Source organism: Streptomyces sp. NPDC008092 (assembly GCF_042957285.1).
In the GTDB taxonomy this organism is placed as follows: domain Bacteria; phylum Actinomycetota; class Actinomycetes; order Streptomycetales; family Streptomycetaceae; genus Streptomyces.
Map to the genome: position 1 here is coordinate 1 of NZ_JBIBHY010000003.1, position 54,507 is coordinate 54,507.

Below are 54,507 nucleotides of genomic sequence, written 5' to 3' on the forward strand. Positions count from 1 at the left end.
GTTGATAGGCCGGATCTGGAAGCCAGGTAACTGGTGGAGGTGACCGGTACTAATAGGCCGAGGGCTTGTCCTCAGTTGCTCGCGTCCACTGTGTTAGTTCTGAGGCAACGACTGTGTTTTTTCCGGTCTAACTTCATAGTGTTTCGGTGGTCATAGCGTGAGGGAAACGCCCGGTTACATTCCGAACCCGGAAGCTAAGCCTCACAGCGCCGATGGTACTGCAGGGGGGACCCTGTGGGAGAGTAGGACACCGCCGAACAAATATTGGGAAAGGCCCACGCCGTCATGGCGTGGGCCTTTCTGCGTTTACGGGGGCGTTTAAGCTCGGGGTATGCGCTACGACCTGGTTATCTTCGACAACGACGGCGTCCTTGTCGACAGCGAGCCCATCTCCAACCGGCTCCTGGCCGCCTATCTCACCGAGTTGGGGCACCCGACCTCCTACGAGGACTCCATACGGGACTACATGGGGTCCGCGATGCACCGGGTACACGACCTCGTCCTGGAGCGGACCGGGCAGCGGCTGCCGGACGACTTCGACGACGTCTTCCACGGGCGTGTCTTCGCCGCCTTCGAGGAGGAGTTGAAGCCCGTGTCAGGGGTCGCCGGGGTGCTGGAGCAGCTGGCGGCGGACGGGGTGCCGTACTGCGTGGCGTCGTCGGGGAGTCATGAGCGGATCCGGGTGGGGCATCGGACGACCGGGCTCGACCGGTGGTTCGACGAGTCGCGGATCTTCAGTTCGCAGGACGTGGGGCGGGGCAAGCCGGCGCCGGACCTGTTTCTGCACGCGGCCGAACGGATGGGGGTCGAGCCGGGGCGGTGTGCCGTCGTGGAGGACAGTCCCCTGGGGGTGCGGGCGGCCGTGGCGGCCGGTATGGACGTGTACGGGTTCACGGCCATGACGCCGGCCGGCCGGCTGCAGGGGGCCACTCAACTCTTCTCTGACATGGGGCAGTTGGCTGACCTGCTGGAATGACCGAGGGCATGACGGCGGCGCTGACAATTGTCATGCCGAGCTCCGGACGTTCGTTTCTACTGGGGGACCCCTGCCGGACGCGAAGCTGAGGGCATGACGAAGACGACGAACACCGGGTCCCAGAGCAACAAGCAGCAGCCCAGCGTGCTGGAGAACCTCCGGCCGCTGATCGTGGATGTGGCGGTGCCCCTCGGGTCGTACTACTTCTTCAAGGGGGCCTTCGGGATGAGCACCTTCGCGGCGCTCGCCTGGAGCAGTGTGGTGCCGGCCGTGCGGACGGTCTGGGGCGTGGTGAAGGAGCGCCGGGTCAACGGGCTCGCGGCGCTGATCCTGGTCGTGAACGTGGTCGGGCTGGCGCTCAGCTTCGTCTCCGGTGACCCGCGGCTCATGCTCGCCAAGGACGGAGCGGTCAGCAGCACCGTCGGGATCGGGATCCTGGTGTCGGTGGCGCTGGGCCGGCCGATGATGACGGCTGGGCTGAGGCCGTTCCTGGTGAAGGGGGACGCGGGGCGGGAGGCCGCCTGGGAGCGGCTGGCGTCCGGGACCGCGGTCCGGTCGGCGGAGTTCCTGCGCAAGGAGCGGGTCTTCTCCGTGATCTGGGGGCTGGTGCTCCTCACCGAGTGCGTCGCCCGGGTCGTCGGCGCCTACACGATCCCCGTGGACACCATGGTCTGGCTGGGCTCGCTCCTCCTGGTCGTCGCGATCTGTCTCGGCATGGTGATCTGCGGTGGGGCGGCCGCGGAGCCGATGGCGCGCCTGGTCACCGACGAGGTTCAGCGCCAGGAGGCCGCGCGGGAGCGGGAGCTCGCGGTCGCCGCCTGAGCGGCGGCAAGGTAAAGCTGAAGGAAATTCATCTTTGGCTGGATCTACCCACGAGTACGCCGGGGCCCTACGCTCGCCGCCATGACAGATGTGCTGCGGCGCGGTAGGGCCTCGCTGGCGTTCAGCTTCTTCACTCAGGGTGCCACCTTCGCGCTGCTGGTGACGCGCATCCCCGCGATCCAGGACCGGTACGGCGTCTCCGACGCGCTGTTGCCGGTCTTTCTCGCTGCCGTGCCCATCCTGGCCGGCGTCGGCAGCGTCACCACCGAGCAGTTGGTGAAGCGAATACGGCCCAGCCGGCTGCTGCGCTGGTCCCAGCCCGTGGTGATGCTGGCGCTGCTCGGGGTCGGGTCCGGCGGGGTGATGGCCGAGCTGGCGGTGGCGCTGGCCGCGTTCGGCCTGGCCGTCGGCGCGCTGGACGCCTCGATGAACATGCTCGGGGTGAGCCTGCAGCGGACGTACGGGCGCAGCATCATGCTCAGCTTCCATGCCGCGTACAGCCTGGGCGGGATCCTCGGGGCCTCGCTGGCCTGGGTGGGGGCGCACTGGCATCTCGCGCTGTGGGTGTCGTATCTCCCGGTGGTCGCGGTGCTGCTGCCGGCCGCGCTGGTGGGGAGCCGTTGGTATGTCGACGGTGATCCCGCGCCGGTGGCGGACGAGGCCGCCGGCGGAAGCGGGGGCGGGAGCGGTGTCGTGTTCAAGGTGCTGCTGCCGCTGTGTCTGGTGATGACCTTCGCCTATATCGGGGACTCGACCGTCTCCAACTGGAGTGCGAAGTACCTGAAGGACGTGCTGGGGAGCAGTGAGCAGCTCGCCACCGTGCCGTACAACGTGTACATGGTGACCACGCTGGTCGGGCGGGGCATCGGGGACTTCGGGGTGCGGCGGTTCGGTGCCGTGCCCGTCGTACGGGTGGGGGCGGTGGTGGCGGCCGCCGGGTTCGCGGTGGTGGCGGCGGCGCCGGGGGCGTGGATCGGCATGGCCGGGTTCACTCTGCTGGGGCTGGGGTTGTGCGTGCTGGTTCCGCAGACCTTCGCGGCGGCGGGCCGGCTGTTTCCGGGAGCTTCGGACGCGGCCATCGCACGGCTGAACATCTTCAACTACGTCGGGTTCCTGATCGGTTCGCCGTTGGTGGGGGCGCTGGGCGACGCGTGGAGCTATCGCGGGGCGATGCTGGTGCCGATGGTGTTGGTGCTGGTGACGTTGGTGTACGCCCGTTCGTTCGCGACCAGGTCGGACCGATACGGTGGCGGGCATGAGCGGCCGCGCACAGCTGATGTGGGACGAGGCAGTAACGGGCTATGACTTCGGTCCGGGCCATCCGATGGATCCGGTCCGGCTGGCGTTGACCCGGAGTCTGGTCAGTGCCTTCGGGCTTGATCGGGCGATGGACGTCGTGGCGGCGAAGCCGGCCGGGGAGTCGACGTTGCGGCTGGTGCACCGGGAGGACTACATCGAGGCCGTGAAGGCGGCCTCGGCGGATCCGGCGGCGGCCGACCAGTCGTACGGGCTGGGGACGATGGACGATCCCGCCTTCGCCGGGATGCACGAGGTGTCCGCGCTGATCGCCGGGCAGTCGGTGGGGGCGGCGGAGGCGGTGTGGCGGGGAGACGCCGATCACGCCGTGAACTTCGCGGGCGGGTTGCACCATGCGATGCCGGGGGCGGCGTCCGGGTTCTGCATCTACAACGATGCCTCGCTGGCGATCGCGCGGTTGCTGGAGCTGGGGGCCGAGCGGGTCGCCTACGTGGATGTGGACGTGCATCACGGGGACGGGGTGCAGGCCGCGTTCTGGGAGGATCCGCGGGTTCTGACGATCTCGCTGCACGAGCATCCGCGTACGTTGTTCCCGCAGACCGGGTGGCCGGAGGAGGTCGGCGCCGGGGCGGGGGAGGGTGCCGCGGTGAACGTGGCGCTGCCGGCGGGGACCGGGGACGCGGGGTGGGTGCGGGCGTTTCACGCCGTGGTGCCGGAGCTGGTCGCGGACTTCCGGCCGCAGGTGCTGGTGTCGCAGCACGGTGCCGACACGCATTTCGAGGATCCGCTGGCTCATCTGGCGGTTTCGCTGGATGCGCAGCGGGCGGTGCAGGTGGCGTGTCATGAGCTGGCGCACGAGTACGCCGGGGGGAAGTGGGTCGCGTTGGGTGGGGGTGGGTACGAGGTGGTGGATGTCGTGCCTCGGTCGTGGACGCATCTGGTGGGGGTGGCGGCGGGGCGGGAGGTTGCGCCTGAGGCGCTGGTGCCGGAGGGGTGGCGGCAGGAGGTGTTTGCTCGGACTCGGCAGTTGGGGCCCGGGCGGATGACGGATGGGCGGTGGCCGGTGGGGTGGGCCGGGTGGGAGGCCGGGTACGACCCCGCTGATCGCTTGGATCAGGCCGTGCTGGCGACGCGACGGGCAGTGTTTCCGCTGCGGGGGCTGCTGGCCTAGGAGTTTTCTCGCCCCCGCCGCCCCTACCCGTCCCGTCCTTCCAGGGGGTGGGCCCCCTTCGACCGCCCGCTCCGGGGGCTGCCGCCCCCGCACCCCCGCTTCGGCCTGAACGGCCTCGTCCTCAAACGCCGGACGGGCTGGAGGGTGGGGTGCGGACCGGTTCTGGTCCTCGCCGTCGGTGGGGCTGGAGGGTGGGGGCGTGGACGGGTTCTGGTCCTTGCCACCGGACGGGCTGGGGGGAGGGGTGCGGACCGGTTCTGGTCCTCGCCGTCGGTGGGGCTGGAGGGTGGGGAGTGCGGGCCGGTTCTCTCTGTTACCACCGGAGCAGCTGGAGGGTGGGGGTGCGGACCGGCTCTGGTCCTCGCCGCCGGACGGGCTGGAGGGTGAGGGGTGTGGAGCTGTTGTCGTCCTTGAAGGCTGGTGGGTTGATCTAGGGGGCGTTAGGCCGATTGTGCGGTGTTTGTCTGTTCTGGGGGGATGGTGGGGGTGGGGGCGGCAGGATTTCTGGGGTGGTGAGTGGTGGTGGGCTTCGGGATTACCTGGTGGGGGCCGGGCTGGCGGGGGTGGTGGGGACCTCGCGGGAGCGGAGTCTGCGGTGTTATCGGTTGTTCGCGGCTCGGGATCCTCGGGTGTTGATCGGGATTGATCCGCAAGGGGGGTGGGGGGAGGCGGAGTTGGTTCGGTTGATGGCTGCCAAGTGTGGGGTTTCGGACGATCCGCGGTGCGTTTCAGGGCATGATGTGATCGATCCTGGGTTGACGGTCGCCGGGCTCGACGCGTTCGCCGAGCGGGTGGGGGCCGTGGCCCGGCGGCGGGGGCCCGTGTTGTTCGGGACCGGGCATCCGCACCGGCTGATCGGGTTCTACGCCGGTCTGGCGGACGCGCTGTCGGCGGTGGGGTGTGAGGTCCTCACCCCCGCGCAGGGTCACTGTGTCGACATAACGACCCGGTTCGGCCTACGTACGTGCAAGCTCGATTACGTACGAGGCGTCGGGTTCATGAGAGAAGTGGGCCGTGAACGCCCCGGTTGTGCGCCGGGTGCGCACACGCATTCGCCGCTGCCGGTTCGGGTGGCGCTGGATGCGGCGGCGAGGGGCGGCGGGCCGTTGCCGGAGCTGGTGGTCGGGGACCATGGGTGGGTCTGCGGTGCAGGTCAGCTCGGGTTTGAGGCCATTGGTCTGGCGGATACGGATGACCCTGCGCTCTTCGTGGGGGAGGCCGAGGGGGCGGTGTCCGTCGCCGTTCCGGTTGATGACGGCGTGCGGTCTGATTACTACACGCCGCTTACCCGCTACGTACTCAATCGAGCGTGTCTGTCACAGTAGGCCGCCGATGGGTGCACCTCTTCCCCACTCGCATCACCCGCCCCTACATTGGGGAGTGAGCACGCAACGACGAAGAGTCACCGGAAGGGGAAGCCGGTGGCCCGTCGAGTGCGGAAGGTTCAGGTGTGTCATGGCAGCTGGCGAGAGGCCTCTGAACGAGGTTGTGTTCCTGACCGTGGCGGAGGTCGCCGCGGTGATGCGAGTGTCGAAGATGACCGTGTACCGGCTGGTGCACAGCGGTCATCTGCCCGCGATCCGGGTGGGGCGGTCCTTCCGCGTCCCCGAACAAGCGGTACACGAGTACCTTCGCGAGAGCTATGTGGGGGTGGAGACCGCCTGACGGCCGTTCCGGGATTCGTCCCGGGGCACCTCGATTACGACCTCGGCGCTCGGGCGGGTAGGCTAGCCCCTCGTAGGTCGTATGGGCCCATGATGCCCAGCACCGAGTGATGAGAAGTGAGCGAGGGTAGTCGTGGGCTCTGTTATCAAGAAGCGGCGCAAGCGGATGGCCAAGAAGAAGCACCGCAAGCTGCTCAAGCGCACGCGTGTTCAGCGTCGTAACAAGAAGTAATTACGGCGCCGAGCCGCGAGAGCTTGTGTGTGGCCCCCCACCAGTACGGTGGGGGGCCACTGCAATTTCCGGCCGTTGCGGCTTGTCGTGGCCTGCTGGGGGTCATGCCGGCGCAACATCGACCCGCTAAGTTGGCCCGCATACGGGAACGCGGAAGAAAGGCGCTGATCTTGGGGAAGGTCGTGCTCGTGACCGGAGTGGCCCGTCAACTCGGGGGCCGGTTCGTGCGGCGTATTCAGCGTGACCCCGAGGTGGACCGGGTCGTCGCCGTGGACGCGGTGGCGCCCGAGCACCATCTGGGCGGGGCGGACTTCATCCAGACCGACATCCGGCAGCCGACCATCGCCCGGGTACTGGCCGAGAGCGGCGCCGACACCGTCGTCCACATGGACGTGACCGGGACGCCGCTCGGCAGCGGGAGCCGGGCGACCGTCAAAGAGACCAATGTCATCGGGACCATGCAGCTGCTCGGCGCCTGCCAGAAATCGCCGAACGTCAAGCGGCTGGTGATCAAGTCCAGTACGAACGTGTACGGCTCCGCGCCGAAGGACCCGGCCGTCTTCACCGAGACCACCCCGCCGAAATCCCTGCCGAGCGGGGGCTTCGCGAAGGACACGGTGGAGGTGGAGGGGTATGTGCGGGGGTTCGCCAGGCGGCGACCCGACGTGGCGGTCTGCGTGCTGCGGTTCGCCAATATCCTCGGGGCGACCGCGGACACTCCGCTCGCCTCCTATTTCGCACTGCCCGTGCTGCCCACCGTCCTCGGTTACGACCCGAGGCTGCAGTTCGTCCACGAGGACGACGTGATCGAGGTGCTGCGGATCGCCTCGCACGAGCCGGAGCGGGGGACCCTGAACAGCGGCACGTTCAACATCGCGGGTGACGGGGTGCTGTTGCTCTCGCAGTGCTCGCGGCGGCTGGGGCGGCCCACCGTGCCGCTGCTGCTGCCGGCGGTCACCTGGGCCGGGTCCCTGGTGCGCACGCTCGGCATGAGCGACTTCTCGCCCGAGCAGATCCGGCTGCTCACGCACGGCCGGGTGGTGGACACGGTCCAGATGCGCGAGACGCTGGGGTTCCGGCCGAAGTACTCGACGGCGGAGACCTTCGCGGACTTCGTGCGCGCCCAGGCCCCGGGGCTGCTGCCGCCCCAGGCCGTGGCCGCGGCCGTCGACCGGATCGCCGCACTGCCCGCCCTGAGCGGGACCGGCGGGCGGACGCCGGCGGCGGCCCCGACGCAGAACCCGACCCAGAGCGCCAACTGAGGAGCGCAGCAACGATGGCGGACGCCAAGGTCATTCCGTTCGACGACGACCGGTCCCGCGGGGCTGCCGTGCAGCGGCCGGCCGCCCGGCGCCGGGGTGCGGGGAGCCGGCGCAAGGGCGGCGGCGAGCAGGCGGCGGTGCGCGAGCCTGCGGCGGGGCGCGAGTCCGCGGTGGTACGTGGGGTCCAGCCTCTCGCCGGGCGGATCCCCGCGCAGGAAGATGTGCATGTGACCCGGGAGAACCCTGAGACGGGCGTGAAGCAGCCGCCGCACGACGAGGCCGGCCTGGAGCAGCGTGTCGCACGCGGACTCGCGTTCCTGCGGCGGCGGCTGACCGGGGAGTACGAGGTCGACGACTTCGGGTACGACGAGGAGCTGACCGACCAGGTCCTGATGTCCCTGCTGCGGCCGGTGTACGAGAAATACTTCCGCGTGGACGTGAAGGGCATGGAGAACATCCCGGCCCACGGCGGTGCGCTGATCGTCGCCAACCACTCCGGGACGCTGCCGATGGACGGGCTGATGATGCAGGTCGCCGTGCACGACCGGCATCCGGCGAATCGTCACCTCAGGCTGCTCGCGGCGGACCTGGTCTTCGTGCTGCCGGTGGTGAACGAGCTGGCGCGGAAGCTGGGGCACACGCTCGCGTGCGCGGAGGACGCCGAACGGCTGCTGGCCCAGGGGGAGCTGGTCGGGGTGATGCCGGAGGGGTTCAAGGGCATCGGGAAGCCGTTCAGCGAGCGGTACAAGCTCCAGCGGTTCGGGCGGGGTGGGTTCGTGTCCACCGCGTTGCGGCAGGGGGTGCCGATCATTCCCTGCTCGATCGTGGGGGCGGAGGAGATCTACCCGATGATCGGCAACGCGAAGACGCTGGCGCGGGTGCTGGGGATTCCGTATTTTCCGCTGACGCCGACGTTTCCGTGGCTGGGGCCGCTGGGGGCGGTGCCGTTGCCGACGAAGTGGACGATTCAGTTCGGGGAGCCGATCCGTACGGACGGCTATCCGCCGGAGGCGGCCGAGGATCCGATGCTGATGTTCAACCTCACGGATCAGGTGCGGGAACAGATTCAGCACACGCTGTACAAGTTGCTTGTGCAGCGGCGGTCGGTTTTCTTCTGAGCGCGATGCGTTGAGTTCGGGTGCGGGCCGGTGGGGGCTGGTCGCGCCCACGCGGCGGAGCCGCATATCAGATACAGCCCCGCGCCCCCAGACGGCGGCTTCGCCGCCGCCGTGGGGGCGCGGAGGGTGCTCAGTTGTTCGTGTCCTCGCTGTCGATGCCCAGGCCGGGAAGTAGGCCAGGCAGGAGCGGGGGCAGGGTGACGTCCGGGGCACTGGATGCGCTCTTGGACGGGGACGGGGTGCTCGAACCGGTCTTCGGGGGGTCGAGCAGGCCGCCCGTGGTGCCGCCGATCAGGCCGTTGTCGGCGCTGCCGGAGGCCGAGCCGCTGGGGCTGCCGGTGCCGGTGTCGTGGCCCGAGGAGGAGCTGCCGGAGGAGGACGGGGCCGTCGACCGGTGGCTGCCGGAGGAGCCGGTGGACGCCGTGCCGGAGTCCTGCCTGCCGGTGCCGCCGCCGGTGTTCTGGGACGGCTGGGGGAGCAGGGACTGCAGCGGGGCGACCTCTTGGTCTATGGCGTCGAAGACCGACGACACCTGCTGGCTGACGTCCCCGAGCTGGACCGGCAGCCTCTCGCGCAGGGCGCCCCAGGCCTCGCGGTGGGACTGGGCGAAGGCGGACAGGGCCTGGATGGGACCCAGCGAGTTCGGGTCGCGCTCGTACGCCTCGTGGAGCAGGCGGTGGCCCTCGGTGACGTCGTGCTGCATCCCGGACAGGGTGCGGCGGATCTCGCCGATCGACTCGTGGTCGAGGTGGCCGCCGCGGTCCCGTTCCATGAGCCGGCGGGCTTCCATCAGCCGGGTCGAGGCCTGGTCGAGGTAGGTCTGGCCGCGCTGGTCGTCGCCGTCGGACAGATAGTTGAGCTTGAAGTCCTCGATGCCGCGTTTGAGGCCGTACAGGGAGTCGCCGGGCAGAGCGTCGGAGCTGGCGGCGGCTACCCCGCCGAAGGCTCCGGCGGCCACGCCGACGCTCAGGCCGCCCGCGGCGAGCCCCTTGGTGAGCCGGGAACGCGGACGCAACTTGCCCAGCGGGCTGGCCCGGTGCGCGCCCTTCGAACGGGACGCACGCTGCTCGGGTACCGAAGCGTCCGCCGCCCCGCCCAGGGTGCCCTCCGCCAGCATGGCCTCCATCGCGGCCACCAGCTGGGCCCGCTGGACGACCTTGACCTCCGGGTCGAGCTCTGGCTTGGGCAGTGCTGCGAGCCCGGTCGCCAGGGCCAACAGCTCGCCCTGCTCGGTCCGTTCGGCCCGGTCCGGGGCGGCCGGCGGATCGCCCGTCGGTCCTCCGGACGGCTCGGCCGCCGGGTCCCGGTCGGGCTGCTCCTCCAGAGCCTGGGCGAAGGCGTTCGCCCGCCGGTGGGCCGATACGTTCGCGATCACTGGCGGCACCTCCTCTCGTCATGACGGTCGACTCCCCAGGGGGTCCTGAGGGTTGCACGCCCTCGACCAGTCCACACGATCGGGTGATCGGGGCCTGGCCGGGCGTGACCACAGGGAGCCTGTATCCCGCACAACGAGCGGCTCGGCACTTGGGTTACGGACGGCCGGTGATCGGCTGAGAAAGTCAACCCGCGTTAACGGAACGTGAGTTGGACGTCGCCCAGAGTGCCCGGCGCGGCGTGCTCAGCGTGCGTCGTCCGGCAGGAGCCGGGCGAGGGTGCGCACGGCCCGGTACTGGAGGGTTTTGATGGCGCCCTCGTTCTTGCCCATCACGCGGGCGGTCTCGGCGACCGAGAGGCCCTGGAGGAAGCGGAGCGTCACGCACTCCTGCTGCTGGGGGTTGAGGCGTCGTACGGCGTCGAGCAGGGCCGCGTTGGAGAGGGACTCCAGGACGGAGTCCTCGGGCGAGCGCTCGACCTCGTTGGCGTCGAGCATCTCGCCGGTGGTGACCTCCAGCCGGAAGCGGCTGGACTTGAAGTGGTCGGCGACCAGATTGCGGGCGATGGTGACCAGCCAGGCGCCGAAGTCGCGGCCCTGCCAGGTGAACGTGCCGATCCTTCGGAGCGCGCGCAGGAACGTCTCGCTCGTCAGGTCCTCGGCGGTCGCCTTGCCGCCGACCCGGTAGTAGATGTAGCGGTAGACGGTGTCGCTGTACTGGTCGTAGAGGCGGCCGAAGGCGTCGGCCTCGCCGGCCTGGGCGCGCTCCACGAGGTCCATCATCCGGGCGCTGTCGCTGTCCGCGGCCGGGCGGCGGGTGGTGGTGGCGCCGGTGCCGGAACCGGTGGCGCGGCCGCGTCTGCCCACGCCCCGGCCGTCGCCGGACCGGCGGCCCTCGACGACGGCGCTGCGCGCCGGCACCTGTTCCATGCCGTCGGCCAGTGCGTAGCACGGGCCGACGGGGGCGGCGGTGGCGAAGGCGGGGACGGCGTACGCGGTGGGGACAAGGCCGCGCAGCGTCTCTTTGACCGTCGCGACTGTTGCGCGCAGCGTAGCCAGGCCCGAGGCGTCAACCCCGACGTGTGGGTACACGGGACTCCCAGAGGCAGAGCTTCCATCACGTGCAGTACGGAACCTTTCACCCGTCGTAGCGACGGAGGGGAACCGGTTTGCGTCTGAGGAGAATAACGCTTCGTGCAGGCACTGCTACACCGAGTTGCTCAAATCATCGATTGCGTCGCTTCTGTAACCGTTTGGTGGTGGCTCAAGAGCCTTAGAGTGATCGGTTGTTGAACGGAAACGTGCGGCTTTCGGCGATGTGCGGGGCGTGTTGGGGTGACCGCGCGATAATTCCGGGCGCGTTGGAGGGCGGGCCGGGGTGGGGACGCTCACCGGCGCCGGCCGGGTGCCTCCCCCAGCCTTCGGCACGACTGCCCGCGGCTACGTTTTTCAGGGGCGCGGGGAACTGCGCGATCAGCCCCCACCGGTCTGCAGCCGGTGGTCGGCCCGCGCTGCTACGGCGGTGCTCCGCCGGTCGTGCCTACCGACGCCGTCGGCTCAGCGCGATCGCGGCCGCAGTGCCACCGGCCACCGCGCCGACGCCCGCCGCCGCCGGGATGCCCACCTTCGCCGCCTTGCGCCCCGTGCGGTAGTCGCGCAGTCGCCAGTCCAGTTCGCGGGCGTGCTTGCGCAGCTTCGTGTCCGGGTTGATGGCGTAGGGGTGGCCGACCAGGGAGAGCATCGGGATGTCGTTGTGCGAGTCGCTGTAGGCCGCGCAGCGGGAGAGGTCCAGGCCCTCGGCCGCGGCCAGGGCGCGTACCGCCTCCGCCTTGGCGGGGCCGTGCAGGGGCTCGCCGACCAGCTTGCCGGTGTAGACGCCGTCCACCGACTCGGCGACCGTGCCCAGCGCGCCGGTCAGGCCCAGCCGGCGGGCGATGACGCCGGCGATCTCCACCGGGGCCGCTGTGACGAGCCACACCTTCTGGCCCGCGTCCAGGTGGGCCTGGGCGAGGGCGCGGGTGCCGGGCCAGATGCGCTCGGCCATGTACTCGTCGTAGATCTCCTCGCCGATGGTCTGGAGCTCGGCCACGCGGTGGCCCTTGACGATGGAGAGGGCCGAGTCGCGGGCGTCCTGCATGTGTTCCGGGTCCTCGACGCCGGCCAGCCGGAACCACGCCTGCTGCCAGGCGAACCTGGCGAGGTCGCGGGTCTCGAAGAACTTCCGTTTGTACAGGCCACGGCCGAAGTGGAAGATGGCGGCGCCCTGCATGACGGTGTTGTCCAGGTCGAAGAACGCGGCGGCCTTGTCGTCGCCGAGCACCGGGAAGTCCGGCTCCGCGGTTTCCTCGGCGGGCGGTGCCGTCGCTTCCTGGTTCTTGCGCGCGGCCTCCGCCGAGGCCTCGCCTGCCAACACGCTCCGCGCCGTGGCGGAGCGCCTACGGGGAGTGAGCCATCCGAGAGCGGCCATGTCGTGAGCATAGCCAGTTTGTTCGGAGGTTCCGGAGTCACGGGAGTTGGATGGGTGTGAACTCTCCGCGACCAGGTCGTTAAACAAGGCGAAGAACCCGTGCAGAAGGCGGCGGACATGCCCTGCCGGGGGCGGGACAATGGACGTCATGAGTCCCCTCTTTGGCCGGAAGGCGCCCGCGCCCAGTGCGCGATCGGTCACCCTCATCCGTAAACCCGGCTGCCATCTGTGTGATGACGCACAGGTCGTGGTCGAGAAGGTGTGCGGCGATCTCGGAGTGCCCTGGGAGCAGAAGGACATCACCCAGGATTCACAGCTTCACGATCTCTACTGGGAACAGATCCCGGTGGTACTCGTCGACGGCGAACAGCACACCTTCTGGCGCGTGAACGAGGAACGGCTCCGCAAGGCACTGACCGACTAGTCCAAACCGGCTGGAAAAGTCGCTTAGGATCGAGCCGGCTTGGTCTCGGGGGCGGGATGCGTGAGGAGTGTGTACGGTTTTGCCCCCATTGGAAAGGGAGCGTGGGCGCGTCTGCGCCGGTCCCGTGCGAGCGCGCCAGGGGTGCGTGACCCCGGTCACGTTGGCCGGGCAAATCGGACACCATCTTTGTGCACGCGTTCACAAAGACATAGCCTGCTGTCGACGGGGCGGTCTGGGTACGTGTGACCGTCCGCAGCCCCGCTCAACCCGTTGGAGCACCGTGGCAACTGGCCGAACTCACCGACCGGCGACCCGCAGCCGAGGTATCCCCGAGGCCACCGTCGCCCGGCTTCCGCTGTACCTCCGCGCTCTGACCGCACTGTCGGAGCGCTCGGTCCCCACGGTCTCCTCGGAGGAACTGGCCGCGGCCGCGGGGGTCAACTCCGCGAAGCTGCGCAAGGACTTCTCCTACCTGGGTTCGTACGGAACGCGCGGTGTCGGCTACGACGTCGAGTATCTCGTCTACCAGATCTCCCGTGAGCTGGGCCTGACCCAGGACTGGCCGGTTGTGATCGTCGGTATCGGAAACCTGGGCGCCGCCCTCGCCAACTACGGCGGGTTCGCGTCGCGCGGTTTCCGGGTCGCGGCGCTCATCGACGCCGACCCGGCGATGACCGGGCGGCAGGTCGCCGGGATCGCCGTGCAGCACAGCGACGACCTGGAGAAGATCATCTCCGACAACGGCGTCTCCATCGGCGTGATCACCACCCCGCCGGGCGTCGCCCAGCAGGTCTGCGACCGGCTGGTGGCCGCCGGGGTCACCTCCATCCTGAACTTCGCGCCGACCGTGCTGTCCGTCCCGGACGGCGTCGACGTACGCAAGGTCGACCTCTCCATCGAGCTGCAGATCCTCGCCTTCCACGAGCAGCGCAAGGCCGGCGAGGAGCACGAGGGCGCGGCCGCGCCCGTCGCGGCGCACCAGGACGCCGGCGAGCAGGGACCCGACGGGGACGTACCCGCCGTGATGCCGGCATGAGTCTCCTCGTCGTCGGGCTGAGCCACCGCAGCGCCCCGGTCAGCGTCCTGGAGCGGGCCGCGCTCAGCACGGACGCCCAGGTCAAGCTGGCCCAGGACACGGTCGCCGCCGAGCCGGCCACCGAGGCCGCGGTGCTCGCCACCTGCAACCGCATCGAGCTCTACGCCGACGTGGACAAGTTCCACGCCGGGGTCGCCGAGCTGTCCACGCTGCTCGCCCAGCACAGCGGGGTCGGCCTGGACGAGCTCACCCCCTATCTCTACGTGCACTACGAGGACCGGGCCGTCCACCACCTGTTCTCGGTGGCCTGCGGGCTCGACTCGATGGTCGTCGGCGAGGGCCAGATCCTCGCGCAGCTCAAGGACTCGCTGGCCCGCGCGCAGGAGCTGCACTCCGCCGGACGGCTGATGAACGACCTGTTCCAGCAGGGGCTCCGGGTCGGCAAGCGCGCCCACTCCGAGACCGGGATCGACCGGGCCGGACAGTCCCTGGTCACCTTCGGACTGGAACAGCTGACCGCCGGTGGCGATGTCCAGGCCTGGGCCAAGGGGAAGAAGGCGCTGGTCATCGGCGCCGGATCGATGTCCTCGCTGGCCGCCGCGACGCTGGCGCGGGCGGGGGTCGCGGAGATCGTCGTCGCGAACCGCACGTACGACCGTGCGGAGCGGCTGGCGCAGATCCTCAACGACGCCGACGACACGGACGTGGTGGCCCGCGCGGTACCGATGGATGCGGTGCCGGGCGAGCTGACACGTGCCGACGTCGCCGTCTCCTGCACGGGGGCGACCGGGCTGGTGCTGACCGCGGAGTCGGTCGCGGCGGCCGTCGAGGGGCGCACGGGTGAGCCCGTCGCCGAGATCGCCGTACCGCAGGCGCCGAAGCAGCTGCCCGCCGCCGGACCGGGTACCGACGAGAACTGCCCGCTCGACCTCACCGCCGCCCAGAGCGGTTTCTCCGTGATGGGGGAGGCCGCCGTCGCCGGGATGGCCGCGGCCGAGCTGGAGCAGCACGCGGCCTGGGTGGACAACGGGACCGTCGACATCCGGGAAGCCGGCCGTCGTACCCCCGAGAACCCCGAGGCCGAGGCCGAGCTGATCGGGGCGCTGGCCGCGGCCGCCGCCCGGGTCGGCCGGATCCCGGAGCGGCGCAGGCCGGAGCCGGTCGCCGGGTTCGCCCGGCCCGCTCCCGCGCTGTTCCTCCTCGACCTCGCCATGCCCCGCGACATCGACGCGGCCGTGCACCGGCTGGCCGGGGTGCGCCTCGTGGACATCGAGTCGCTGGCGGAGGCGTCCGCGGACGCCCCGATGGCGGCCGACGTGGACCAGGTGCGGCGGATCGTTTCGGACGAGGTCGCCGCCTTCGGCGCGGCCCAGCGGGCGGCGCACATCACGCCCACCGTCGTGGCCCTGCGCACGATGGCCGCGGACGTCGTCGCGGGCGAGATCGCGCGGCTCGACGGCCGCCTGCCCGACCTGGACGAGCGCCAGCGCGGGGAGATCAGGCAGGCCGTGCACCGGGTCGTCGACAAGCTGCTGCACGCGCCGACCGTACGGGTCAAGCAGCTCGCGGCCGAGCCCGGCGGTGCCGGGTACGCGGACGCGCTGCGGACCCTGTTCGACCTCGACCCCGAGACGGTGGCCGCCGTCTCCCGGGCCGTGGACAGCACAGACAAGAAGGACCGACCGGCATGAGTGACAATCCACTGACGCCATTGCGGCTGGGCACCAGGCGGTCCAGACTCGCCATGGCCCAGTCCGGGCAGGTGGCGGAGGCCGTGAGCCGGGTGACCGGACGGCCCGTCGAACTCGTGGAGATCACCACGTACGGCGACACCTCCCGCGAGCACCTCGCACAGATCGGCGGCACGGGTGTCTTCGTGACCGCCCTGCGGGACGCGCTGCTGCGCGGCGAGGTCGACTTCGCGGTTCACTCGCTGAAGGACCTCCCGACCACCCAGCCCGCCGACCTGGTGCTGGCCGCCGTACCGGTGCGCGAGGACCCGCGGGACGTGATCGTCGCCCGGGACGCGCTGAAGTTCACCGACCTGCCCCGCGGGGCGCGCATCGGTACCGGTTCGCCGCGCCGGGCGGCGCAGCTGAACGCGTACGCGCGCTCGCACGGGCTGGACATCGAGACCGTGCCGATCCGGGGGAACGTCGACACCCGGATCGGATACGTGCACGACGGCGAGCTCGATGCCGTGGTGCTGGCGGCGGCCGGCCTGAGCCGGATCGGCCGCATCGACGAGGTGACCGACTTCCTGTCGGTCGACACGGTTCTGCCCGCCCCCGGCCAGGGGGCACTGGCGATCGAGTGCGCCGCGGACAACGCGTCGCTGATCGCCGCGCTCGGGGAACTCGACGACCCGTTCACGCGGGTCGCCGTGACCGCCGAGCGATCACTGCTCGCCGCCCTGGAGGCCGGCTGCTCCGCCCCTGTGGGCGCGCTTGCCGACCTTCTGGCCGACGGGCAGATTGTCAAGGAAATGCGCCTGCGGGCCGTCGTCGGCACGACCGACGGCACCCGGACGGTGCAGATGTCCACCACCGGTCCCGTGCCCGAGACATACGACCAGGCGACGGCGCTCGGTCGCGAACTCGCCGCCGAGATGCTTGCCCAGGGTGCGGCCGGTCTGATGGGGGAGCGAGCACAGTGAGCCCCACCAACCTTCCCGCCGGCCTGGAACACGGGCACGTCACCTTCCTGGGTGCCGGACCCGGAGATCCGGGACTGCTGACCTTGCGTGCCGTGGAGGCACTGTCCAGCGCGGACGTCCTGGTCGCCGAGCACGACGTGCTCGACGTGATCAGAACCCACGCCAGACAGGGCGTCTCCGTCGTGGCCACGAATCCGGATCCGTCGTCGGACCCGTATCCGGGCACGGGCACGCCTCAACTCACGGTTGTTGACGGCGCGTCAACAACCGCTTCCCTCCCGCCCGTGCGGGATGCGGCTCATCTTGTCATGGAGGCCGCGCGGGGTGGCAGGCGGGTCGTCCGTGCGGTCGCCGGGGACCCGGGACTTGATACGTACGCGACCGAGGAAATGCTCGCCTGTGTGGCCGCGGGTGTGCCGTTCGAGGTCGTGCCCGGGGTCGCGGCCGCGGTGGGTGTGCCGGCCTACGCCGGTGTGCCGCTGCGGGACGCGCAGGGCGCGGACGTCCGCTTCGTGGACGCCCGTACCGCCTCGGACCGGTGCTGGACCGAGGTCGGTGCCTCGGACGGCACGGTGGTCGTGTCGACGACCCTCGACTCGGTGGCCGCGGCCGCCGGGGAACTGGTCGCCGCCGGCCGCAAGCCGGACACCCCGCTGACGGTCACCGTCGCCGGTACGACGACCCGGCAGCGGACCTGGACCGCCACCCTCGGCACCATCGCGCAGACGCTGAAGCAGGCGAAGGTGCTGCCCTCGCCGGACGGCGGCCGGCCGGTGATAGCCGTGGTCGGTGAGCGGTCCGCCGCCGCCCAGCGCGACCAGTTGTCGTGGTTCGAGTCCAAGCCGCTGTTCGGCTGGAAGGTGCTCGTGCCGCGCACGAAGGAGCAGGCGGCGTCCCTCTCCGACCAGCTGCGGTCCTACGGGGCCGTGCCGCACGAGGTGCCGACGATCGCCGTCGAGCCGCCGCGCACGCCCCAGCAGATGGAGCGCGCCGTGAAGGGGCTCGTCACCGGCCGGTACGAGTGGATCGCCTTCACCTCGGTCAACGCCGTCAAGGCGGTCCGGGAGAAGTTCGAGGAGTACGGGCTCGACGCCCGTGCCTTCGCCGGGATCAAGGTCGCGGCGGTGGGTGAGCAGACCGCGAAGGCGCTGGTCGCCTTCGGCGTGAAGCCGGACCTGGTGCCCTCGGGTGAGCAGTCGGCCGCGGGTCTCCTTGAGGACTGGCCGCCCTACGACCCGGTCTTCGACCCGATCGACCGCGTCTTCCTGCCCCGCGCCGACATCGCCACCGAGACGCTGGTCGCCGGGCTGATCGAGCTCGGGTGGGAGGTGGACGACGTGACCGCTTACCGCACCGTGCGGGCGTCGCCGCCGCCGGCCGACACGCGTGAGGCGATCAAGGGCGGCGGCTTCGACGCGGTGCTCTTCACGTCGTCGTCCACCGTGCGGAACCTGGTCGGCATCGCCGGCAAGCCGCACAACGTGACGGTGATCGCCTGTATCGGCCCCGCCACGGCCAAGACGGCCGAGGAGCACGGGCTGCGGGTGGACGTGATGGCCCCGGAGCCGTCGGCCGTGAAGCTGGCGGAGGCGCTGGCCGAGTTCGGCCTCCGCAGGCGCGCGAGCGCGCTGGAGGCCGGCGATCCGGTGACACGGCCGAGCGAGCGGCGACCGGGGGCGCGCAGGAGGCGTACCACCACGTGAGCCTCGTGCAGTGAGAGAGGGGGTTCGGGGCTGCGCCCCGGGCCCCCTCTGCTGTGTCGTCGGTCGTCCGCGGGCCGGTGGGGGCTGGTCGCGCAGTTCCCCGCGCCCCCTTCGGGGCGCGCTTCGGGTCAGGCCGTGTCGTTGGCGAGGATCTTCTTCAGGTCCTCGATGACCGTCGGGATCTCGCGGTCGAAGGCCAGGCCGTCCACGCCCTCGTCGGTGACCACGGCGAGGAGGGCTCGGGTGCCCACGGCGGTGACGATGACGTGGCCCGCGCTGCAGCGGGCCGTGAGCTGGCGGAGGGTGCCGGTGTCGCCCTGGTCGGCGAGGCGGTGGCCCAGGGAGATGGCGGCGGCTGCCAGGGCGGCCATGGACTCGGGGTGGGTCTTGTCGGTGTCGCTGGCCACCACCAGCCCGTCGACGGTGGCCAGGGTGGTCTCGCGGACGCCCATCACCCGGTCGCGCAAGGAGACGAGGATGTCCTGCACGGGATCGTTCATGGTCGCTTCCTCCTGTGCTGTCGTGCTCGGTGGTGCGTGGGCCACTGGTGCCCGGGACTAGCGTTTGCGGCGGGGGAGCGGGGCCGCTGCGGGGTGCGGTGCCGCCGTGGGGGGAGCGGGTGGGGTGCGCGGTGCCGTGCTCGGGCGGTCGGTGGGGGTGGCGGACGGGGGCTGGAGGAGGCCCAGGGCCAGGAGGTCGCGGAGGTCCAGCATGACGGCGAACAGGCCGCGGCCGAGGGCGAAGGCGATGTCCCGGGGTGTCCTGCGGCCGTCGGCGACCGTCAGGAGGTTCCGGTGGCGGGGCGAGAGGCGGGCGGTCTGCCGCGGGTCGCGGGCGGCCGGGGCCGGTTCCGGGTGGTCGCGGGCGAAGCGGGCGGTGGCGCCGCGCTCGTTCGCCAGCAGACGGATACGGCGGGTGTTCTCCGTGACCAGGCGGTCGGGCGGTACCGCGGTGCCCGTGTCGAGCAGGGGGCGGGGATCGGTCACCTCCCAGCCGTCCGGGCTGGTCAGGGCCAGCGCGAAGGCCGCGTCGAACAGGGCGGCCCGGCCGGTGATCTCCAGTTCGGTGGCGCCCAGCAGGCCCTGGGCGACCAGTTCCCGGGCCAGGTGCGCGGGGTCGGTGCCGGTGGCGCGGGCGGCCGTCCAGTCGTCCTCGGTGATCCTGCGCGACTTGAGGAGGAGCACCTCCACGCCGGGGGCGCCGGGGGTCTCCATGCCGACGACCATGCCGTCGCGGACGTGGATGACACCGCCCGGGGCGCCGGAGACCAGCACGGCACAGGAGCGCTTCTCGGCGTGCAGGGCGGCGAGCAGGGCGGGGATGTTGCGGGCGGCCGGTGTCTCCTGTGTCATGCGAGCAGTCGGTCCGTGTGCTCGGCCAGGTCGCGCAGTGCCCACGTGATGTTCGTGCGGTCCCGGTCCACCAGGGCGAACAGCAGGAGCGGGTCGCCCTCCCGGTCGACGCGGGCCGTCACATGGTGGTGGGCGGCGGTGGTGACGACGATGCCCTCCAACTCTCCGGTGAAACCGGCCCGGTTGAGGTTCATGGTCACCGAGTGGGCGGTCTCCTGGGCGTCCTGGGCCGGTTCCTGGGCGCCGAACTCGGCATAGGAGAGGCCGGTCACGCCGTCCACGAGGGCGGCGGCGGTGACGCCGGGCGTCCGTCCGACGTCGTGCAGGGCTGCATCCAGCAAAGCCATGAGTTCCCCCTCCTGACCCCTCGGTCGCACAGTACTTTATTGCCAACTGTTGCAACACTGGCCAAAGATGACGTTTATTCGGACTCGGACAGGTCAGGAAGCAACCTTCGTCGAACCGCTTGCGTCCGAGTCGACCCACGTAAGGAAATCGAGGGCACCAGCGTGAACATCGAGACAGCGCTCAAGGAAGCCATGAGCATCGACGGGGCCGTCGGGGTCGCCCTGGTCGACTACGAAAGCGGCATGTCGCTCGGCGTGCTGGGCGGCGGACCGCACCTGGACCTGGAGCTGGCGGCGGCCGGGAACACCGAGGTGGTCCGCGCCAAGCAGCGCACGCTGAAGTCCATCGGCCTCGACGACGAGATCGAGGACATCCTGATCACCCTCGGCGGCCAGTACCACCTCATCCGTCCCCTGACCAAGGCCGGCGGCTCGCTCTTCCTCTACCTCGCCCTGGACCGCGCCCGGAGCAACCTCGCGCTGGCCCGGCACAGCCTGAAGAAGCTGGAGACCGACCTGGAGGTCTGACCTTCCGGTGCCGCGGCGCCCCGCCCTGGAGCGGGCCGGGGCGCCGACGCCGAGTCGGTAAGGGCGCTCTTGTGACGGGCGTAGCGTAGAGGGCATGACGAAGTACGGCTCCTTCCCCGGCACGCGGCCGCGGCGGCTGCGGACCACCCCCGTCATGCGGCGCATGGTCGCCGAGACCCGGCTGCACCCCGCGGACTTCATCCTCCCGGCGTTCGTCAGGGAGGGGGTGAGCGAGCCGGTGCCGATCGCCGCCATGCCCGGCGTCGTGCAGCACACCCGGGACAGCCTGAAGAAGGCGGCCGCCGAGGCGGTCGAGGCGGGCATCTCCGGGATCATGCTGTTCGGGGTGCCGGAGGAGAGCAAGAAGGACGCCCTCGGCACGCCCGGCACCGACCCGGACGGGATCCTCCAGGTCGCGCTGCGCGACGTGCGCGCCGAGGTCGGCGACGACCTCCTCGTCATGTCCGACCTGTGCCTCGACGAGACGACCGACCACGGCCACTGCGGGGTGCTCGACGCCGAGGGGCGCGTCGACAACGACGCCACCCTGGAGCGGTACGCCGAGATGGCCCAGGTGCAGGCCGACGCGGGCGCCCATGTCGTCGGGCCCAGCGGGATGATGGACGGGCAGATCGGCGTCGTCCGCGACGCGCTCGACCAGATCGGGCGCGAGGACGTCGCGATCCTCGCCTACACCGCGAAGTACGCCTCCGCCTTCTACGGCCCCTTCCGCGAGGCCGTCGGATCCTCGCTGCAGGGCGACCGCAAGACCTACCAGCAGGACCCGGCCAACGTGCGGGAGTCGCTGCGGGAGCTGGCCCTCGACCTGGAGGAGGGGGCCGACATGGTGATGGTCAAGCCGGCCGGGCCCTACCTCGACATCCTCGCGCGGGTCGCCGACTCGGTGGACGTGCCGGTCGTCGCCTACCAGATCTCCGGCGAGTACTCGATGGTCGAGGCCGCCGCCGAGAAGGGGTGGATCGACCGCGACCGCGCGATCCTGGAGACCCTGACGGGCATCCGGCGGGCGGGCGCGCAGAACATCCTCACCTACTGGGCGGTCGAGGCCGCCCGGATGCTGGGCTGACCGCGTCCGACCGCGTCCGACCGCGCCCCGGCAGAAGCAATTCCGCCGGGGCACTCTCATGAGGTCTGCCGTGAGGTCGGCGCGGGCGCCGGCGTCGGGGAGTGTGCCGGACGGTCGGAGTGCCGGAGGCGGGCCGCGGAGGAGGACGGGCCCTCGTCGCGTACGCCCTGGCCGTCCCGGCACCCGCTCAGTGCGGTCGCGGCGACCAGCGCCGGGGCGGCCGTCGCCAGGAGACGGCGGCGGCCGGAGGCCGGGGTGCGGTGCGTGACGGACATGCGAGGGCTCCCTTGACGATCTCGGCGTGGTCGGCGCTCGGGGTGCGGGGTGCGGGGGCAGCGCTGTGCCCTCAGCCTGTGGGGCGGCTCGCCCCGTCCGCCAGAGCCGACGGGGGATTCGGGACGCCCGAGCCCGGTCCACCCCGGTGAGCTGTGCGGATCCCGTCCCGTGGGACGGCGGTACGGGACGGCGGTAGCGGACGGCGGTGCGGGACGGCGGTAGGGGGCGGCGGTAGGGGGCGCCCGAGGCCGGCCCGTCCGGATCGCGGAATTACGGGTGTAGGCGGCACGTACCTCTCTACGCTCCCGTCAAGACGAGGATCAGCCCAAGGAGCCGTCCATGACCCTCACCCCTGACTCCGCCTCCGCCCCCGTTCCCGCCCCGCTTCCCCCGCTCGCGGCCCGGGCCCGCACCGTCGGCGGGTCACCCGTGCGGGAGATTCTCGCGGTGACCGCCCGGCCCGAGGTGATCAACTTCGCGGGCGGGCTGCCGGCCCCCGAACTGTTCGACCGGGAGGGCATCGCCGCCGCCTTCCGCGCGGTGCTGGAGGAAGCGCCGGAACGGGCGTTGCAGTACTCGACGACCGAGGGCGAACCGGCCCTGCGGCAGCGGCTCGCGGCGCGCATCTCGGCGCGGGGCCTGCCCACCGCGGCCGACGACCTCCTCGTCACCACCGGCTCCCAGCAGGCGCTCTCCCTCCTCGCGAGCGCCCTGATCGACCCCGGGGACACGATCCTCGTCGAAAGCCCCTGCTACCTGGCGGCACTTCAGGTGTTCGGGCTGGCCGGCGCACGCGTGCTGCCGGTGCCCGGGGACGCGGACGGCGTCGACCCGGCCGCGCTGGAGGAGCTGATCCGCGCCGAACGGCCCAAACTCCTCTACCTCGTACCCACCTTCCAGAACCCCACCGGCCGCACCATGCCCGCCGCCCGCCGTGCCGCCCTGGCCACGGCCGCCGCCCGCCACGGCCTGTGGATCATCGAGGACGACCCCTACGGCGAGCTGCGCTACGACGGCGACCACGTCCCCTGGATTGCGTCCTTCCCGGGCGCCGCGGACCGGACCGTCCTGCTCGGCTCCTTCTCCAAGGTCATGGCCCCCGGCCTGCGGCTCGGCTGGCTCCGCGCGCCCGACGCCCTGCGCCGCGCCTGCGCGGTGGCCAAACAGGCGGCCGACCTGCACACCCCGACCCTCAACCAGCTCGCCGCCGCCCGCTACCTGGACGTGCTGGACGCCCACGTCGCCACGGTGCGCGCGGTCTACCGCGAACGCCGGGACGCCATGCTCGCGGGCCTGGCCGACGCCCTCCCGGCCGGCTCCACCTGGCACCGGCCCGAGGGCGGCATGTTCCTCTGGGCCAGGCTCCCGTCGTCGTACGACACCACCGCTCTGCTCCGCCGGGTGGTGGAGCAGAACGTGGCCTACGTCCCCGGCGAGCCCTTCCACGCCGCCGACCCCGACCGCTCGACGCTGCGGCTGTGCTTCGTGACGCAGACGCCGGAGGAGATCGGGGAGGGGCTGCGGAGGCTCGCCAAGGGCCTGGGCAGCTAGCCGAGGCCGGGGCTCAGTCCCACCAGAAGTGCCACAGCCGCTCGCCGACCAGCTGCTCGGCGTACGACGAGAGGGTGTCGTCGTCGCCCGGCAGCACGCTGTACGGGCAGAACGCGAAGTGCTCGGCGGCGACCGCCTCCGCCTCGTCCAGGCCGGCGGGCGGGGCGGCGACGGACAGCGCGAGGTGGTCGAAGCCGAGCGCCACCACCCGGGCGCCGAACCGGTCCTCCCAGGAGCGCAGCACCGCGCACAGCCGGCCCGTGTCCTCCTCGTAGTTCACCGGGCCGCTCCAGCCGATGGCCGCCGGTATGTCCGCGCTGCGCCGGGCGGACACCAGCGCCAGATGCGGCTCCTTCAGCCAGGGCCGCCCCTGGCTCAGCGCGTCGGCGACGTCCGCGGCCCGCGTGTCCGGGTCGGCGACCAGCGCCGGGGAGGGAGCGAGCCCCGGCCACTCCTCGCCCTCCGGCGGGTCCTCCTCCCAGTAGTCCTCCAGCACCTCGTCGGCGTCGTGGTCCCCCGGGTACGACGTGTCCCCGGGCGCGAAGTCCCAGTCGTCGACCTCGGACACGTCGATGAGCACCGGCAGCAGCCCCGCACGGGCGGCCGGCGCGCCCAGCGCGGTCCAGGTCCCGGGCCCGGCGGGCTGCCCGGCGTACCACAGCAACGGCGCGTGCCACGGGCCGTCGAGCGTGTCGTCGAGCAGTGTCCCGGGCGGGAGTTGAAGCCCCAGGGACCGGCCGCTCGGGTCGGTCGCCAGCTTGGGCAGCGGGTTGGGAAGAGTCGCCATGGCGAAGACTGTAAGGGGCGTCACTGACAGCGCCGGACGCGGTCGCCCGGAACGGGCGGCGGGCGGGGACTTCCTGTCGGTGGTCTCCGTGCAGAACCCGTCGGCGACCGTGCCGCCGGCCGATACGGTGGATGTCATGAGCGACGACGGGGGGCTGCTCGCGCGTCTGCACTTCGGCCGTGAGGACGCGGAGCGGGATGTCAAGGACGGGCTGCTGCTGCGCGGCGGCTTTCTGCCCAACGCGGCCTACCGGGCCGCCGTGTCCGGGCAGAAGATGCTGATCATCGGGCGCAAGGGGTCGGGCAAGAGCGCCGTCTGCATGCAGCTGATGGCGGACCGGGGCCCCGGGTACGCGGGGAAGACGCTGGTCACCCCGGACGAGGTGGCGGGCGACGAGATCCGCCGGTTCGAGCTGCAGGGGCTGCCAGGCGACTCGGCCAAGGCGCTGATCTGGCGCTACCTGTTCGCCGTCCACGCGGCCCGGCACCTCGCCACGCACGCGAAGCAGGCGCACGGGAAGACACCCACCTCGGTGAAGGCGCTGCTGAAGTTCCTCAAGCAGAACGGCGAACTGGAGGACGGCGGCCTGGACCGGCTGGCACAGACCGTCCAGGGGCTGCAGACCTCCCTCTCCCTGGAGGCGTTCGGCGTCAAGGCGGCGATCGACCTGGCGGGGACGTCGTCCGAAGGAGCCCGTGCCCAGCGCCAGTTGAAGGTCGTGGAGCACGGGGTGGAACGCGCCTTCGCCGACCTCGGCTGCGCCGCCGCGCACCCGCCGCTGCTGCTCATGGTCGACCAGCTGGAGCTGGTGTGGTCCGCCGAGCCGGACAGCAACTCCATGGTCATCGGGCTGCTGCTGGCCGCCAAGCACGCGGCGGGCCGGTACACGGGGATGGTGCAGCTCCTGCTGTTCCTGCGGGCGGACATCTACGACTCGCTGTCCTTCGGCGAACTGGACAAGTTCCATCTGGAGGAGCTGCGGATCGCCTGGACCGAGGAGGCGCTGCGCGACCTCGCCCTGGCCCGCGCCCGGGCCTCCGTCGGCGCCGGCCTGACCGCCGACCGGCTGTGGCAGGAGCTGTTCCCGCCGGCCGTCGAGGGCGAGTGGACACCGGCCCACCTCTTCCGCCGCTGCCTGCCCCGGCCCCGGGACGCCATCCAGTTCCTCAACCTCTGCCAGGAGACCGCCCACCTCAAGCACGGCCGGGCCCGGATCACCGAGGCGGACGTCCTGGAGGCGGGCTTCCAGTTCTCCGCCTGGAAGCTGAAGGACCTGTCCCTGGAGTACCTGGTCGCCCACCCGTTCCTGAAGTACCTGTTCCCGCTCTTCCAGAACGCGGGCTACGTCGTCTCCCGCGCCGCGCTGCGCAGCCGTTTCGAGGCGGCCGAGCAGTCCCTGCACCGGCTCTTCCCCGCCTACGCGGAGGCACTGACCCTCCCCGGGATCGTCGACGTCCTCCACGACGTCGGCTTCCTCGGCGTACGGCGCGGCAACGACATCGTCTTCACCGGGGGCAACGACCTGCCCGTCCAGCCGCACGAGAGCGAGTTCCACGTCCACCCGTGCTTCCGGGCGGCCCTGGGCGCGACCGCCGCGATCGACCTGCGCCGCTACGAGCCCGTCGTGGCCGGCGACCGGCTGCTGCGGGGCGACGTCTTCGCGGCCCAGACGGTCGGGATCAGCCAGGTGGGCAGGGACGACCGGCTGCTGGCCGAGCTGCGCCGGTCCTGCGACTCCCTGCTCGCCCAGCTCGACCGGGCCGTCTCCCTCACCGAGGACGCCAAGAGCCAGCTCCGGGACGAGATCAGGCGCGTGGCCGAGGACGCCAACGCCCTGCCCCGGGGCCCGGCTCCGATCGGCGTGGACGACCTGCTCCTGTCCACCGCCCACTACTTCACCGCACTCGCCGCCCAGCTCAGCGCCAGCGGCCTCACGGAGGGTGCGCCGCAGGTCGCGCACCGCCTGGAGGAGGAGGCCCGCCGACTGCGCCGGCAGGCGGGCGGCTCCTACGGCAGTTCCGGTGACTCGGCGGGGTCCTGAAAGAGGGAGGCGGCCGGTGGAAGGGGTGCTGATCGCCGAGCGGTTCCGGATCGGGGCCCGGCTCGGCGCGGGCGGCATGGGCGAGGTGTGGGCCGCGCAGGACGTACGGATGCGCCGTCCGGTCGCCGTCAAGATCGTCCATGCGCTGCCGCTCGCGGACGAGGCGGAGACCCAGGCGAGGTTCGAGCGGGAGGTCCAGCTGGCCGGGCGGGTCCTGCACCCGAACGTCGTCACCGTGCACGACTGGGGCGAGGTGCGCGTCGACGAGCGCCGGGTCCTCTACCTCGTCATGGAACTCGTCCCCGGTGTCCCGCTGAGCAGGCGGCTCAGACAGTCCACGCCGCCGTGGCCACTGGCCGTCGGCTGGGCCGGACAGATCGCCCGGGCCCTCGGCGCCGCCCACCGGCACGGGGTGGTCCACCGCGACATCAAGCCGGCCAACGTCCTGCTCACCCCCGAAGGCACGGTCAAGGTCCTCGACTTCGGGGTCGCGAAGTTCATCGGCGAATCGCTCGGCGTCAACGAACTCACGGCCACCGGCGCGCTGCTCGGCTCCCCGCCGTACATGTCCCCCGAACAGGCCCTCGGCACCCGGGAGATCGACCACCGCAGCGACCTCTACTCCCTGGGCTGCCTGCTCTACCACGCGGTGACCGGCCGCCCGCCCTTCGTCGCCGACCATCCCCTGAGCGTGCTGCGCATGCACATGGACGAGACCCCGGCACCGCCGCGCACCCTCGTCCCGGACCTCCCCGAAGCCCTCGACGCCCTCCTGACGAGCCTCCTCGCCAAACGCCCCGAGGACCGCCCCCAGACCGCCGCCACCGTCCACGACGCCCTCGGCACACTGCTGTACGAGCACGCCGTCGCCGCCCCCGACCTGGACGTCACCGCACTCGGGTACGGCGACGACGTCGTCCGGCGACTGCTGAGGAAGGCGTGGGACATCCGGCAGGAAGCCGAGCGGTACGGCCGCCGCGTCGCCGACGAGGCGCTGGCCGCGGCGCGGGCCGAAGCCGAGCGGACGGCCCGGGAGACCCTGGAGCGCGCCCGGCGGGAGGCCGAGGCCATCGTCGCCGCCGCCCGGAAGCGGCCCACGACGGCCGGGGTCCGGCGCCACCGGCCCCGGCGCCACCGGACCCCGGCCCGCGGCGGACCCGCCCGCGGCCGCACCACCGCCCACCACCGCCCGCGGCACCCTCTCCGGCGGCGACTTCGACCTGGCCGCACAGGGCTACGACCGTGCGCAGGTGGACGCGTACATGGCCCGCCTCAGACACGAGTGGCAGAACGAGCAGGCCCACCTCGACACGATGGAGCGGTTCCTCGCGGAGCGCTACCCCGCGGCGTCCCGGCGCGTCGCCGACGCCCGGGAGCGAGCCGACCGGGAGGCGAAGCCCATGCGACCGTACGAAGCCGTCGAACTCCGCGAGACCGCCTGGCTGGGGTACGACCGGCGCCAGGTGGACGCCCGCATCGCCGCGATCCTGACCGCCTGGGGCCGCACCGGGGCCCGTACGGCAGCGCTGAACCGCCTCGCGGGCGAACTGGCCCTGGAATCCGTCACCGGCCCGCCCCCGCAGTGAGGGACGGGCCGGGACCGCGTCAGAGCTTTTCCGGCGTCCTGATCCCCAGCAGCGCCATGCCCTGGTGCAGGGTGCGGGCCGTGATGTCGCACAGGAGGAGGCGGTTCTCCACCTGTTCCGGGGTGTCGGCCTTCAGGACCGGGCACTTGTCGTAGAACGACGTGTACAGCGACGCCAGCTGGTACAGGTACGCGGCCAGCTTGTGCGGGGCGTACTCCGCCGCCGCCTCGAAGACCGTGTCGCCGAACGCGTCCACGTGCAGGCCCAGCGCCCGCTCCGCCGCGTGCAGTTCCAGCTCCGGATGGGCGGCCGGCCGGACCTCCCCCGCCTTGCGCAGGATCGACCGGATACGGGCGTACGCGTACTGGAGGTACACGGAGGTGTCGCCGTTCAGCGAGACCATCTGGTCCAGGTCGAACTTGTAGTCCCGGTTCGGCGACGTCGACAGGTCCGCGTACTTCACGGCCCCGATGCCGACCTGCGCGGCCCGCTCCTGGATCTCGTCCTCGGTGAGGTCCTGGGCCTTCTCCCGGACGACCTCGGCGGCCCGCTGCACCGCCTCGTCCAGCAGGTCCTCCAGCCGTACGGTCTCACCCGCACGTGTCTTGAACGGCTTGCCGTCCGCGCCCAGCACGGTGCCGTAGCCCATGTTGTGCGCGGTGACGTCGTCGGTGAGCCAGCCCGCCCGCCGCGCCGTCTCGAAGACCATCTTGAAGTGGAGGGACTGACGGACGTCCACGACGTAGAGGAGCGAGGTGGCGTGCAGGTCGGTGACCCGGTTGCGGATCGCCGTCAGGTCCGAGGCCGCGTAGCCGAAGCCGCCGTCCGCCTTCTGCACGATCAGCGGGACCGGCTGGTCGTCCTTGCCCCGGATGTCCTCGAAGAACACGACGAGCGCGCCCTCGGAGCGGACCGCGACGCCGCTCTCCTCCAGGAGGCGGGCGGTCTCCGGCATGCCGTCGTTGTACGCCGACTCGCCGACGATCTCGTCGTCCCGGATCTCCATGTCGAGCTTCTCGAAGACCGAGTAGAAGTAGACCTTCGACTCGTCCACGAACCGCTGCCAGAGCTCCAGGGTCTCCTTGTCGCCGGACTGGAGGTCCACGACCCTCTTCCGGGCCCGCTCCTTGAACGCCTCGTCCGCGTCGAAGACCGCCCGGGACGCCTTGTAGACCCGGTTCAGGTTCGACATGGCCTGCTCGCCGTCCGTGTCGGTCTCCGCGGACAGCTGGTCCGGGTTCTCGATCAGGTACTGGATGAGCATGCCGAACTGGGTGCCCCAGTCGCCGATGTGGTGCCGGCCGATCGTCGTCTCGCCGGTGAAGTCGAGCATGCCGCGCAGGGCGTCGCCGATCACCGCGGACCGCAGGTGGCCGACGTGCATCTCCTTGGCGACGTTCGGCTGCGCGTAGTCGATGACCGTGATGCCCGGGTTGGCCTTGGCCGGTACGCCGAGGCGGTCGCCGTCCGCGTACCGGGCGGCGAGGTTCCCGGTGATCGCCTTGTCGGAGAGGGTGATGTTGAGGAAGCCGGGGCCGGAGACCTCGACGTCCTGGATCAGGTCCGCGCCGGTGGTGATGTGCGAGACGACCTGCGCCGCCAGCTCCCGGGGGTTGGCCTTGGCCTTCTTGGCGGCGGCGAGGATGCCGTTCGCCTGGTAGTCGGCCCGGTCGCTGCGTCGCAGCAGCGGGTCGACGGGGGCCTCCGGCAAGGTTGCCGAGAGGGCGTCGGTGAGCTGCTGGTTGACGGAGGCGCTGAGGGGCGTGACCGGGGCCATGGGGTGGGAGCCGTTCTCCTCGGGGGGATTGGTATACGGGTCCAGTATTTCACGGGGGGTAAAGGGGTTTTTGCGGCTACGAGCGCGGGCGCGGGCGGTGGGGTGGCCGGGTGCGGCGCCGTGGGGGCTGGTCGCGCCCACGCGGCGGAGCCGCACATCGATACAGCCCCGCGCCCCCGGAACGGCGGCTGCGCCGCCGATCAGGGGTGCGGTGGGAACCCGTTTTCGTGGATTCGGGGTCGGCTGGGAGAATGGAGCGGTCAGCCGTGCGACCGTACCGGCTGTCCCGCGCCAGAAAGAAGGACGTGCCGATCGTGGCTCAGAGCACCGAGACCACCGACTGGGTCTCCCGTTTCGCGGACGAGGTCATCGAGGACTCGGAGCGTCGGGCCCCGGGCAAACCGGTCGTCGTCGCGTCCGGGCTCTCGCCGTCGGGGCCCATCCACCTGGGCAACCTGCGCGAGGTCATGACCCCGCACCTGGTCGCCGACGAGGTCCGGCGGCGCGGATACCCGGTCCGGCACCTGATCTCCTGGGACGACTACGACCGCTACCGCAAGGTCCCGGCCGGTGTCGCCGGCGTCGACGAGTCCTGGGCCGAGCACATCGGCAAGCCGCTCACCTCGGTGCCCGCCCCGCAGGGCTCCGCGCACCCGAACTGGGCCGAGCACTTCAAGGCCGCCATGGTCGAGTCGCTGGCCGAGCTGGGCGTCGAGTTCGACGGGATCAGCCAGACCGCGCAGTACACCTCCGGCGTGTACCGCGAGCAGATCCTGCACGCCATGAAGCACCGCGGTGACATCGACGCGATCCTCGACCAGTACCGGACGAAGAAGGCCCCCGCGAAGAAGCAGCAGAAGCCCGTCGACGAGGCCGAGCTGGAGGCCGAGGAGGGCTCGGGCGCGGCGAGCGAGGACGACGGGTCGTCCGGCTCCGCCGGGTACTTCCCGTACAAGCCGTACTGCGGCGGCTGCGGCAAGGACCTGACCACCGTCACGGGCTACGACGACGACACCACCGAGCTGACGTACACCTGCGCCGCCTGCGGGTTCTCCGAGACCGTCCGGCTCAGCGAGTTCAACCGCGGCAAGCTGGTCTGGAAGGTCGACTGGCCGATGCGGTGGGCCTACGAGGGCGTGATCTTCGAGCCCAGCGGTGTCGACCACTCGTCGCCGGGGTCCAGCTTCCAGGTCGGCGGGCAGATCGTCGGGATCTTCGGGGGCAAGCAGCCCATCGGGCCCATGTACGCCTTCGTGGGCATCAGCGGGATGGCGAAGATGTCGTCCTCCCGGGGCGGGGTGCCCACCCCGGCCGACGCCCTGAAGATCATGGAGCCGCAGATCCTGCGCTGGCTGTACGCCCGGCGCCGGCCCAACCAGTCCTTCAAGATCGCCTTCGACCAGGAGATCCAGCGGCTCTACGACGAGTGGGACAAGCTCGACGGGAAGGTCGCCGACGGGTCCGCGCTGCCCGGCGACATCGCCGCGCACTCGCGTGCCGTCCGGACGGCCGGCGGCGAGCTGCCCCGGACGCCGCGCCCGCTGCCGTACCGGACCCTCGCCTCCGTCGCCGACATCACCGCCGGGCACGAGGACCAGGCGCTGCGCATCCTCACCGAACTGGACCCGGCGAACCCGCTCGGGTCGGTGGACGAGGCCCGGCCGCGGTACGACAAGGCCGAGGCCTGGATCAACACCCAGGTACCGGCCGACCAGCGGACGATCGTCCGGGACGAGCCGGACGCCGAGCTGCTGAAGTCCCTCGACGAGGCGTCCCAGCACTCCGTACGACTGCTGCTCGACGGACTCGCCGAGCACTGGTCGCTGGACGGACTGACCCACCTCGTCTACGGCGTGCCCAAGGTCCAGGCCGGGTTCTCCGCCGACGCGACGCCGAAGGAGCTGCCGCCGGAGATCAAGACGGCCCAGCGGACGTTCTTCGCGCTGCTCTACCACCTGCTGGTCGGGCGGGACACCGGCCCCCGGCTGCCCACGCTGCTGCTCGCGGTGGGGCAGGAGCGCGTACGGCTGCTGCTCGGCGCGTAGGCCGACGTGCGGAAGGGGCCCTCCGGTTTCCGGAGGGCCCCTTCCGCGTGCCTGTCGGACCTCGTGTCTGTCGGACCGCGTGCCTGTCAGGCGATGTGCTCGTCGGTCAGCTCGGCGTTGAGACGGTTGGAGAAGCGGGTCACCATGCGCTTGGACTCGGTCTCGTCGAGGGCGACGCCGTAGGTCGCCTCGACATCGGCCATGAACCCGCGCGGGGTGGGTGCTCCGTTGCCGCTCTTTATCGACTCGCGGAAGACCAGGTAGTAGTCCTCTTCCGACGGCGCCGGGGGCTCCGGGGGACCGCCGCCCTCGCCCAGCTCACGGGTGCGCCCCGGACCGGACGGGATGGGGAAGCTGCCCGTGGTCTCCGCGGGGGATTCCACGGGCAGCGGCTGCTCGTTCTGCGGGAACTGGTCCTGCGGGAACTGGCCCTGGGGGAACTGCTCCTGCGGGAACTGGTCCTGCGGGAACTGGTCCTGGGGGAACTGTTGGAACTGCTGGTACTGCTCCTGCTGGTACTGCTGCTGTTGCGCCAGCCAGGCGGCGTACCGAGGGTCGTACGTCGGGTCGTAGCCGCCCTGGTACTCGATCTGCTGGGGGTCTCGGGCCTGCAGCCAGGGGCTGACCTCCAGGCCGGGCTGCGGCGGCTCCGGCTCGGCGCCGTACCCGGGCTGCCCGGGGCGGGGGCCGGCGTCGGGGCCGGGGGCCAGCTCCGGGCGCTGCGCACCGGCGGGCGCCGCCGCGGCGGCACGCGCGGCCGCGGCCGGCTCGGCGGCGGGCAGCAGCGCCGGCAGGTCGATGCCCGCGGCCGCCAGCCCCTCCGGAGCCGTGTCCGCCAGGGGGACGCCGTACTTCGCCAGCCGCAGCGGCATCAGGGACTCCACGGGAGCCTTCCTGCGCCACGCCCGGCCGAAGCGCGAGCGGAGCCTCGCCTGGTAGACGAGACGTTCCTGCTCCAGCTTGATGACCTGGTCGTAGGAGCGCAGCTCCCACAGCTTCATCCGTCGCCACAGGAGGAAGGTCGGGACGGGGGAGAGCAGCCATCGGGTGATGCGCACCCCCTCCATGTGCTTGTCCGCCGTGATGTCGGCGATCCTGCCGATCGCGTGCCGGGCGGCCTCGACCGCCACCACGAACAGGATCGGGATCACCGCGTGCATACCCACACCCAGCGGGTCCGGCCAGGCCGCGGCGCCGTTGAAGGCGATCGTCGCGATGGTCAGCAGCCAGGCCGTCTGCCGCAGCAGCGGGAAGGGGATGCGGATCCAGGTCAGCAGCAGGTCAAGGGCGAGCAGGACGCAGATGCCCGCGTCGATGCCGATCGGGAACACATAGGCGAAGTTCCCGAACCCCTTCTTGATGGCCAGCTCACGGACGGCCGCGTACGAGCCGGCGAAGCCGATGCCGGCGATGATCATCGCGCCGGTCACGACCACACCGATGAGAACGCGGTGCATCCGAGTCAGCTGCATTGGCGCGGCCACCGGTACTCCCCTCCCCTTGCGTGTTGTTGCGCGCAACAGGGTGGCACATCAGTGCGGCGCACGTATGGCCGGTCAGCTCTTCTTGGTCGACGACTTGGAAGGCGACGCCGAGGCACTGGGCGACTTGGAGGCCGCCTTCGAGGGTGTCGCCGCAGGTGAACTCGGCGCGGAACCAGAGCCGTTGGCCGTCGCCACCGACGCCACCGCCTCCGCCGCCGCCTTCTCCGCCACCTTCGTCAGAGTGTCCGCGTCCGGAGCCTTCGCACCCGCCAGACCCGCACCGTTGTAGTCGAGAGTGACGACGACGTTCGCGACCCGGGCCACCACCGTCTGCTGCTTGAAGGCGCCCTCCTTCTTCTTCAGGTCGTAGCGCACGGCCGTCGCCTGGTCGCCGGCCCCGGTCACCGGCACCGACTTGGTGTTCTTGGCACCCGCCACGGACTGGGCACCCTGCACCTGGCTCGTGTAGTACGCCTCGGCCTGCTTCTCGCCCGTACCGCGGCCGGCGTCCGAGTCGAAGCGCAGGAAGGAGACGTTGAGCCAGCGGAACTGGGAGCCCTTCACGCCGTTGCTGTCCAGACTGCTCCACGAGCAGCTGCCCCGCGTGGCCACGTCGTCCGACGTGCCCTCCTTGCCCGACTTCACGCCCTTCGGCACCAGCGCGGTGAGCGTCTTCTTCGACAGCACCGCACACGGCTCGGGCAGCTTCGCGTACTTGGCCGCCTGGACGGTCGGGGAAGCGGCGGCCGAGTCGCCGGAACCGGTCGACCCGACGGCCGCGTTGGAGCCGCTGTCCGACCCCTGCGCTGCGGCGCCCGAGTCCGAGGAGCAGGCCGTCGCGAACAGGGCCACGGCGGGAACGGCGGCCGCGCAGACGAGGCCGCGGCGCAGGCGCCCTGCCCGTCGCTGGGCGTTCCGTCCGCTCCGGGCGCGCTGGTCGTCTGACTGGACTGCTACTCGCTGCATGGTTCCTTCACTCATACGTTCGGGGTTCCTGCGGTCGGATCGGGTCCGAGGGGCCACGGTACGCGGTGAGGGAGCTGTGCGGTTTCGGTTCGCGTCCTTTGCGGACGGCGTGCAGAGGGCGTGCCGGAGCCCTCAGCCGTTGAGGGCCTCGGCCAGCTGCGCGGCCAGATTCTGCGCCCTGTCCTGCATTTCCTTGCTGTCCGGCACGGTCCCGGTGGCCATCGGCTGCTCCTCGTACACGATCGTCACGACGACGTTGGACGTGCGGAACACCACAGTCACCGTCCGCTGTTCGGCCGTCGAACCGGAGCCGCTGAGCTGGTCGTCGAGATACGCCTCGTCGCCGAGATCGGAGAGCGTACGCGGCTGGAGGCCGGCCGGGGTGGTGGAGGACGAGGCGGAGGAGGAGGCGGAGTCCGAGGCCGACGTGGAGGCCGAGGAGGACGGATCCGCGGATCCGGTGGGCGACGCGGTCGCGGACGGGGAGTCCGACGCCGACGACGACGCGGACGCCGACGGCGATTCCGTGTCGGCCGGGGTCGGGGGCGCGGACTCGGGGATGTCGGCCGCCGACTCCAGCTGCGTGTAGATCGTCTGCGCCTCGCTGTCGTCGCTGACCGCGTTGTCGTACGACACCACGCGCTCGAAGTCGACGGACAGCCGGTCGGTGGCGTCGGTGGACTCGATCTTCCAGTGGCAGCCGACCTTGCGGTCGGTGTCATAGGTGAGCGCAGCCTCGCCCGCGTACGCCTTCGCGCGCTGATCGTCGTCGGTGATCTGGGCGATGCCCGGCAGCAGGGAGTCGAGGGTGTCGTGGCTGACCGCGCCGCAGGCCTCCGGGAGGGTGCGGTACTTGCCGGGCTGGGCGGCGACGGTGGAGGTGCTGGCGTCCGCGTTCTTGTCGGTGGCGTCGTCGCCACTGCTGGAACCGCTCGTGCAGCCGGCCAGCAGGACCGCCAGAAGGGCGGCGATGCCGGTTACGTACGCCTTCCGCTGCACGGTCAGGCTCCTTCCGTTCACTGGTCCGCTCGGTCCTGCTCCAGTGTCCCCGCTGGTTAATCGCTTGCCGCAGCGGGGCGCCCCCTGGAGACAATGTCTATCGCACGCACTGCTGTGAACGCCGGTCCCCTGTCTGGTTTCCGGACCTATGGCGCCGCATTTGCGTTTTGTTTAATTTAAAGCTTTTTGTCCTTTTTGATGTGCTGCCCGCGGGGGAATGAGGAAGACATGTCGTACGTGGAGATACCGGGCGCAAAGGTACCGATCCGGATGTGGACCGACCCGGCGACCGTCGAGGACGTCGCGCTCCAGCAGCTGCGCAACGTCGCGACCCTGCCGTGGATCGAGGGCCTGGCGGTGATGCCGGACGTCCACTACGGGAAGGGCGCGACGGTCGGGTCGGTCATCGCGATGCGGGGCGCGGTCTGCCCGGCGGCGGTCGGGGTCGACATCGGCTGCGGGATGTCCGCGGTGAAGACGTCCCTGACGGCGAACGACCTGCCGGGCGACCTGTCGCGACTGCGGTCGAAGGTCGAGCAGGCGATTCCGGTGGGGCGCGGGATGCACACCGATCCGGTGGAGCCGGGGGACTTCCACGGGCTGGCCACGGCCGGGTGGGGGGAATTCTGGGGGCGGTTCGACGGGGTTGCGGAGGCGGTGAAGTTCCGGGAGGAGCGGGCCGTGAAGCAGATGGGGACGCTCGGGGCCGGCAACCACTTCATCGAGGTGTGCGTCGACACGTCCGACTCGGTGTGGCTCATGCTGCACTCCGGATCCCGGAACATCGGCAAGGAACTTGCCGAGCACCACATCGGCGTGGCTCAGAAGCTTCCGCACAACCAGGGGATCATCGACCGGGACCTCGCCGTCTTCGTCGCGGACACTCCGCAGATGGCGGCCTACGAGCACGATCTCTACTGGGCTCAGGAGTACGCGAAGTACAACCGGTCGCTCATGATGGCACTCCTCAAGGGTGTGATCCGCAAGGAGTTCAAGAAGGCGAAAGTCACCTTCGAACCCGAAGTGAGCTGCCATCACAACTACGTGAGCCGCGAGCGTTACGAAGGCGTGGACCTGCTCGTGACCCGCAAGGGTGCGATCAGTGCCCGAACCGGGGAATACGGCATCATCCCCGGCTCCATGGGCACCGGGTCGTACATCGTGAAGGGTCTCGGCAACGAGATGTCCTTCAATTCCGCCTCGCACGGTGCGGGTCGGCGCATGAGCCGTAATGCGGCCAAGCGTCGTTTCTCGACGAAGGACTTGGAGGACCAGACCCGGGGCGTGGAGTGCCGTAAGGACTCCGGTGTCGTGGACGAGATCCCCGGCGCCTACAAGTCGATCGACCAGGTCATCGACCAGCAGCGGGACCTGGTGCAGGTCGTCGCGAAGTTGAAGCAGGTCGTCTGTGTGAAGGGCTGACGTCCGGCTGAACGAGGGCTCGGGGTTGTGCAGGGCCGCGAGCCCTCGGCTGGGGTGGTATTCCCTGCCGGGGGCCGTCGAGTTGTTGGTGTGGTGCGAGTGCTGGGTCCGGTGTTCTGGCGGCGCTCGGGTTATTTGGCGTGCCGGACCGCGTAGATCATCACGAAGGCGATGATGTGGATGCCGAAGAGGAAGTAGGCCAGGAAGTACCAGACCTGGCGTTCGTTCTTCGTTTCCTGTTGCAGGCGGTCTTTTTCCAGTTGCCTTTCCAGGGCGGCCGCGGGGGTGTCCTCGTCCGGCATCAGAGGTCCCGGTGGACCTTGGTGTTGGAGGCCTGGGCGCGGGGGCGGACGACCAGGAGGTCGATGTTGACGTGGCTGGGGCGGGTGACCGTCCAGGTGATGGTGTCGGCGACGTCGTCCGCGGTGAGGGGTTCGGCGACGCCCTGGTAGACCTTGGCGGCCTTCTCCTCGTCGCCGCCGAAGCGGGTCAGGGCGAACTCGTCGGTCTTGACCATGCCGGGGGCGATCTCGATGACCCGGACCGGCTTGCCGACGATCTCCAGGCGGAGGGTCTCGGCGAGGACGTGGGCGCCGTGCTTGGCGGCGACGTAGCCGCCGCCGCCCTCGTAGGTCGCGTGGCCGGCGGTGGAGGAGACCACGACCACCGTGCCGTCGCCGCTCGCCTCCAGCCTGGGGAGCAGGGCCTGGGTGAGGTTCAGGGTGCCGATGACGTTCGTCTCGTACATCGTGCGCCAGTCGGCCGGGTCGCCGGTGGCGACCGGGTCGGCGCCGAGGGCTCCGCCGGCGTTGTTGACGAGGACGGCGACCGTCTTGAAGGCCGTCGCGAACTCGTCCACGGCCGCGCGGTCCGTCACGTCGAGGGCGTAGGCGGTGGCCTGGTGGCCCGCCTCGTTGATCTCCTTGGCCAGGGCCTCGATACGGTCCTCCCGGCGGGCGGTGAGGACGACGCGGTAGCCGGCCTCGGCGAGCCGGCGGGCGGTGGCGGCGCCGATGCCGCTGCTGGCGCCGGTGACGACCGCGATGCGGGACGGGGCCATGGGGGTCTCCTCAGCGGGGGTGGGTCAGGTGTGCGGCTTGCTTTGGAGAGTCTAGGTGCCGTCCTGGTTGCGGAATCGGCTGGCTGCGGGTCCGTTGTGGCTGGTCGCGCAGTTCCTCCCCGAGCCTTCGGCCGGGGGTACCCCCAGCGCCCCTTCGGGGGCGCGAACCTCACGTCAGTTTCTGGGTGCCCACATGATCACTGCCATGCCCGCCAGGCAGATCGCCGCGCCCGTGAGGTCCCAGCGGTCCGGGCGGTAGCCGTCGGCGACCACGCCCCACAGGATCGAACCCGCGACGAAGATGCCGCCGTACGCGGCCAGGATGCGGCCGAAGTGGGCGTCGGGCTGGAAGGTGGCGACGAAGCCGTAGGCGCCGAGGGAGAGGATGCCGCCGGCCACCCAGAGCCAGCCGCGGTGCTCGCGCACGCCCTGCCAGACCAGCCAGGCGCCGCCGATCTCGAAGAACGCGGCGACGACGAACAGGGCGGCCGAGCGGAGGATGAGCATGCGTGCAGCGTGCCATGCCCGGTGGACGTCACCTGATGGGGGGCGCCTGCGGCGGGGCCCGGGTGGCATACATCCGTACGAGAGCAGGGTTACGGATGCCGGAGTCGGACGGGACGGGTGGCATGGCGAAGCGTCGTGGTGGACCGGTGGTGGCCGGTGCGGTGGCGGTGGCGGTGGGTGTCCTGGTCGTGGGCGGCGGGGGTACCGCCTGGGCCGGGAGCGCCGATCTGGAGGTGCACGGGTCCGCGGTGCTGAGCGGGGACCTGGTGGAGGTCCGGGTGACTCCCCGCAACCACGGGCCGGACGGCGTGACCGGGGCCAGTGTGCGGCTGGCCTCGTCGGCGCCGCTGGCGGACACGCAGGAGCTGCCGGCCGGGTGCACGCGCACCGGTGACCGGGAGGTGGTCTGCGACACCGGGCCGCTGGCGGTCGAGGTGCCCGGCGAGCAGCTGGTGGTGCCGGTACGGCTGCGGGAGCGGCCGGCGGAGGTGACGCTGGCGGTGGACGTGGTGTGGGGTGGGGGCGCGGTGGACCAGGACCGTACGAACGACAAGCAGCGGGTGCTGGTGCTGGCGACGGGCGATCCGTACGCGTTCTGATCCGGGGCGTCCGGGGCGTCCGGGGCGTCCGGGTCGTCCGGGCCGTCCGGGCCGTCCGGGCCGTCCGGGTCGAGCGGGTCGAGCGGGTCAGATGATGTCGAGGCGGTCGAGGAACGGGGTCGCGTCGGCGGGGTCGCCCGTGATGGTGCAGTGGTCGCGCCAGGGTTTGCGGGTGGTGGCCCAGGCGATGAAGTCGAGTGCCGTGCTCTGCACCCGGGTGGGGGCGGCCGCGCCGGGTGTCACGGTCAGCAGGCCGTCCGGGGCGGTCGCGGGGTGGACGGTGACGGTGGTCGCGCCGGGGCCGGTCAGGTCGAGGACCAGGGGCCGGCGGAGGGTGGCGGTGAGTTCCGGGCCCTGCATCTGGGGGAGGCCGGCGAGCATGAAGTCGATGGCGGGGGCGACCTGGTCGTCGGTCGGTTCGGGCAGGGTGAGCGGGAGCGGGCCGTCCGGGGCGAGCAGGTCGTCGCGGAGGTGGCAGAAGACGTTGAACGCCATGGTGTTGGCGAGGAGGTGGCGGGGGTAGGTGCCGAGCCCGGGGACCTCGACGGGTTCGTCGGCCCCCGGGCGTTCCTGGGCCGCCGCCAGCAGGTCCAGCTGGCGGGGGGTGCTCTGCCGCCACTCGTCGAGGACGTCGGCATGGCTGAGGCCGCGGCGTTCGTCGACGCGCAGGTCGTGGTAGCGCTCGCGGACCTCCGGCCACGCGGGGTCGGGCGGTGGCGGGTCGACGGCCTCGGTGGCGAGTGCCGCGAGGTGGGCCACCACGTCGATGACGCGCCAGCCGGCGCAGGCGGACGGCAGCTCCCACTGGCCGTCGTCCACCTGGGGGACGATCTTCGCGAGTTGCGCCGTGCTGGAACGCGCGGCGGCCAGGCCGGCCCGGGTCATCGTGCCTCCCTCGGCGTCGGGGCCGTCCGGTTCAGGCGGCGCTGCGGCCGATCCAGACGGTCTTGGCGTTCATGAACTCCCGCATGCCGAGGTCGGACAGCTCGCGTCCGTAGCCGCTGCGTTTGACGCCGCCGAAGGGGATCTCGGGGTAGCTGGTCGTGTTGCCGTTGATGAAGGCCATGCCGGACTGGATGTCGCGGACGAACAGCTCGCGTTCGTCCTCGTCCTCGCTCCACAGGTTGGATCCGAGGCCGTAGGGGTGGCCGTTGGCCTCCCGCAGGGCTTCCTCCAGGGAGGAGACCGTCCACACCTGTGCCACGGGGCCGAAGACCTCCTCGTGGTACATGCGCATCTCCGGGGTGATGCCGGTCAGGACGGTGGGCGGGTAGAACCAGCCGGGTCCGTCGGGGCGTTCGCCGCCCAGCAGCACGGTCGCGCCCTTGGCGACGGCGTCCTCGACGTAGGACTCCACGTCCTGCCGGCCGGACTCGGTGGCGAGCGGTCCGACGTCGGTGTCCTCGGCCATCGGGTCGCCGACCACCAGTGCCGCCATCTTCGCCACGAACATCTCGATGAACGCGTCGCCGATGGCCTCGTGCACGTAGAAGCGTTTGCCGTTGATGCAGGACTGCCCGTTGTTCAGGGTCCGTGCCCTGACCGCGACCTCGGTGGCCCGGTCCAGGTCGGTGGAGGGCATGACGATGAAGGGGTCGGAGCCGCCGAGTTCGAGGACCACCTTCTTGATCTCGTCACCGGCGATGGCAGCCACCGACCGTCCGGCCGGTTCGCTGCCGGTCAGTGTCGCGGCGGCCACCCGCGGGTCGCGCAGCACCTGCTCCACCCGTCCCGAGGAGATCAGCAGGGTCTGGAACACGTCCTCGGGGAAGCCCGCCTCGCGGAACAGCTCTTCCAGGTACAGGGCGCACTGCGGCACGTTCGAGGCGTGTTTGAGCAGCCCCACGTTCCCCGCCGTGAGCGCGGGTGCGGCGAACCGCATGGCCTGCCAGAGCGGCAGGTTCCAGGGCATCACCGCGAGGACGACACCGATCGGCTGGTACGTGACGAACGTCTGCCGCGCGCCCACGCGTTCGCCGTCGCCGTCCAGGTCCCGCAGGAACGCGGGGCCCTCGGTGGCGTAGTAGCGCAGCCCGTGCACGCACTTGACCACTTCCTGCTCCGCCGCCCGGAAGGTCTTGCCCATCTCCGTGGTGATCATTTCGCTGACGCTCTCGACCTCCTTCTCCAGGCGGTCGGCGGCGTGCTGCAGCCACTCCGCTCGCTGCTCGACGCTCGTCAGCCGGTACGAGGCGGCCGCTGCCGCCGCGCGGGCGAGCTTGTCCTCAAGTTCCCCGGGGGTCAGCTCGTCGAACCGCCGGAGGACCTCGCCGGTCACCGGACTCGTCGTTGCGATAGCCATGAATCCACCGTATGGCTGACCGTAAGGTCCAGCAATTCACCCATTTGTACCCTCTGGGGATGCGGCGGCACCGGATGCGTGCCAGGTGCGGGCGCGCGACCATGGTGAGGTCCGAAGCGGCGGCCGCGGTGACCGGCGCCCGGGACCCCTCTCCTGCCCGTGCCGCACGCCCGGAGCCGCTTTTCCGCTGGTCGGCGAGAGCGAGACCCCCATGACGCAGATGCAGATGCGGGCAGCCCGGATGCACGGATACAAGGAACCCCTTCGGATCGAAGAGGTCCCGGTGCCCGGGCCCGGGCCGGAAGAGATACTCCTGAAGGTCGCCGCGACCGGCATGTGCCGAAGCGACTACCAGCTGCTCAACGGCTACTTCGAGGGGCCGTTCCCGGTGGACCTGCCCTACATCCCCGGTCACGAGGTCACGGGCCGGGTGGCGGGACTCGGCGCCGGGGTGCCCCCGACGGTGGGCTACTCCGAGGGCGACATGGTCGTGGTCAACCCCAGCTGGGGAGACGGCACGTGCCGGCAGTGCCGCGAGGGCAACGAGCAGCTGTGCAGCGGCGACGGCCGGTGGGTGGGCTTCGGGCCGCCGGGCGGTTTCGCCGAGTACATGGCCGTGGAGTGCCGTCACGCGATCCCGGTCTCCGAGGAGGCCGCGCGGGCGCCGGAGCTGCTCGCTCCGATGACCGACGCGGGGATGACCCCGTACCGGGGGATGCGCAAGCTCCGAGACGCCGGCAAGCTCGGCCCCGGCCGGACCGTCGCGGTCACGGGCATCGGCGGGCTGGGCAGCTACGGGATCCAGTACGCGAAGCTGCTCGGCGGCGGCGCGACCGTGGTGGCCCTCGCGCGGACGGACAGCAAGCTGGACGTGGCGCGGGAGAACGGCGCGGACCACGGGATCAACGTGCGGAACAGGTCCACGGAGGCCATCCAGGACGAGCTGGAGAGGCTGACCGGCCGACGGACGATCCACGCCATCCTGGACTGCGTCGGCAGCGAGCCGTCCGTCTCCATGGGCTTCGACCTGCTGGGCCCCGAGGGGGCGCTGGTGGCCGTCGGCCTGATGAGCCAGCGCGTCGAGCACCGGCAGTTCCCGTTCGTGGGCACCGAGCTGTCCTACCTCGGCTCGTTCTGGGGCAACCACCTGGACCTCGTCGAGGTGCTCTCGCTCGCCGAGGCCGGCCTGGTCCGGCACAACGTGACCAAGGTCGCGCTGGAGGACATCAACGAGAACCTGGACGCCCTGGGCCGGGGGGACGTCGTCGGACGCCAGGTCATCGTCTTTGAGTGACCGCAGCGATTCGTCTTCGAGTGACCGCAGCGATCGCAGCGAGCACCGGCCCCATGGTCATCATGGGGCCGGCGGTGGCCCGGCTCAGGGCAGTGCCGCTATGAGTTCCTGGGCGAGCGGGCCGGAGGACGCGGGGTTCTGCCCGGTGAAGAGGTTGCGGTCCACGACCGTGTAGGGCTCCCAGGCCGGGCCCCGCGAATACTCGGTGGGCAGCTTCTTCAGCTCGTCCTCCAGCAGCCACTTGGCCTTGTCGGCGAAGCCGACACCGGCCTCCTCCTCGTTGCAGAAGCCCGTCAGCCGGTAGTTCGCGAAGGGGGTGTCACCGTTCTCGTCACGGGTCGCGAGGATGGCGGCGGGGGCATGGCAGACGATGCCCAGCGGACGGCCGGAGGCGAGCGCCTCCCGCAGCAGCGCGCCGGAGTCCGGGTCGGCCGACAGGTCCTCCATCGGGCCGTGGCCGCCGGGGTAGTACACCGCGTCGTAGTCCTCCAGGCGGATGTCGGTGAGGGGGACGGCGTACCGCAGCTCCTCCGCGTCCTCGATGACGGCCTCCTCGCGGAGGGCGTTCTCCTCGCCGCCCGCCATGCGGGGCCGCAGGCTCATCGTGTCCACGACGGGTACGACCCCGTGCGGTGTGGCCACGGTGACCTCGTGTCCGGCGTCGGTGAACACGCTGTAGGGAGCCACGAACTCCTCGGCCCAGTAGCCGGTGGGATGTCGGTGTCCGTCCTTGAGGGTCCAGTAGCTCGCGCCGGTCACCACACACAGGATCCTGGCCATGGGACGCTCCTCCGGGACACGTTTCCGGAACACCTACAAATGCGCCCATCAAGTCTGGGCGGGTATTCCGGCAGCCGCAACTCGTGGCCGCCGTGCGGGAAATGCATCGGACATTCCTGTGACGGGTCGACGGGTATTGTTGTGAGGGGATTTCCTGAGGTGCGGCAAACCGACGGTGTCGAGGGATTGCCATGATCAGACCCTATGGTCCTTACGATTTCCTGCCGCCGATCAGGGCCTTCTCGGTGGCCTCGGAATCCGTGGCCAACGGTGGGGAACTGGCCCGCGAGCAGGTGAGCGGAATTCTCGGTGCCGGCGGGTCGGACGTCTCGCCGCAGCTGAGCTGGTCCGGTTTTCCCGCCGAGACGCGGAGTTTCACGGTGGCGATGTTCGATCCCGACGTGCCCACCGCCTCGGGATTCTGGCACTGGGCGGTGGCCAACCTGCCCGCCTCCGTGACCGACCTTCCGGCCGGGGCGGGAGACGGCAGACAACTGCCCGGCGCGGCGGTGACGCTGGCCAACGACGCCGGCTACCGGAGATACCTCGGTCCGGCGACCCCGCCGGGCAACGGCCCGGACCGCTACTTCCTCGTGGTGCATGCCGTCGACGCCGAGGAACTGGCGGTGTCGGAGTCGACGACCCCCGCCTACCTCGACTTCCTCCTGTTCGGCCACGCGCTCGCGCGGGCGACGATGTACGGCACGTTCGAGCGCGCCCGGGGGTAAGGCCCGGTGCGCCCTGCCCTAGTGCCACATGTAGTTCTCGGCGGCGTCGACGATCAGGTCCTTGACCGCCTGCGGGTGGGAGACGAGGGAGACGTGCGAGGAGTCGATCTCGACGGTCTTCCGGGCGTGCGCGCGTTTCGCCTCGAAGCGTTCCAGGTCGGGGTTGATCGCCCGGTCCTGCTTGCCGACGAGGACGTAGACGGGTCTGTCCCGCCAGGCGGCGCCGGTGAGCTTGGCCGAGAACGCGGACAGCGCGATCGGGCGCTGGGTGGCCGCGAGGAGGGTGGTCTGGCTCGTGGGCAGGTCGGCGGCGAAGACCTGGCGCAGGAGGGCCGGCTGTACGTACACGTCCGTGCCGGTGGTGCCGTCGCCGTTGCGGAAGGGCACCTGCTTGAGCGCCTTGGTGAGCGGGGCGGGCGCGAACTTCGCGGAGAGGCTGGTGAAGGACTCCCCGGCGTCGGGCATGATCGCGTCGATGTAGACGAGGGCCTTGACGTTGTCGTTCCCCACGGCGGCCTGGGTGATCACCTCACCGCCGTAGGAGTGGCCGACCAGGACGATCGGCCCGCTGACGGACTTCAGGAAACTCGCGAGGTAGGCCGAGTCCTCGGGGATGCCCCGGAGCGGGTTGGCCGGCGCGGCCACCGTGTAGCCGTTCTGCTGGAGGCGCTGCACGACACCGTTCCAGCTGGACGCGTCGGCGAAGGCGCCGTGGACGAGCACGATGGTGGGCTTCTCCCGGCCGGGGTCGCCGGCCGGACCGCCGGCCTGTGCCGACAGGGGGGCCAGGACGGAGGCGGTCCCCGACAGTGCCAGCAGCGCCGCACCCCACCGGGCGGCTTTCACGGTGCGGCTGGGCCTGCGGGACTTGGGGGAGACGCGGGAGACGCGGGATATGTGCATGCCGGTCCTTCGGGGCGGGAGCGTCGGGCGACGCCCGGGATTCCAGCGTCGAGGAGACCTGTCGGCGTGTCCCCCGTGCGCGGGCCGTCCGGGTGAACGGGGCCCGCCCCCCGGGGCCCGCGCTCCCGCGCCCGCACCCCGGGGGGAAGCCGGCACTCCGCCGCCGTGCTCAGGTGGAGCCGGCCGTCGTCCCGAAGGTCACCCGGTAGTAGCAGGCGCCCTTGCAGGGCATGGTCGCGCCGTCGTCGAAGGCGTAGGAGTAGGCGTAGGGCGCGGCGCGCTTGAAGACCTGGGTGTAGTCGACGGGCCACTTGGAGGGGACGCAGTTGTCGCGGCCCGCCCAGGCACCGCGGCAGCAGTAGGTGTCGCCGCCGAACGCCGCGCAGGGCGGCTTGCAGCCGATCTCCTGGCCGCCGGAGAGGGCCTGCATCGCCTTGGGGCAGGCGACCTCGGTGGTGCAGGTGCCCCGGTAGCAGCCGGAGGCGCTGACCGGGTCGGTGGTCGAGGTGTGGGAGACGTTGATGTACATCGGCAGGTTGGAGCCGTCGACCATGCTCACGTCGTAGAAGTCCATGCCCGCGTAGGCGTCGAAGGTGAACTCGCCGAGGGTGGTGGGCGGGTTGCCGCCGTTGCAGACGCTGGTGCAGTCGCCGGAGGCGCAGGGGCCGGCTGCCGTGCCGGTGCATCCGGTGCGGCCCCAGATGCGGCCGCCCCAGTTGTTCGCGACGGTCACCGAGAGGCTCTGGCCGGGGGCCAGTCGGCGGCCGTCCGGGTAGACGGAGGTGTTGGTGACGACCGCCCAGACCGTCTTCTGGGTCCTGTTGACGACGGTGATCAGGCGTTTGCCGGCCGGGGCGGTGGCCGGCCGCGTGGCCCCGGCGGCCTGGTGGGACGCGGCGGTCGCCGGCTTGTGCGTGGTCTTCGCCGACGCCGACGCCGATGCCGAGGCCTTGGCGCTCGCCGAGGCGGAGGGCGACGCGGAGCCGCTGGAGCTCGGTGACGGGGAGAGGGAGAGCGGGGTGCCGGAAGGCGTGGACGGGAGGGCCGCGGCCGTCTGGCGGTCCGCGTGCGCGGCGGGGGTTCCGGCCGGTGTCCACATGCCGTAGGTGACGATCACGGTGGCGGCCGTCGCGAGGGCGGCCGCGCCGGCGTACCACCAGCGGCGTCGCGGTGGTCTCGCGCCGTGTCTCCTGCGTCCTCGTGCCATCCTGGTGCCTTCCTCGGGCGGTGCCTGATGTGTGCCTGCCTTTCGGTGACCTCCCCGACGAGGGCCGTACAACATAAATTGCGAAGCCGACTCGCCGGTTTTTCTGTTGTCCCCGCGTCGCGCGCGGGGTCTCCGTTCCGACAGCCGGACTCTGCGCGGAGGAACAGCCCACATGACCGAGAACCATCGGAGCGGACCCGACCCCGGCGTGGTGACGGCCGCCCGCGCGGGGGACAGAGCGGCCCTGGAGCACCTGGTGACCGCGTCTCTGCCGCTGGTCTACAACATCGTCGGCCGGGCCCTGAACGGTCATGCCGATGTCGACGACGTCGTACAGGAGACGCTGTTGCGCATGGTGCGGGGACTGGAGAAGCTGCGGGACCCGTCCGCGTTCAGGTCGTGGCTCGTCGCCATCACGATCCGGCAGGTGCGCAACCGGGAGCAGTCGCGGGCCACGGACCGGGACCGCCGGGCGCGGCTGGACGACGCGGAGGCGATCACCGATCCGGCGCTCGACTTCGCCGGGCTGACCATTCTGCGGCTGGGCCTGACCGAGCAGCGCCGGGAGGTCGCCGAGGCGACGCGCTGGCTCGACGCGGACGACCAGGAGCTGCTGTCCCTGTGGTGGCTGGAGGAGACCGGCGACCTGGAGCGCGCGGACCTCGCGGGCGCGCTGGGGCTGTCCGACCGGCATGCCGCGGTGCGGGTGCAGCGGATGAAGAAGCAGATGGAGGTCTCGCGGTGCGTGGTGCGGGGGCTGGCGGCCGACCCGCGCTGCGCCGAGCTGGACGGGATCGCCGCGCCGTGGGACGGCACGCCGAGCCCGCTGTGGCGCAAGCGGTTCGGCCGTCACATACGGGGCTGCGGGGTGTGCGCGGGCCTGGACCGGGGGCTGCTGCCGATGGACCGGCTGCTGAGCGGCCTGCCGCTGGTGGCCGTACCGGCCGGCCTCGACCCGGCGCGGGTGCTGGCCCATGTCACCGCACACCAGGTCACCGCGTCGCATGCGGGTGGCGGAGACGGCGGTGGTGGCGGGGGCCGGGCGCTTAGGCGGCGGCACGGGCGGGCGGGCAGGCGGGCGGGCAAGCGGGTGGGCAGGCAGCTCGTGGGCAAGCAGGCCGTCGTGGGCGGTTCGGCGGCGGTCGCGGTCGTCGCGGCGGTCGCGCTGGTCGCGGCCCGGATGACGGCCGGCCCGTCGGTTCCGGCCGCGGAGACGCAGGCGCCGCCGACGCCGGTCGCAGTGGCCTCACCGAGCCCGAGCCCCAGCCCGACGCACTCCGCCTCCCCGTCCCCGTCCCCCTCCCGCAGCGCGTCCCCGAAGCCGTCGGCCAAGCCGACCCCCAAGCACACCGCGGCTCCGGTGCGGGTGGCCTCCGGTGCCAAGAAGGGCGTCGGGGTGTGGACGTTCAACGGGGTCAGCCAGGCGCTCGCCGCGAGCGGGGCGAGCTGGTACTACACCTGGAACACCCAGCACCAGGGCGTGACGACCCCGTCCTCGGCCTCCTACGTGCCGATGATCTGGGGCGCCGCGTCCGTCACCGACGCGTCGCTGGCGCAGGCGCGGGCGGCGGGGCCGTACCTGCTGGGCTTCAACGAGCCCGACATGGCGCAGCAGTCGAACATGACCGTCGACCAGGCGCTGGGGCTGTGGCCCAGGCTGATGGCGGCGGGCAAGGTGCTGGGCAGCCCGGCGGTGGCGTACGGCGGGGACACGGCCGGCGGCTGGCTGGACCGGTTCATGTCCGGGGCGAAGGCGAAGGGGTACCGGGTCGACTTCATCACGCTGCACTGGTACGGCGGTGACTTCCGCACCCCGCAGGCCGTGCAGCAGCTGACCTCGTACCTGTCGGCGGTGTACGCCCGCTACCACAAGCCGATCTGGCTCACCGAGTACGCGCTGATCGACTTCTCGCAGGGGACCCGGTTCCCGTCGGCGCAGCAGCAGGCGGACTTCGTCACCGCGTCCACGAAGGCGCTCGACGCGCTGCCGTACGTGCAGCGGTACGCGTGGTTCGGGCTCGGCGCGGACCCGGCGAAACCGAGCAGCGGGCTCTTCACCAGCGGTACGGCGGCCACGGCGGCGGGCCGGGCCTTCCAGGCGGCGCGCTGAGCGGAGGGGGCCCGCCGAGCGGAGGGGGCGCGCTGAGCGGAGGGGGCCGGTGCCGGTGAGACCGTACCGGCCCCCTCCGGGTCATGGGCTCACGCCCCAGGTGACGCGGTAGCCGCACTCTCCGGAGCAGGTGAGCACGCTGGTCGCGTCGTCGTTGACGTAGGAGTACGCGAAGGGCTCGGCCGCCTTGAAGACCTTGGCCGAGTCGACCGGCCAGGAGGACGGGACGCACTTCGGGCGGGCGGCGTAGGCGCCGGTGCAGCAGGTCTGGTCGGTGTTGAAGACCAGGCAGGCGCTGAGGCAGGCGACGACATGGCCGTCGCGGACGCGCTGGAGCTTGGCGGGGCAGGTGGCGTTGGCGTCCCGGGTGCAGCCGGCGGCGGAGCATCCGTCGGCGTCGAGCTTGTCCTTCGACGTGCCGCCGTAACTGTTGATCCACATCGGCAGGTTGTTGCCCTCGACCAGGCTGACGTCGTAGAAGTCCATGCCGTTCCAGGCGTTCAGGTTGAACTCGGCGAGGGTGGAGGGGAATTCGCCCCAGGTCGAGCCGCACTGGAAGTGGCCGCAGCCGCCGGTCAGGCAGTCGCCGTCGCCGGCCGCGTCGAAGGAGCAGCCGGTACGGGCCCAGAGCCGGACGTCCCAGTGGTCGGGGATGGCGAAGCTGAGACTGGCGCCGGGGCGCAGGACCCAGCCGGTGGCCTCGACGGGGTGCTTGGGGTCGGCGGCGATGGCCGGCCAGATGGTCTGGTCGAGCCGGTTGACGAGGGTGATGGTGCGTGTGCCGGGGGCCGCGGCGGCGGTTGTCGGCTGCTTTGCGGTGCGGGACGGCGAGAAGGCCTTGGCCGAGGGCGAGGCGCCGGTGTGCGGGGTCGCCGACGCCGAGGCCGAGCCGGACGGTGACGGCTTCCCGGAAGGACTTGCGAGGGGGGTGGCGGCGGCCGTCGTACGGGGTGAGGCCGCCGGGTCGGCGGCGGTGGTCCGCCGGTCCGCGGCGGGGCCCGACTGCATGCGGGCCAGCACCACGCCGGTCACCAGGGCGAGGCAGGTGAGGACTACGGCGGCGGTGGCGGCGAGGCCGGAGTACCGGCGGGGTCGGCGACGGCGGCGGTGGTGCTGCATGTCACGGGGCTCCTGTCCGTTCCCACGGGCGTGGGCTGTCGTAGCGGAGACCCGGACGGTCGCGGCGGGATAACGGAAACGGCGTTCCGTAGGCGGGAGCCGGGCAGGGGGCGGGCCGACGGGGGCGGGGGAATAGGTGGCGGCGGGGTCTCGTTCTGTGGGTATAGTTGAATCGTAAACAACCTGGAGGGTGAGCGAGCATGCAGTTCGGGATCTTCACGGTCGGCGATGTCACGCCGGACCCCACCACGGGCCGGACGCCGAGCGAGCGGGAGCGCATCAAGGCGATGGTCGCGATCGCGCTGAAGGCCGAGGAGGTCGGCCTGGACGTGTTCGCGACGGGTGAGCACCACAACCCGCCGTTCGTGCCGTCGTCGCCGACCACCATGCTCGGTTACGTCGCCGCGCGGACGGAGAAGCTGATCCTCTCCACCTCCACCACCCTCATCACCACCAACGACCCGGTGAAGATCGCCGAGGACTACGCGATGCTCCAGCACCTGGCCGACGGCCGGGTGGACCTGATGATGGGCCGCGGCAACACCGGGCCGGTCTACCCCTGGTTCGGGCAGGACATCCGCGAGGGCATCAACCTCGCCATCGAGAACTACGCCCTGCTGCGCCGCCTGTGGCGCGAGGACGTCGTCGACTGGGAGGGCAAGTTCCGCACGCCGCTGCAGGGCTTCACCTCCACCCCGCGGCCGATGGACGACGTACCGCCGTTCGTCTGGCACGGCTCGATCCGCTCGCCCGAGATAGCCGAGCAGGCCGCCTACTACGGCGACGGCTTCTTCCACAACAACATCTTCTGGCCCGCCGACCACACCAAGCGGATGGTCGAGTTCTACCGGAAGCGGTTCGCGCACTACGGGCACGGCACCCCCGAGCAGGCGATCGTCGGCCTCGGCGGCCAGGTGTTCATGCGGAAGAACTCGCAGGACGCGGTCCGTGAGTTCCGGCCGTACTTCGACAACGCGCCGGTCTACGGGCACGGGCCGTCCCTGGAGGACTTCACCGAGCAGACCCCGCTGACGGTGGGCTCGCCGCAGCAGGTGATCGAGAAGACGCTGGGCTTCCGCGAGTACGCGGGCGACTACCAGCGCCAGCTGTTCCTGATGGACCACGCGGGGCTGCCGCTGAAGACGGTCCTGGAGCAGCTCGACATGCTCGGCGAGGAGGTCGTGCCGGTGCTGCGCAAGGAGTTCGCGAAGGGCCGTCCGGCGGACGTCCCGGAGGCGCCGACGCACGCGTCGCTGCTGGCCGCCGCCGCGGAGGAGAAGCAGGCCGACAAGGCCGACCAGGCCGACAAGGCTTCGGACAAGAAGGAGGCCGGGGTATGAAGCTCGTCGTCGTCTCGGCGGGGCTGAGCGTGCCGTCGTCCACCCGCCTGCTGGCCGACCGGCTGGCGGCGGCCGTGGGGCGGCAGGCCGAGGCCGAGGTCGAGCTGGAGGTGGTGGAGCTGCGCGACCTCGCGGTCGAGATCGCGCACAACTTCACCAACGGGTTCGCGGGGCGGAAGCTGGCGGCCGCGCAGGAGGCGGTGGCCGGGGCGGACGGCCTGATCGCGGTCACCCCGGTGTTCACGGCCTCCTACAGCGGGCTGTTCAAGTCGTTCTTCGACGTCCTCGACAAGGAGGCGCTGGCGGGGAAGCCGGTGCTGATCGCGGCGACCGGGGGTACGGCGCGGCACTCGCTGGTGCTGGAGCACGCGCTGCGGCCGATGTTCGCGTACCTGCGGGCGGTGGTCGTGCCGACCGGTGTCTACGCGGCGTCGGAGGACTGGGGTGCGGAGGGCCTGGAGGGCCGGGTCGAGCGGGCGGCGGGGGAGCTGGCGGGGCTGATGCGGGGGCTGTCGGCGGCCCGGCCCGCGGAACCCGAGTCCCTGCCGGTCGTCCCCTTCGCGGAGCAGCTGGCGAGGCTGGCCGCGAGCTGAGGGGGCTGGGGCCGGGGGGTGGGGACGCTCACCGGCGCTGGCCGGGTGCCGCCGCGCCCACCCGTGCCGCCCTGCGGCACGCCTGCCCGCAGCTGGGGAGCTGTGAGCGGACGGCTGGGGTAGCGCCCCTTTAGGGGCGCGGGGAACTGCGCGGCCAGCCCCCACCGGCGTGCAGACAGGCTCTTCGGTCGCCCGCCGGGTTGCCTCTGTGACGGTGAGAGGCAGGTAAAAAGGGTGATCGTAGGCCCGCTCACCACGGCAGAACCGCCGGAGGCCTTGGCAGACTGGGGACGTGCCCCAGACTGTGCTGCTCGCCGAAGACGACCGCGCCATCCGCCACGCCCTGGAGCGGGCCCTCACCCTGGAGGGTTATGAGGTGACGGCGGTCGCGGACGGTGTGGAGGCCTTGGCGCACGCCCACCGCATCACCCCCGACGTCCTCGTCCTCGACGTGATGATGCCCGGCATCGACGGCCTCCAGGTCTGCCGCGTCCTGCGCGCCGAAGGGGACCGTACGCCGATCCTCATGCTGACCGCGCTGGTGGAGACCGCCGACCGGATCGCGGGACTGGACGCCGGCGCCGACGACTACGTCGTCAAGCCCTTCGACGTCGAGGAGGTCTTCGCCCGGCTGCGGGCGCTGCTGCGCCGCACCTCGCCCGTGACCACCGGCGCCGGCAGCGGCGGCGGTGGCGGTGTCGCCGCCGAGCCCGGCCGGGAGCCGCAGGTCTCCGACCGGCAGGTCGAGGCGGCCGGCCTGCGGATGGACCTCCAGGCCCGCCGGGCCTGGCGCGGCCGGCGCGAGCTGGAGCTGACCCGTACCGAGTTCGAACTGCTGGAGCTGCTCGCACGCAACGCGGGCATCGTCCTCGACCACTCCACGATCTACGACCGCATCTGGGGCTACGACTTCGGCCCCGGTTCCAAGAACCTCGCCGTCTACGTCGGCTACCTGCGCCGCAAGCTCGACGAGCCGGGTGCCCCGCAGCTGATCCACACCGTCCGGGGCGTGGGTTACGTGCTGCGGGAGGACTGAGTGGCCCGCCGCCCCGGACGGCCGGGGCGGCCCGGGCTGCCCGCGCGGCTCAGGCGGATGCTGGCCCGGCGCCGGCCCAAGCTCGTCTCCCTGCGGACCACCTTCGTCGTCTCCTTCGCGGCGGTGACGGCCGCCGTCACGATCATCGTCGGCATCCTGTCGTACAACGCCGCCGCCCGGCTGGTCCGCGTCGACCAGCAGTCGGTGTTCACGCAGGTCGTCTCCGACGTCCAGGACGAGGTCAAGCAGCACCGGATGGTCCCGGAGGAGTTCTCCTCCTCCCAGCCCGGGCACGATCTGGTCCGGCCCGCGCGCACCGACGTCCAGGTGCTCGGCGCGCAGGGCGAGATCGTCGACCACGGCAGTCCGGTGCTGCCCGTCACCGCCGCGGACCGGGCGGCCGCCACCGCAGCCGAGGCCGGGAAGACGGTCCAGCACAAGGACGTCCAGGCCGGCGAGGACCTGTTCCGGATCGCCACGGTCTCGCTCGGCGGCGGGCGGGGCGCGGTGCAGGTGGCGCAGGAGTTCAGCGACACCGAGGACCTGCTCAACGCGCTCCAGCAACGGACGCTGCTGCTGATGTCGGCCGTGGTGGTCGCCGCCGGGCTGTTCGGCTGGTGGCTGGCCCGGCGGATCACCCGACGGCTGGTGATCCTCACCTCGGCCGCGGAGAACGTGGCCCGCACCCGGCAGCTCGGCATCCAGGTGCCGGTGACGGGACTGGACGAGGTGGGCCGGCTGGGCCGCGCCTTCGACCGGATGCTGGGCCGCCTCGCCCAGTCGGAGGAGGACCAGCGGCGCCTGGTCCAGGACGCGGGCCACGAGCTCCGCACCCCGCTGACCTCGCTGCGTACCAACATCTCCCTGCTCCGCCGGATCGACGAACTCCCGCCCGCCACCCGCGACGAACTCGTCGCCGACCTCGGCCAGGAGGCGCGCGAGCTGACCGACCTGGTCAACGAGCTGGTCGACCTGGCGGCCGGGCAGTCCGACACCGAGCCCCCGCAGCACGTGGACCTGGCCGACATCGCGGAGGACGTGGCGGGGCTGGCCCGGCGCCGTACCGGACGCGAGATCGTGCTGCGCGCGGCCGGTGACACGATGACCGACGGCCGCCCGGGGATGCTCCAGCGGGCCGTCTCCAACCTCGTGGAGAACGCGGCCAAGTTCGACCGGGACGGCAAGGCCCCCATCGAGATCAGCGTCACCGGCCCCGCCCGGCCGGGCACGGTCCGCGTCGAGGTCCTCGACCGCGGCCCCGGTATCGCCGAGGGCGACCTGATCCGCATCTTCGACCGCTTCTACCGGGCCGCCGACGCCCGCTCGCTGCCCGGCTCCGGCCTCGGCCTCTCCATCGTCCGCGAGGTCGCCATGGCCCACGGCGGCGCCCCCTTCGCGTTCCGCCGGGAGGGCGGCGGCGCGGTGATCGGGTTCACGGTGGGCGGGGGGTTCGCCGGCGAGGTACGGCGCGGGTGAACCACCTGGTCCGGAACCGTACCCCGGCCGCCCGCGTCGTCCGGCACGGCACGGCACGGCGACCGCCGTGGCCGCCGTGGACGCGCTGGTACGGCAGCACGGCCGGGCCGCGCTGATGACGGACGCCGGCGACCCGGCGGCGATCGCGGGGTACGAGCGGGCCGGAATGCGCGGGTACCTGTTCGGGGCGGCCGCGCTCGGGTGATGATCGGGGCACCGGGTGACCGCGGGGAGGAACTCATGCTGACCGATCAGGAGGCCGCGGCCGTCGGCCGCGTCGACGAGGCGGCCGTCGGCCGGACTCTGCTGGAGCTGATGGCCGTGCCGAGCGTGACCGGGAGCCCGGCCGAGTCGGAGCTCCAGCACCTGCTGGCCGGCCGGCTGGAGCGTTTCGGCCTCGACGTCGACCTGTGGTCCATGGACCTGCCGGCGCTGCTCGCCGACCCGGGGTTCCCGGGCCTGGAGGTGGCGCGGGACGAGGCGTGGGGGCTGGTCGGGCGGACGCCAGGGGAGGGCGACGGGCCGACGCTGATCCTCCAGGGGCACGTGGACGTCGTACCGCCGGGGGACCTGGCCGCCTGGCAGGGCGGCGACCCGTTCGTGCCGAGGGTGACGGGCGACGTCGTGCACGGGCGCGGGGCCTGCGACATGAAGGCGGGGCTGGCGGCGCACCTCGCGGCGCTGGCCGCGATCCGGGCGGCGGGCGTCCGGCTGCGGGGCCGGGTTGCCGTGCACTTCGTGGTGGGCGAGGAGGACGGCGGCCTGGGGGCCTTCGGGACCCTGCGCCGGGGGTACGGCGGCGACGCCTGCGTGATCACCGAGCCGACGGCGGGGACGCTGATCACGGCGAACGCGGGGGCGCTGACGTTCCGGATCTCCGTGCCGGGCAAGGCGGCGCACGCCAGTTCGCGGGACGCCGGGGTGAGCGCCATCGACGGGTACCTCGCGATCCACCGCGCGCTGGCCGGCCTGGAGCGGGCCCGCAACCACGCCCCGTCGCCCCTGATGGCCGAGTACCCGATCCCGTACGCCCTCTCGGTCGGCA

51 protein-coding genes, 1 rRNA gene and 1 pseudogene (1 of these 53 only partly in view) are annotated in these 54,507 nt (G+C 71.5%); 32 read left to right on the forward strand and 21 right to left on the reverse strand.

Annotation, left to right across the window (positions count from 1 at the left end; all coding sequences use genetic code 11):
• The first annotated feature begins 142 nt into the window (after window positions 1-142).
• The 10 genes from rrf to ACFZB3_RS09195 all read left to right on the forward strand — a co-directional run bounded on the left by rrf (window position 143) and on the right by ACFZB3_RS09195 (window position 8,502).
• A 5S ribosomal RNA gene (gene rrf / locus ACFZB3_RS09150) occupies window positions 143-259 on the forward strand.
• Between the two features lie 72 nt (window positions 260-331).
• A complete protein-coding gene (locus ACFZB3_RS09155) occupies window positions 332-976 on the forward strand; it encodes an HAD-IA family hydrolase (protein ID WP_391372141.1) in 645 nt (214 codons plus the stop codon).
• Window positions 977-1,069: 93 nt separating this feature from the next.
• A complete protein-coding gene (locus ACFZB3_RS09160; protein WP_391372144.1) occupies window positions 1,070-1,798 on the forward strand; it encodes a VC0807 family protein in 729 nt (242 codons plus the stop codon).
• A gap of 81 nt (window positions 1,799-1,879) precedes the next feature.
• The gene (locus ACFZB3_RS09165; protein ID WP_391372148.1) at window positions 1,880-3,103 is read left to right on the forward strand and encodes an MFS transporter; all 1,224 of its coding nucleotides are present in this window, start codon (window positions 1,880-1,882) and stop codon (window positions 3,101-3,103) included.
• Window positions 3,054-4,226: an acetoin utilization protein AcuC gene (locus tag ACFZB3_RS09170; RefSeq protein ID WP_391372151.1), complete on the forward strand. Its 1,173-nt coding sequence runs from the start codon at window positions 3,054-3,056 to the stop codon at window positions 4,224-4,226. The genes ACFZB3_RS09165 and ACFZB3_RS09170 overlap by 50 nt, the downstream gene beginning before the upstream one ends.
• A gap of 509 nt (window positions 4,227-4,735) precedes the next feature.
• Window positions 4,736-5,551 (forward strand): phosphatase, encoded by an 816-nt coding sequence (locus ACFZB3_RS09175; RefSeq protein ID WP_391372154.1) that lies wholly within the window; start codon window positions 4,736-4,738, stop codon window positions 5,549-5,551.
• Between the two features lie 130 nt (window positions 5,552-5,681).
• A complete protein-coding gene (locus tag ACFZB3_RS09180) occupies window positions 5,682-5,891 on the forward strand; it encodes a helix-turn-helix domain-containing protein (protein WP_067299677.1) in 210 nt (69 codons plus the stop codon).
• Window positions 5,892-6,023: 132 nt separating this feature from the next.
• Window positions 6,024-6,122 (forward strand): 30S ribosomal protein bS22, encoded by a 99-nt coding sequence (locus ACFZB3_RS09185; RefSeq protein ID WP_003948845.1) that lies wholly within the window; start codon window positions 6,024-6,026, stop codon window positions 6,120-6,122.
• 170 nt (window positions 6,123-6,292) lie between these two features.
• Window positions 6,293-7,384 (forward strand): NAD-dependent epimerase/dehydratase family protein, encoded by a 1,092-nt coding sequence (locus ACFZB3_RS09190; protein ID WP_391372158.1) that lies wholly within the window; start codon window positions 6,293-6,295, stop codon window positions 7,382-7,384.
• 14 nt (window positions 7,385-7,398) lie between these two features.
• Entirely contained in the window at window positions 7,399-8,502 is a 1,104-nt protein-coding gene (locus tag ACFZB3_RS09195) for a 1-acyl-sn-glycerol-3-phosphate acyltransferase (RefSeq protein WP_391372161.1), read from the forward strand.
• 130 nt (window positions 8,503-8,632) lie between these two features.
• Here ACFZB3_RS09195 and ACFZB3_RS09200 read toward each other — a convergent pair whose 3' ends face one another.
• From ACFZB3_RS09200 to ACFZB3_RS09210, 3 genes are all read right to left on the reverse strand, one after another.
• Window positions 8,633-9,877, reverse strand: coding sequence for a DUF5667 domain-containing protein (locus tag ACFZB3_RS09200; protein ID WP_391372164.1), 1,245 nt, complete (start codon window positions 9,875-9,877; stop codon window positions 8,633-8,635).
• A 243-nt stretch (window positions 9,878-10,120) separates the two neighbouring features.
• A complete protein-coding gene (locus tag ACFZB3_RS09205; RefSeq protein WP_391372167.1) occupies window positions 10,121-10,966 on the reverse strand; it encodes an ECF subfamily RNA polymerase sigma factor, BldN family in 846 nt (281 codons plus the stop codon).
• A 448-nt stretch (window positions 10,967-11,414) separates the two neighbouring features.
• Entirely contained in the window at window positions 11,415-12,341 is a 927-nt protein-coding gene (locus ACFZB3_RS09210) for an HAD-IB family hydrolase (protein ID WP_362591187.1), read from the reverse strand.
• Window positions 12,342-12,489: 148 nt separating this feature from the next.
• Here ACFZB3_RS09210 and ACFZB3_RS09215 point away from each other — a divergent pair, with 148 nt between their 5' ends.
• The 5 genes from ACFZB3_RS09215 (at window position 12,490) to ACFZB3_RS09235 (ending at window position 18,160) form a co-directional block, all read left to right on the forward strand.
• Window positions 12,490-12,765, forward strand: a complete 276-nt coding sequence (locus ACFZB3_RS09215) for a glutaredoxin family protein (RefSeq protein ID WP_167449868.1) — start codon at window positions 12,490-12,492, stop codon at window positions 12,763-12,765.
• 280 nt (window positions 12,766-13,045) lie between these two features.
• Entirely contained in the window at window positions 13,046-13,801 is a 756-nt protein-coding gene (locus tag ACFZB3_RS09220) for a redox-sensing transcriptional repressor Rex (RefSeq protein WP_391372171.1), read from the forward strand.
• Window positions 13,798-15,492 carry a glutamyl-tRNA reductase gene (locus ACFZB3_RS09225; protein WP_391372174.1) on the forward strand — a complete coding sequence of 565 codons (1,695 nt, stop codon included), beginning with the start codon at window positions 13,798-13,800 and terminating at the stop codon, window positions 15,490-15,492. Before ACFZB3_RS09220 ends, ACFZB3_RS09225 begins: the two co-directional genes overlap by 4 nt.
• The gene (hemC, locus tag ACFZB3_RS09230; protein ID WP_391372177.1) at window positions 15,489-16,457 is read left to right on the forward strand and encodes a hydroxymethylbilane synthase; all 969 of its coding nucleotides are present in this window, start codon (window positions 15,489-15,491) and stop codon (window positions 16,455-16,457) included. The genes ACFZB3_RS09225 and hemC overlap by 4 nt, the downstream gene beginning before the upstream one ends.
• On the forward strand, window positions 16,454-18,160 hold the full coding sequence (locus tag ACFZB3_RS09235) for a uroporphyrinogen-III synthase (RefSeq protein ID WP_391372180.1): 1,707 nt from the start codon (window positions 16,454-16,456) through the stop codon (window positions 18,158-18,160). The genes hemC and ACFZB3_RS09235 overlap by 4 nt, the downstream gene beginning before the upstream one ends.
• Before the next feature lie 128 nt (window positions 18,161-18,288).
• Here ACFZB3_RS09235 and ACFZB3_RS09240 read toward each other — a convergent pair whose 3' ends face one another.
• From ACFZB3_RS09240 to ACFZB3_RS09250, 3 genes are read right to left on the reverse strand one after another with little or no spacing between them, the layout of a single operon-like run.
• Window positions 18,289-18,660 carry a roadblock/LC7 domain-containing protein gene (locus tag ACFZB3_RS09240; RefSeq protein ID WP_391372183.1) on the reverse strand — a complete coding sequence of 124 codons (372 nt, stop codon included), beginning with the start codon at window positions 18,658-18,660 and terminating at the stop codon, window positions 18,289-18,291.
• 57 nt (window positions 18,661-18,717) lie between these two features.
• Window positions 18,718-19,512, reverse strand: coding sequence for a hypothetical protein (locus ACFZB3_RS09245; RefSeq protein WP_391372186.1), 795 nt, complete (start codon window positions 19,510-19,512; stop codon window positions 18,718-18,720).
• Window positions 19,509-19,859, reverse strand: coding sequence for a hypothetical protein (locus tag ACFZB3_RS09250; protein ID WP_391372189.1), 351 nt, complete (start codon window positions 19,857-19,859; stop codon window positions 19,509-19,511). Before ACFZB3_RS09250 ends, ACFZB3_RS09245 begins: the two co-directional genes overlap by 4 nt.
• A gap of 162 nt (window positions 19,860-20,021) precedes the next feature.
• Here ACFZB3_RS09250 and ACFZB3_RS09255 point away from each other — a divergent pair, with 162 nt between their 5' ends.
• Window positions 20,022-20,387: a hypothetical protein gene (locus ACFZB3_RS09255; RefSeq protein WP_391372192.1), complete on the forward strand. Its 366-nt coding sequence runs from the start codon at window positions 20,022-20,024 to the stop codon at window positions 20,385-20,387.
• Window positions 20,388-20,481: 94 nt separating this feature from the next.
• Window positions 20,482-21,474 (forward strand): porphobilinogen synthase, encoded by a 993-nt coding sequence (gene hemB / locus ACFZB3_RS09260; RefSeq protein WP_391372195.1) that lies wholly within the window; start codon window positions 20,482-20,484, stop codon window positions 21,472-21,474.
• Window positions 21,475-21,530: 56 nt separating this feature from the next.
• On the opposite strand, the gene ACFZB3_RS09265 is transcribed toward hemB, so the two are convergent.
• The gene (locus ACFZB3_RS09265) at window positions 21,531-21,749 is read right to left on the reverse strand and encodes a hypothetical protein (protein WP_391372198.1); all 219 of its coding nucleotides are present in this window, start codon (window positions 21,747-21,749) and stop codon (window positions 21,531-21,533) included.
• A gap of 340 nt (window positions 21,750-22,089) precedes the next feature.
• Here ACFZB3_RS09265 and ACFZB3_RS09270 point away from each other — a divergent pair, with 340 nt between their 5' ends.
• Complete coding sequence (locus ACFZB3_RS09270) at window positions 22,090-23,301, forward strand: aminotransferase class I/II-fold pyridoxal phosphate-dependent enzyme (RefSeq protein ID WP_391372201.1); 1,212 nt, start codon at window positions 22,090-22,092, stop codon at window positions 23,299-23,301.
• A gap of 13 nt (window positions 23,302-23,314) precedes the next feature.
• Here the strand turns inward: ACFZB3_RS09270 and ACFZB3_RS09275 are convergent, their stop codons facing one another.
• Window positions 23,315-24,088 (reverse strand): DUF4253 domain-containing protein, encoded by a 774-nt coding sequence (locus tag ACFZB3_RS09275; protein ID WP_391372204.1) that lies wholly within the window; start codon window positions 24,086-24,088, stop codon window positions 23,315-23,317.
• A gap of 136 nt (window positions 24,089-24,224) precedes the next feature.
• On the opposite strand from ACFZB3_RS09275, the gene ACFZB3_RS09280 reads away from it, so the two are divergent.
• Together ACFZB3_RS09280 and ACFZB3_RS09285 are read left to right on the forward strand one after the other, a co-directional pair.
• The gene (locus ACFZB3_RS09280; protein WP_391372207.1) at window positions 24,225-26,129 is read left to right on the forward strand and encodes a P-loop ATPase, Sll1717 family; all 1,905 of its coding nucleotides are present in this window, start codon (window positions 24,225-24,227) and stop codon (window positions 26,127-26,129) included.
• 25 nt (window positions 26,130-26,154) lie between these two features.
• Window positions 26,155-26,949: pseudogene (locus ACFZB3_RS09285) on the forward strand (serine/threonine-protein kinase); the annotation flags it as partial.
• Between the two features lie 785 nt (window positions 26,950-27,734).
• On the opposite strand, the gene argS reads toward ACFZB3_RS09285, so the two are convergent.
• A complete protein-coding gene (gene argS, locus ACFZB3_RS09290) occupies window positions 27,735-29,492 on the reverse strand; it encodes an arginine--tRNA ligase (protein ID WP_391372211.1) in 1,758 nt (585 codons plus the stop codon).
• A gap of 305 nt (window positions 29,493-29,797) precedes the next feature.
• Here argS and lysS point away from each other — a divergent pair, with 305 nt between their 5' ends.
• Complete coding sequence (lysS, locus tag ACFZB3_RS09295) at window positions 29,798-31,537, forward strand: lysine--tRNA ligase (RefSeq protein ID WP_391372214.1); 1,740 nt, start codon at window positions 29,798-29,800, stop codon at window positions 31,535-31,537.
• 86 nt (window positions 31,538-31,623) lie between these two features.
• Here lysS and ACFZB3_RS09300 read toward each other — a convergent pair whose 3' ends face one another.
• The 3 genes from ACFZB3_RS09300 to ACFZB3_RS09310 all read right to left on the reverse strand — a co-directional run bounded on the left by ACFZB3_RS09300 (window position 31,624) and on the right by ACFZB3_RS09310 (window position 34,986).
• Entirely contained in the window at window positions 31,624-32,994 is a 1,371-nt protein-coding gene (locus ACFZB3_RS09300; RefSeq protein WP_391372217.1) for a DUF2637 domain-containing protein, read from the reverse strand.
• Window positions 32,995-33,093: 99 nt separating this feature from the next.
• Entirely contained in the window at window positions 33,094-34,002 is a 909-nt protein-coding gene (locus tag ACFZB3_RS09305) for a DUF3558 domain-containing protein (RefSeq protein ID WP_391372218.1), read from the reverse strand.
• A gap of 117 nt (window positions 34,003-34,119) precedes the next feature.
• A complete protein-coding gene (locus ACFZB3_RS09310) occupies window positions 34,120-34,986 on the reverse strand; it encodes a DUF3558 domain-containing protein (RefSeq protein WP_391372220.1) in 867 nt (288 codons plus the stop codon).
• A 228-nt stretch (window positions 34,987-35,214) separates the two neighbouring features.
• On the opposite strand from ACFZB3_RS09310, the gene ACFZB3_RS09315 reads away from it, so the two are divergent.
• Window positions 35,215-36,408, forward strand: coding sequence for an RtcB family protein (locus tag ACFZB3_RS09315; protein WP_391372223.1), 1,194 nt, complete (start codon window positions 35,215-35,217; stop codon window positions 36,406-36,408).
• 131 nt (window positions 36,409-36,539) lie between these two features.
• Here ACFZB3_RS09315 and ACFZB3_RS09320 read toward each other — a convergent pair whose 3' ends face one another.
• The 3 genes from ACFZB3_RS09320 to ACFZB3_RS09330 all read right to left on the reverse strand — a co-directional run bounded on the left by ACFZB3_RS09320 (window position 36,540) and on the right by ACFZB3_RS09330 (window position 37,975).
• Window positions 36,540-36,710 carry a hypothetical protein gene (locus ACFZB3_RS09320; RefSeq protein WP_391372226.1) on the reverse strand — a complete coding sequence of 57 codons (171 nt, stop codon included), beginning with the start codon at window positions 36,708-36,710 and terminating at the stop codon, window positions 36,540-36,542.
• Window positions 36,710-37,468, reverse strand: a complete 759-nt coding sequence (locus ACFZB3_RS09325) for an SDR family NAD(P)-dependent oxidoreductase (RefSeq protein WP_391372228.1) — start codon at window positions 37,466-37,468, stop codon at window positions 36,710-36,712. The genes ACFZB3_RS09320 and ACFZB3_RS09325 overlap by 1 nt, the downstream gene beginning before the upstream one ends.
• 174 nt (window positions 37,469-37,642) lie before the next feature.
• The gene (locus ACFZB3_RS09330; protein WP_189266375.1) at window positions 37,643-37,975 is read right to left on the reverse strand and encodes a YnfA family protein; all 333 of its coding nucleotides are present in this window, start codon (window positions 37,973-37,975) and stop codon (window positions 37,643-37,645) included.
• Window positions 37,976-38,097: 122 nt separating this feature from the next.
• Here ACFZB3_RS09330 and ACFZB3_RS09335 point away from each other — a divergent pair, with 122 nt between their 5' ends.
• Entirely contained in the window at window positions 38,098-38,574 is a 477-nt protein-coding gene (locus tag ACFZB3_RS09335) for a hypothetical protein (protein ID WP_391372233.1), read from the forward strand.
• 87 nt (window positions 38,575-38,661) lie between these two features.
• Here the strand turns inward: ACFZB3_RS09335 and ACFZB3_RS09340 are convergent, their stop codons facing one another.
• Entirely contained in the window at window positions 38,662-39,459 is a 798-nt protein-coding gene (locus ACFZB3_RS09340) for a maleylpyruvate isomerase family mycothiol-dependent enzyme (RefSeq protein ID WP_391372236.1), read from the reverse strand.
• Window positions 39,460-39,490: 31 nt separating this feature from the next.
• Window positions 39,491-40,876, reverse strand: coding sequence for an NADP-dependent succinic semialdehyde dehydrogenase (locus ACFZB3_RS09345; protein ID WP_391372239.1), 1,386 nt, complete (start codon window positions 40,874-40,876; stop codon window positions 39,491-39,493).
• Window positions 40,877-41,087: 211 nt separating this feature from the next.
• On the opposite strand from ACFZB3_RS09345, the gene ACFZB3_RS09350 reads away from it, so the two are divergent.
• Window positions 41,088-42,170 (forward strand): zinc-binding dehydrogenase, encoded by a 1,083-nt coding sequence (locus tag ACFZB3_RS09350; RefSeq protein WP_391372242.1) that lies wholly within the window; start codon window positions 41,088-41,090, stop codon window positions 42,168-42,170.
• A gap of 84 nt (window positions 42,171-42,254) precedes the next feature.
• Here the strand turns inward: ACFZB3_RS09350 and ACFZB3_RS09355 are convergent, their stop codons facing one another.
• Window positions 42,255-42,950 (reverse strand): DJ-1/PfpI family protein, encoded by a 696-nt coding sequence (locus ACFZB3_RS09355; protein WP_391372245.1) that lies wholly within the window; start codon window positions 42,948-42,950, stop codon window positions 42,255-42,257.
• Between the two features lie 191 nt (window positions 42,951-43,141).
• Here ACFZB3_RS09355 and ACFZB3_RS09360 point away from each other — a divergent pair, with 191 nt between their 5' ends.
• A complete protein-coding gene (locus tag ACFZB3_RS09360; protein ID WP_391372248.1) occupies window positions 43,142-43,678 on the forward strand; it encodes a YbhB/YbcL family Raf kinase inhibitor-like protein in 537 nt (178 codons plus the stop codon).
• A gap of 18 nt (window positions 43,679-43,696) precedes the next feature.
• Here the strand turns inward: ACFZB3_RS09360 and ACFZB3_RS09365 are convergent, their stop codons facing one another.
• Window positions 43,697-44,581, reverse strand: a complete 885-nt coding sequence (locus tag ACFZB3_RS09365; RefSeq protein WP_391372251.1) for an alpha/beta fold hydrolase — start codon at window positions 44,579-44,581, stop codon at window positions 43,697-43,699.
• A 169-nt stretch (window positions 44,582-44,750) separates the two neighbouring features.
• Complete coding sequence (locus ACFZB3_RS09370; protein ID WP_391372253.1) at window positions 44,751-45,788, reverse strand: thaumatin family protein; 1,038 nt, start codon at window positions 45,786-45,788, stop codon at window positions 44,751-44,753.
• A 172-nt stretch (window positions 45,789-45,960) separates the two neighbouring features.
• Between ACFZB3_RS09370 and ACFZB3_RS09375 the strand changes: the two genes are divergently transcribed.
• A complete protein-coding gene (locus tag ACFZB3_RS09375; RefSeq protein WP_391372256.1) occupies window positions 45,961-47,898 on the forward strand; it encodes a sigma-70 family RNA polymerase sigma factor in 1,938 nt (645 codons plus the stop codon).
• Between the two features lie 81 nt (window positions 47,899-47,979).
• Here ACFZB3_RS09375 and ACFZB3_RS09380 read toward each other — a convergent pair whose 3' ends face one another.
• A complete protein-coding gene (locus ACFZB3_RS09380) occupies window positions 47,980-49,017 on the reverse strand; it encodes a thaumatin family protein (RefSeq protein WP_391372259.1) in 1,038 nt (345 codons plus the stop codon).
• Between the two features lie 200 nt (window positions 49,018-49,217).
• Between ACFZB3_RS09380 and ACFZB3_RS09385 the strand changes: the two genes are divergently transcribed.
• The 6 genes from ACFZB3_RS09385 to ACFZB3_RS09410 all read left to right on the forward strand — a co-directional run.
• Window positions 49,218-50,357: a CE1758 family FMN-dependent luciferase-like monooxygenase gene (locus ACFZB3_RS09385; protein WP_391372261.1), complete on the forward strand. Its 1,140-nt coding sequence runs from the start codon at window positions 49,218-49,220 to the stop codon at window positions 50,355-50,357.
• A complete protein-coding gene (locus tag ACFZB3_RS09390) occupies window positions 50,354-50,950 on the forward strand; it encodes a CE1759 family FMN reductase (protein WP_391372264.1) in 597 nt (198 codons plus the stop codon). Before ACFZB3_RS09385 ends, ACFZB3_RS09390 begins: the two co-directional genes overlap by 4 nt.
• A gap of 292 nt (window positions 50,951-51,242) precedes the next feature.
• Window positions 51,243-51,986 carry a response regulator gene (locus ACFZB3_RS09395; protein WP_391372267.1) on the forward strand — a complete coding sequence of 248 codons (744 nt, stop codon included), beginning with the start codon at window positions 51,243-51,245 and terminating at the stop codon, window positions 51,984-51,986.
• A gap of 57 nt (window positions 51,987-52,043) precedes the next feature.
• On the forward strand, window positions 52,044-53,462 hold the full coding sequence (locus ACFZB3_RS09400; RefSeq protein ID WP_391373988.1) for an ATP-binding protein: 1,419 nt from the start codon (window positions 52,044-52,046) through the stop codon (window positions 53,460-53,462).
• A gap of 67 nt (window positions 53,463-53,529) precedes the next feature.
• Window positions 53,530-53,667, forward strand: a complete 138-nt coding sequence (locus ACFZB3_RS09405) for a hypothetical protein (RefSeq protein ID WP_391372270.1) — start codon at window positions 53,530-53,532, stop codon at window positions 53,665-53,667.
• Window positions 53,668-53,702: 35 nt separating this feature from the next.
• Window positions 53,703-54,507, forward strand: partial view of an ArgE/DapE family deacylase gene (locus tag ACFZB3_RS09410; RefSeq protein ID WP_391372272.1) — the 5' portion only. The gene runs 467 nt beyond the window's last position; 805 of the gene's 1,272 nt are visible here — the first part of the coding sequence; the start codon lies at window positions 53,703-53,705; its stop codon lies beyond the right edge, outside the window.

Excerpts from the sequence above, each read along its gene's own strand:
- ACFZB3_RS09300 (WP_391372217.1), bottom strand. The coding sequence starts at position 32,994 with ATGCACCGCGTTCTCATCGGTGTGGTCGTGACCGGCGCGATGATCATC.
- ACFZB3_RS09350 (WP_391372242.1), top strand. The coding sequence starts at position 41,088 with ATGACGCAGATGCAGATGCGGGCAGCCCGGATGCACGGATACAAGGAA.
- ACFZB3_RS09365 (WP_391372251.1), bottom strand. The coding sequence starts at position 44,581 with ATGCACATATCCCGCGTCTCCCGCGTCTCCCCCAAGTCCCGCAGGCCC.
- ACFZB3_RS09325 (WP_391372228.1), bottom strand. The coding sequence starts at position 37,468 with ATGGCCCCGTCCCGCATCGCGGTCGTCACCGGCGCCAGCAGCGGCATC.
- ACFZB3_RS09400 (WP_391373988.1), top strand. The coding sequence starts at position 52,044 with ATGCTGGCCCGGCGCCGGCCCAAGCTCGTCTCCCTGCGGACCACCTTC.
- ACFZB3_RS09270 (WP_391372201.1), top strand. The coding sequence starts at position 22,090 with ATGACCCTCACCCCTGACTCCGCCTCCGCCCCCGTTCCCGCCCCGCTT.
- ACFZB3_RS09375 (WP_391372256.1), top strand. The coding sequence starts at position 45,961 with ATGACCGAGAACCATCGGAGCGGACCCGACCCCGGCGTGGTGACGGCC.
- ACFZB3_RS09340 (WP_391372236.1), bottom strand. The coding sequence starts at position 39,459 with ATGACCCGGGCCGGCCTGGCCGCCGCGCGTTCCAGCACGGCGCAACTC.
- ACFZB3_RS09315 (WP_391372223.1), top strand. The coding sequence starts at position 35,215 with ATGTCGTACGTGGAGATACCGGGCGCAAAGGTACCGATCCGGATGTGG.
- ACFZB3_RS09160 (WP_391372144.1), top strand. The coding sequence starts at position 1,070 with ATGACGAAGACGACGAACACCGGGTCCCAGAGCAACAAGCAGCAGCCC.
- ACFZB3_RS09380 (WP_391372259.1), bottom strand. The coding sequence starts at position 49,017 with ATGCAGCACCACCGCCGCCGTCGCCGACCCCGCCGGTACTCCGGCCTC.
- ACFZB3_RS09360 (WP_391372248.1), top strand. The coding sequence starts at position 43,142 with ATGATCAGACCCTATGGTCCTTACGATTTCCTGCCGCCGATCAGGGCC.
- ACFZB3_RS09180 (WP_067299677.1), top strand. The coding sequence starts at position 5,682 with ATGGCAGCTGGCGAGAGGCCTCTGAACGAGGTTGTGTTCCTGACCGTG.
- ACFZB3_RS09265 (WP_391372198.1), bottom strand. The coding sequence starts at position 21,749 with ATGTCCGTCACGCACCGCACCCCGGCCTCCGGCCGCCGCCGTCTCCTG.
- ACFZB3_RS09355 (WP_391372245.1), bottom strand. The coding sequence starts at position 42,950 with ATGGCCAGGATCCTGTGTGTGGTGACCGGCGCGAGCTACTGGACCCTC.
- ACFZB3_RS09370 (WP_391372253.1), bottom strand. The coding sequence starts at position 45,788 with ATGGCACGAGGACGCAGGAGACACGGCGCGAGACCACCGCGACGCCGC.
- ACFZB3_RS09165 (WP_391372148.1), top strand. The coding sequence starts at position 1,880 with ATGACAGATGTGCTGCGGCGCGGTAGGGCCTCGCTGGCGTTCAGCTTC.
- ACFZB3_RS09330 (WP_189266375.1), bottom strand. The coding sequence starts at position 37,975 with ATGCTCATCCTCCGCTCGGCCGCCCTGTTCGTCGTCGCCGCGTTCTTC.
- ACFZB3_RS09155 (WP_391372141.1), top strand. The coding sequence starts at position 332 with ATGCGCTACGACCTGGTTATCTTCGACAACGACGGCGTCCTTGTCGAC.
- ACFZB3_RS09240 (WP_391372183.1), bottom strand. The coding sequence starts at position 18,660 with ATGAACGATCCCGTGCAGGACATCCTCGTCTCCTTGCGCGACCGGGTG.
- ACFZB3_RS09250 (WP_391372189.1), bottom strand. The coding sequence starts at position 19,859 with ATGGCTTTGCTGGATGCAGCCCTGCACGACGTCGGACGGACGCCCGGC.
- ACFZB3_RS09215 (WP_167449868.1), top strand. The coding sequence starts at position 12,490 with ATGAGTCCCCTCTTTGGCCGGAAGGCGCCCGCGCCCAGTGCGCGATCG.
- ACFZB3_RS09305 (WP_391372218.1), bottom strand. The coding sequence starts at position 34,002 with ATGAGTGAAGGAACCATGCAGCGAGTAGCAGTCCAGTCAGACGACCAG.
- ACFZB3_RS09275 (WP_391372204.1), bottom strand. The coding sequence starts at position 24,088 with ATGGCGACTCTTCCCAACCCGCTGCCCAAGCTGGCGACCGACCCGAGC.
- ACFZB3_RS09195 (WP_391372161.1), top strand. The coding sequence starts at position 7,399 with ATGGCGGACGCCAAGGTCATTCCGTTCGACGACGACCGGTCCCGCGGG.
- hemB (WP_391372195.1), top strand. The coding sequence starts at position 20,482 with ATGACGAAGTACGGCTCCTTCCCCGGCACGCGGCCGCGGCGGCTGCGG.
- ACFZB3_RS09245 (WP_391372186.1), bottom strand. The coding sequence starts at position 19,512 with ATGACACAGGAGACACCGGCCGCCCGCAACATCCCCGCCCTGCTCGCC.
- ACFZB3_RS09170 (WP_391372151.1), top strand. The coding sequence starts at position 3,054 with ATGAGCGGCCGCGCACAGCTGATGTGGGACGAGGCAGTAACGGGCTAT.
- ACFZB3_RS09335 (WP_391372233.1), top strand. The coding sequence starts at position 38,098 with ATGGCGAAGCGTCGTGGTGGACCGGTGGTGGCCGGTGCGGTGGCGGTG.
- ACFZB3_RS09390 (WP_391372264.1), top strand. The coding sequence starts at position 50,354 with ATGAAGCTCGTCGTCGTCTCGGCGGGGCTGAGCGTGCCGTCGTCCACC.
- ACFZB3_RS09320 (WP_391372226.1), bottom strand. The coding sequence starts at position 36,710 with ATGCCGGACGAGGACACCCCCGCGGCCGCCCTGGAAAGGCAACTGGAA.
- argS (WP_391372211.1), bottom strand. The coding sequence starts at position 29,492 with ATGGCCCCGGTCACGCCCCTCAGCGCCTCCGTCAACCAGCAGCTCACC.
- ACFZB3_RS09345 (WP_391372239.1), bottom strand. The coding sequence starts at position 40,876 with ATGGCTATCGCAACGACGAGTCCGGTGACCGGCGAGGTCCTCCGGCGG.
- ACFZB3_RS09280 (WP_391372207.1), top strand. The coding sequence starts at position 24,225 with ATGAGCGACGACGGGGGGCTGCTCGCGCGTCTGCACTTCGGCCGTGAG.
- ACFZB3_RS09385 (WP_391372261.1), top strand. The coding sequence starts at position 49,218 with ATGCAGTTCGGGATCTTCACGGTCGGCGATGTCACGCCGGACCCCACC.
- ACFZB3_RS09225 (WP_391372174.1), top strand. The coding sequence starts at position 13,798 with ATGAGTCTCCTCGTCGTCGGGCTGAGCCACCGCAGCGCCCCGGTCAGC.
- hemC (WP_391372177.1), top strand. The coding sequence starts at position 15,489 with ATGAGTGACAATCCACTGACGCCATTGCGGCTGGGCACCAGGCGGTCC.
- ACFZB3_RS09210 (WP_362591187.1), bottom strand. The coding sequence starts at position 12,341 with ATGGCCGCTCTCGGATGGCTCACTCCCCGTAGGCGCTCCGCCACGGCG.